Raw genomic sequence first — 57671 nt, 5'->3', positions numbered from 1 at the left:
GCTGAGCACGACCGCGCGCCGGGCCCGCAGGGTGCGGACCGTGCCGTCGGCCCCGGTCACCTCCACCCGGCGCTCCCCGGCGAGCCGCCCGTGCCCGCGGACGAGGGAAATGCCCGCGCCGGTCAGCCAGTCGGCCTGGCCCGAGTCGTCGCCGCGGGCGGTGAAACGGTCCCGGCGGGCCAGGACGCGCCCCACGTCGAGCGCCCCGGTGACCGACTGCCGGGCCCCGTCGACCGACCGCGCGGCCTCCCGGGCGGCGCCGGGCCGCAGCAGGGCCTTGCTCGGCACGCACGCGCGGTAGGAGCACTCGCCGCCGACCGCCCCGCCCTCGACGACGGCGGTGGTCAGTCCCGCCCGGACGGCCCGGTCGGCGACGACCTCGCCGCCGGGGCCGCCGCCGACCACGACGACGTCGTACGCGTTCTCCATCAGCCGCGCACCAGCGGCGTGTCGACGAGGTGTTCGGCCAGGAACCACACCTGGGCCTCGCCGGTGCGGATGACACCGGAGACGAGCAGGTCGGCGCCGCCCTCGTCGCCCTCGGCGGAGAGCCGCGCGGCGGCGTCCCGCGCGTCGATGAGGATCCGCTCGTGCGCGTCGAGGAGCCGCGACAGCATGACGGGGACCTTCTCCACGCCGTCCGGCGGCCGGGGGATCGTGGTCAGCTCCGCGACGTGGCGCGGGTCCCCGACCGCGACGCCGCCGAGGCTCTGGACCCGCTCGGCCAGCTCGTCCACGAGGGCCAGTTGGGCCTCGGCGTGCCGGTCGAGCATGAGGTGCAGCGCGTAGAAGGTCGCGCCGCGCATCAGCCAGTGGTGCTTCTTGTAGAGGGAGTACAGGATCTGTGTGTCGGCCAGTACGCGGTTCAGGCGCTGGCAGGCGTATCCGCGGGTGTCGTGGCCGAGGCCGATCGGCAGCTGCTTGAGCGTGCCGAAGGCCTGGGTCTCGGCGCCCTTCTGGTGCAGCAGCGGCTGTCCGCCGCCATGTGGGGGCGCGGTGGTCACGGTGTCCATCGAGTGCTCCTGGTCGGGAAGAAGGAGTCGGGAGGAAGGAGGGAGGGCCCGGCCGTCCGGTCGGGGGTCGCGGAGCGGCCGGGCCCGGTCTGTGGGGCGGGAATCAGCCCTCGGCGCGGGCGGCGGGCACCGGCGTCGCCGGGGCCGGGCGGTGCAGGACGAGCCGGGTGAGCAGCCCGCTGCCGAGACCGGCCACGAGCGCGACGGCCGCCCACCACAGCGGGTACGGCGTGAGGCCGACGGCCGCGTCGAGGGAGTAGGCGCCGGGCCCGGTGGCGGCGAGGGCGGTGGCGGTGCCGATGAGGACGAGCGGGTACTCGTATCCGTCGTTCTGCACCCAGAGGCCGTTGTGCCACTTCACGGTGAGGGCGACCGTCATGACCCCGATGGCCCCGGTCGCGGCGAGCGGGGTCAGCAGGCCCGCGGCGAGCAGCAGTCCCGATCCGATCTGGCCGCCGCCCGCCGCGAGGGCGGTGAGGACACCGCCGCGGAAGCCGTCGGCACGGAACTCCTCGGTGCCGCCCTCAAGACCCTTGCCGCCGAGGTGGGAGCTGATCTTCTGCACCCCGTGGCCCGCGACGAGCAGGCCCGCGAGCAAGCGAAGCAGCAGGATGCCGGTGTCCAAGGAAGTCAGCCCGCCGCGTGCGCGCCGAGGATGCTCTGCGCGTACACCACGCCCAGGCCGTACGCGCCCGCGTGGGCCTTGACGATGTCCATGACCGCGCCGTAGGTCTCCTGGCGCGCCCAGTCGCGCTGGAGCTCCAGGAGGACCTGGACCCAGGTGACCGGGACGGCTCCGGCCGCCACCATCCGCTGGAGCGCGTGCTCGTGGGCGGCCGGGCTGACGCCACCGGAGGCGTCGGAGACGACGTACACCTCGTAGCCCTGCTCCAGGGCGGAGAGCGCGGGCAGCACCAGGCAGACCTCGGTCCACAGGCCGGACAGGACGATCTTCTTGCGTCCGGTCGCCTTGACCGCGGCCACGAGCGCCTCGTCCTCCCAGGCGTTCATGGAGGTGCGGTCGACGACGTCGTGCCCGGGGAACACCTCGGCGAGCTGCGGCAGCAGGGGCCCGGAGAAGGACTCGGCGGCGACCGTGGTCAGGACGACCGGCACGTCGAACGCCCGGGCCGCCTTGGCCAGGCCCACCGTGCTGTTGATGATCGAGGAGCGGTCGCCGCTCCCGGTGCCGAAGAACATCTGCGGCTGGTGGTCCACGAAGAGCATGACCGCGTTGTCAGGCGTGAGGAGGTCCGAGCCCGGGGCGGCCTGCACCTTGGTGACGTCGAACATGAGGGGTCCTTTCACAGGCGGTTCGGTAGCGCGCCGACCGCGTCCGCGGCTCGGCACACCAGGAAGCTACGACCGGCCGTGAGGCCCGGCTTTTCGTCCCGCGCCCAGGAGTTGGCACGGCAGCGCACAACCCGCGCCGCCCGGGGCGTAGCAGGTCAGGGCGGTGGATCGACCGCCCGTGCGATGCTGTGGCCATGAACCTGGAGGACCTGGTGCGGCTGCGCCGCGCCAAGGACGTGATGGACCGCGACTACGCGCGGCCGCTGGACGTCCCGGCGCTCGCGAAGGTCGCCCTCATGTCGTCCGGCCACTTCTCGCGCAGCTTCCGCGCCGCCTACGGGGAGACGCCGTACAACTACCTGATGACCCGCCGCGTCGAGCGGGCGAAGGCGCTGCTGCGGCGCGGCGACATGAGCGTGACCGAGGTGTGCTTCGCGGTCGGCTGTACGTCGCTCGGGTCGTTCAGCTCGCGCTTCACCGAGCTGGTCGGCGAGTCCCCGAGCGCGTACCGGGCCCGGGACCACGGGGCGGGCGCCGGGATCCCGGCCTGCGTCGCCAAGATCCACACGCGGCCCGTGAAGAACGGGGAACCGGCCCTGGCACCGGAGGGCCCCGGGAAGCGGACCGGCGACCGGGCAGCGGGCGCGAACGGCTCGTCGGGGGCCGCCGGGAAACCGGTCACGATCGGAGAAGCGGATGCGGCCGACGCCTCGTAGCGTCGAGGCATGGACATCAAGCTCGCACAGTGCTTCATCGCCGTCGACGACCACGACCAGGCGCTCGCCTTCTACCGCGACGTCCTCGGTCTGGAGGTCCGCAACGACGTCGCCTTCGAGGGAATGCGCTGGGTGACCGTCGGGTCACCCGCGCAGGACGTGGAGATCGTCCTGGAGCCGCCGCTCGCCGACCCCAACGCCGCTGTGGCCGACCGGCAGGCGATGGCGGAGCTGCTCGCCAAGGGCCTGCTGCGCGGCGTGATCTTCACGACGGACGACGTCGACGCGGCCTTCGAACGCGTGCGGGCCGCGGGCGCCGACGTGCTCCAGGAGCCCATGGACCAGCCCTACGGCGTGCGCGACTGCGCCTTCCGCGACCCGGCGGGCAACATGGTCCGCTTCAACCAGCCCCGCAAGCAGTAGGACCACCTCGAAGCCCCCTGCGGTAGGGTCCCGGCCCAGTGCCGCGGAGGGCTCCGGCGAGCGGATCAGGCCGGGCGACACGGGCACAGGCCGCGCGGGCGGCCCGCACACACAGGGAGACACGATGAGCAAGGCCACCGAGACGCACGCGCAGCCGCCCGCTCCGCACGTCGCCGACAGCCACGGCCTGATCCGCGTGCACGGAGCGCGCGAGAACAACCTCAAGGACGTCAGCGTCGAGCTGCCGAAGCGGCGGCTCACGGTGTTCACCGGGGTCTCCGGCTCGGGCAAGAGCTCGCTGGTGTTCGACACGATCGCCGCCGAATCGCAGCGGATGATCAACGAGACCTACAGCGCCTTCGTGCAGGGCTTCATGCCGACCCTGGCCCGGCCCGAGGTCGACGTGCTCGACGGTCTGACCACCGCGATCATCGTCGACCAGCAGCGGTTGGGCTCCGACCCGCGCTCCACGGTCGGCACGGTCACCGACGCCCACGCGATGCTGCGGATCCTCTTCAGCAGACTGGGCAAGCCCCACATCGGCCCGCCCAGCGCATACTCCTTCAACGTCGCCTCGGTGCGGGCGAGCGGCGGCATCACCGTCGACCGCGGCGCCGCGAAGACCAAGACGGTGAAGGCGACCTTCAACCGCACCGGCGGCATGTGCACGCGCTGCGAGGGCCGCGGCTCCGTCTCCGACATCGACCTCACCCAGCTCTACGACGACTCCAAGTCGATCGCGGAGGGCGCGTTCACCATCCCCGGCTGGAAGTCGGACAACGTGTGGACCGTGGGGCTGTACGCCCAGTCGGGCTTCCTGGACCCGGACAAACCGATCCGCAGGTTCACCAAGAAGGAGATGCGGGACTTCCTCTACGGCGAGCCGACGAAGGTCAAGGTCAACGGGGTCAACCTCACCTATGAAGGGCTGATCCCGAAGATCCAGAAGTCGTTCCTGGCCAAGGACAAGGAGTCGATGCAGCCCCACATCCGCGCCTTCGTGGAGCGGGCGGTCACCTTCACCACCTGCCCCGAGTGCGACGGCACCCGGCTGAGCGAGGGGGCCAGATCCTCGAAGATCAAGAAGCTCAGCATCGCCGACGCGTGCGCGATGGAGATCCGTGACCTGGCCACGTGGGTCCGCGGCCTCGACGAGCCGTCCGTGGCGCCGCTGCTCACGGCGCTCCAGCAGTCCCTCGACTCGTTCGTGGAGATCGGTCTCGGCTACTTGGCGCTGGACCGGCCCTCGGGCACGCTCTCGGGCGGCGAGGCGCAGCGCGTCAAGATGGTCCGCCACCTCGGCTCCTCGCTCACCGACACCACGTACGTCTTCGACGAGCCCACCATCGGTCTGCACCCGCACGACATCCAGCGGATGAACCAGCTGCTCCTGCGGCTGCGGGACAAGGGCAACACGGTCCTCGTCGTGGAGCACAAGCCGGAGACCATCGCGATCGCCGACCACGTCGTGGACCTCGGCCCGGGCGCCGGTGCGGAGGGCGGCAGCGTCTGCTTCGAGGGCACCGTCGAGGGCCTGCGCGCCAGCGGGACCGTCACCGGCCGCCATCTGGACGACCGGGCCGCCGTCAAGAAGACGGTGCGCGAGGCCACCGGGGCGCTGAAGATCCGCGGCGCGAACGCGCACAACCTCCGGGACGTCGACGTCGACATTCCGCTCGGGGTGCTCACCGTCGTCACGGGCGTCGCCGGGTCCGGCAAGAGCTCCCTGGTGCACGGCTCGATCCCCGCGGGCGAGGGCGTGGTGTCGGTCGACCAGAGCCCGATCCGGGGCTCGCGGCGCAGCAACCCGGCTACGTACACGGGGCTGCTCGACCCGATCCGCAAGGCGTTCGCCAAGGCCAACGACGTGAAGCCGGGGCTCTTCAGCGCCAACTCCGAGGGCGCCTGCCCGCACTGCAACGGCGCCGGGGTGATCTACACCGACCTGGCGATGATGGCCGGTGTCTCCACGACCTGCGAGGAGTGCGAGGGGAGGCGGTTCGACGCCTCGGTCCTGGAGTACCGCTTCGGCGGCCGCGACATCAGCGAGGTGCTCGCGATGTCGGTGACCGAGGCCGAGGAGTTCTTCGGCGCGGGTGAGGCCCGTACTCCGGCCGCGCACAAGGTCCTTCAGCGGCTCGTCGACGTCGGGCTCGGCTACATCAGCCTCGGCCAGCCGCTGACCACGCTCTCGGGCGGCGAGCGGCAGCGGCTCAAGCTGGCCGCGCACCTGGCCGACAAGGGCGGCGACGGTGTCGTCTGCGTGCTCGACGAGCCGACCGCGGGCCTGCACCTCGCCGACGTCCAGCAGTTGCTCGGCCTCCTTGACCGGCTCGTCGACTCCGGCAGGACCGTCATCGTCGTCGAGCACCACCAGGCGGTCATGGCGCACGCCGACTGGATCATCGACCTCGGCCCCGGCGCCGGGCACGACGGCGGTCAGGTCGTCTTCGAGGGCACGCCCGCCGACCTCGTCGCCGCCCGCTCCACGCTCACCGGTGAGCACCTGGCGGCGTACGTCGGCGCCTGACGTCGGTCAACCGCGCGCGTACGGCGGGGAGTCGAGCGGGGCGTAGGGCGGCACGCACGCCTCGCCCGCCGCCGTCCGCAGGACGTCCCGGAGCATGTCCGGGGTCAGCCTGCCGGTGAACGTGTTGCGCTGGCTGACGTGGAAGCAGCCGTACAGGGTGACCGGGCCCGGTCCGTCCGCGAGCGGTGCGGCGCGCTCCAGGGTGACGCGGGCGCCGTGCGCGAAGCGCGGGCGCGGCCTCGGCACCCGCCAGCCCGCCGCCGCGAACGCGGGCAGGGCCGCCTGCCAGCCGAACGCCCCGAGGACCACCGCCGCCCGCAGCCCCGGCGCGAGCAGCTCCAGCTCCCGCACGAGCCAGGGTCGGCAGGTGTCCCGCTCCCCCGGCGTCGGCTTGTTCTCCGGCGGCGCGCAGTGCACCGGCGAGGTCACGCGGACGCCGCGCAGCGTAAGGCCATCGTCCAGGGACACCGCCAGCGGGCTCGACGCGAGGCCCAGGTCGTACAGCGCGCGGTACAGGACGTCGCCGGAGCGGTCGCCGGTGAACATCCGGCCCGTCCGGTTGCCGCCGTGCGCGGCGGGCGCGAGGCCGATGACGAGCAGCGAGGCGTCCGGCGGCCCGAACCCGGGCACCGGCCGGGCCCAGTACGTCCAGTCCTGGAACGCGGCGCGCTTCACCCGCCCGACCTCCTCGCGCCACGCGACCAGGCGCGGGCAGGCCGCGCACCGCGTGACGCGGGCGTCCAGCTCGGCCAGAGGTTCCATACCGTGCACCGATCGAGGGGGGCGGGCTTCCACGGGTTTCCACGGTAGTCCCGCCGGGGGCCGCCCCGGGCGGATCCCCCGTCAGGCGAGCCCCTCCAGGAACGGGACGATCGCGTCGATGAAGTGCTCGTTCCGGTCGCCCACCACCATGTGTCCGGCGCCCGCCACGTCGACGCGCCGCGCGCGCGGGACCCCGGCGCGGAACTCCTCGGCGATGTCCTCGCGCACCACGTCGCTGACGCCGCCGCGTACGAGCAGGATCGGCACCTCGGCGCGGCGCGCGGCGGCGAGGACGCGCTCCGCCCTGCCGGGCGGGTCCGTCCGGCCCTCGAAGCTGTCGAGGATCCGGGGGTCCCAGTGCCAGACCCAGCGGTCGCCGTGGCGCCGCAGGTTCTTGAGCAGCCCCTCGGGGTCGTCGGGGCGCGGGCGGTGCGGCAGGTGGGCGGCCACCGCCTCGGCCGCCTCCTCGACGCTGGCGAACCCGTCGGGTCGGCCGCGCATGAAGGCGACGATCCGGCGGACCCCCCGGTCGTCGGGCCGGTGGGCGACGTCGACGAGGACCAGCGCGCGCAGCGCAGCCCCGGGCGGCTCTCCGGCGGCGAGCAGCGCGCTCAGGCCGCCGAGCGAGGCGCCGACGACCACCGGCCGCTCGCCGAGCTCGGCGACGAGCGCCCGTACGTCGTCGGCGAACAGGTCGAGGTCGTAGTCGCCGTCGGCCGACCACCCGCTGGTGCCGTGCCCGCGCAGGTCGGGGGCGACGACCCGCCAGCCCAGCGCGGCGAGGCGGGGTCCTGTCCGGTCCCAGGCGTGCCGTGTCTGGCCGCCGCCGTGCAGCAGCAGGAGGGGCGGCGCGGACGCCTCGCCCCACACGTCGGCCGCAAGCCGGATCCCGTCGCGGCCGGTGAACCGCCGGGGCCGCGGCAGGGCACCGGCGGTCATGCCGCGCCCCGGGTCCGCAGCGGCGCGAGGAGCCGGTCGCGGTGGGTGTCCGCGGCGGCCGCGGCGAGCACCACGTCCAGGGCGAACAGGGAGCGCGCGAGGAACCGGTCGTCGTCGATCAGGGCGGCGACCCACTGGTGCAGCGCGCCCACGCACGAGGTGCCGACGGCGGAGGCCAGCGCGTCCGTGTCGACGTCGGCGCGCAGCACGCCCCGCGCCCGGGCGTCCGCCATCGCCCGGCGGAGCTGGACCAGCGGGCTGCGGGCGAACACGAGGCCGCTCGCCTCCCAGGCGCGCACCATGCGCCGCGACACCACCGGGTCGCCCACGAACAGCTCGACGGTCGACCGGACGACCTCTCTCGGGCCGCTGTCCTCCGCCGCCGCCAGGCGGTGCTCCAGTTCGTCCATGAAGCCTTCGGCGAGCGCCTCCCAGATCCTCTCGCGCGGGCCGATCAGGTTGTACACGGTGGCCGGGGCGACCTCCGCCCGCGCGGCGATCCGCTCGGTACTGAGGACCGACTCCGGGCCTTCCCGGAGGAGTTCGCGCGTCGCTTCGAGGATCCGGCCCCGCCGCTGGGCCTTGTGCCGCTCACGCAGTCCCCCGTCGACCGGCCGCATCCGCCCACGCCCCTTCCGGAAGAGAGTCAGAGAGTGGGATAAATTTAGAGAGGCCTCTAAGGACGGTCAAGCGTCGCGTGGGATCACGCCGCTGACCAGGTACGGAGTCGTGGTCCTAGCGACCGCCCCCGGCGGCATGGCGCCGCGAAAAGGGGAACGCGCCCTCCCTTTCCACCGTCCTCTCAGCCATGACCACCACAACCCGCCGGGCGGCGCACCTGACGGCCGCCACCGCCGCCTTCGCCCTGACGCTCACCTGCGGCACCGCCGCGGCCCGGGCGGCGGCCCCCGGCAAGCCCGCGTCCCCGCGGCCGACCGCCACCGCCGGGACCACCGGCAACGCGGCGAGCCTGGCCAGCTATCGCCTCGCCCCGGGGCTCCTCAAGATCACCGGTGGCAGGACGGCGGGCAACCCGTCCCAGGTCCACGGCGTGCTCGGGATGCCCAAGGGCAAGGGGCCCCACCCGGTCGTCGTCGTGCTGCACGGCACCCACCACAACTGCGTGACCACGAAGGACGCGTCCGACGTTGTCACCCACACCCCCGTCAAGACCCACTGGCCGCTGGTCTGTGCCAAGCCCGGCAAGCCGGAGCGCGGCCTCGGGCCGGACTATCTGCGCCAGAACGCGGGCCTGTCGCACGTCGTGCAGGCGCTCACGCGCAAGGGCTTCGTCGCCGTGTCCATCGACGTCGTGTCCCCGGAGGTCTGGTGGGGCGGCGAGACCGACCCCATCAAGGGCTACACCGATCTGGTCAGTGCCCATCTGCGACTCCTGTCCGACCTCAACAAGGGCGTCGACCACGGCCTGAGGCTCCCCGGGGTGAAGGGGCGCATCGACACCTCCCGGGTCGGCCTCGTCGGGCACAGCAGGGGCGGCGGCTACGTCCTGTCCCCCAAGGCGGCCCAGCGCGCCGGGCTCTTCGGTGCCGTGGCCATCGAGCCCGCCGAGAACGCCGAGCCCGCGCCGCACAAGGTGCCCGTCCTCAACATCCGGGGCGCCTGCGACGAGGACGTCGAGCCGCAGGCCGGGCGGGCGACGATGAAGGCCCTCGCGCGGTCCGGCTCGACCCGGGTCGCGGCGGACGTCCTGCTCGCGGGGACCGGCCACCGGATGATCAACACCAACCTCGCCCCCACCGACAAGGGCGGCGGGATCGGCTCCTGCAAGGCTTCCCAGGTCGCGTCCCCGGTCGCCGCCCGCGCCCAGGCCGCGCAGCTCACCGCCGCGTTCCTGGAGCAGGCCCTGCGCAAGGCCCCCTCCTACCGCCTCCCCGCCCTCGACGGGCCCGCGCCCAAGGGCGGCAACCTGCGCAAGGGCGGTCCGGCCCTCACCTTCCGCCCCGCGCGCCAGGAGACGTTCACCGATCCCCGCACCCTGCGCGAGGTGTCCTCGAAGCAGCGGCTGCTGCCTGCCATCCCCAAGAGCCTGAAGATCCACAAGCGTCCCGACGACGGGATCTGACGCACACGGGGCCACGGCGCCCGCTCCCGGGAGACCCCGGGCGGCGCCGCGGCACCGCCCGCTGTCCGCCGTCGCTCGCCCTTCGAACGACCGGAAAGCCGTTCGAGGACAGTTCAGTCGCGCGTCCGCTCAGCCCCTTCACTTGCACCTTTCCGGTACGTCTCCGCCAAGGAAATGCTCAGGCCTGGTGGGTATCACTACCGTATGCATGGTCTTTGACCGGCACTGCCGTGTATCTCCGGAAGGCACCACCATGGCCGCCGCCTCTCCCTCGTCCCTGCGCGTGGACATCGTCTCGGGGTTCGACCCCGCCTTGGTACGCGTACACGGAGATCTGGACATCGCCAGCGCGCCCTCCCTGCGGGCGGCCCTGGCCCCCCTGCTGCACCGCCGCGTGGAGCTCGACCTGACCGACGTCGCCTTCATCGACTCGTCCGGGATCAACGCCCTGGCCGCGCACCACCGGCACTGCCGCGTCGCGGGGGGCCGCATCACCGTGATCGAGGCCTCGAAGCCGGTCCGGCGGGTGCTCCACATCACGGGGGTCGACGAGGTCCTGGTCCAGCGCCGCGATCCGGAGGGCCCCGACGGGGGCCGACGCGAGGACCCGCCCCACACGTCCTGAGGGCACGAGCGGAGCACGTACGGGCCGTCGCCGCCCAGGCCATCGCCGCGCGGCGGCCGCCGGGGTGGCTCCCCGTCAACTCGGCGCGCCCCGAAGGGATCTGACGGTACGACACACAACCATTACCGCACCCCTTCCAACACACTCGAACACGCCCTACCGTAATCCCACACTGCCGACAGGCAGCTGACGTCACTCCACGTTCGCCGGGCCAGAGACTTCCCCTCACCCCCTGGAGCGCCCCATGGATCGACGCGACTTCCTGATCATCAGCGCCCTCACACCGCTCGCCGCCACCTGGGCCACCGAGAGCCACGCGGCCGCCGCGCGGCACACGTTCGGGTTCTCCGCGGACGGCAGCCAGTTCCTGCTCGACGAGCGGCCCTTCCAGATCCGCAGCGGCGAGCTGCACCCGTGCCGCATCCCCGTGCGGTACTGGCGCCACCGCATCCGGATGGCCAAGGCGATGGGCCTCAACACCATCGGCGTGTACCTGATGTGGAACTACCTGGAGGAGCGCCCCGGCGTCTTCGACCTGACCACCGACCGGCGCGACTTCGCCGCGTTCGTCCGACTGTGCCAGGACGAGGGCATGTGGGTGCTCCTTCGCCCGGGGCCCTATGTGTGCGCCGAGTGGGACCTCGGCGGCCTGCCCGCCTGGCTGCTCAAGGACCCCGATGCCAGAATCCGCGTACGGGCGGCGGCCGACCCGCAGTACATGGCGGCGGTCCGCCGCTACATCAACGCGATCGCGCCCGTGGTCAAGCCCCTCCTCGTCGCGAGCGGCGGCCCCGTCCTCATGGTGCAGATCGAGAACGAGTACGGCTCGTTCGGCAACGACGCCACCTACCTCGCCGAGCTCCGCCAGGCGTGGCTGGACGCGGGCGTCCCCGGCCCGTTCTACACCCAGGACGGCCTGGCCCAGGTCAAGGCCAACCGCACCAACGTGCCCGGCGGAGCCATCGGCCTGTCCGACGGGGACGCCGCGGCCATCGCCGAGTGCCGACGGGCCTTCCCCGCGGTTCCCGCGTTCATCGGCGAGTCCTGGGCCGGATGGTTCACGGCGTGGGGCGACAGCGGATTCGGCGGCATCGGCAAGGACAAGTCCCCCATCCTGCACGGCCTCATGCGGTCCAAGCTGTCCTTCAACATCTACATGATTCACGGCGGCACCAGCTTCGGCTACTGGGCCGGAGCCAACTCCGCGGACGACGGCGGCGGTTACACCCCCGACATCACCAGCTACGACTACAGCGCCGCGATCACCGAGCAGGGCCGCCCGACCGCGAGCCACACCGCGTACCGCACCCTCATCGGCAGCTACCTGGACGAACCGCTGCCCCCGCTGCCCGACCCCGTCCCCACCATCGCTCCGAGCCCGGTCACACCGACCGCGTACGCCTCGCTGTGGGACAACCTCCCCCCGGCCCTGCCCCCGGCCCGGACGGTCACCGCACAGCCGATGGAGACCTACGGCCAGAACGCGGGCTTCGTCCTCTACCGTCGCCCGCTGTCCGGCTACGGCGGCGCGACCCTGCACGTGACCGGTGTGCACGACTACGCCACGGTCTTCCTCGACGGCGCCTACCAGGGCGGCTTCAGCCGGGTCGCCCTCTGGCCCGCGTACGCCGAACCGCTGAAGGTCACCACCGGGAGCAGCCTTCCGCTCGGCGACGCCGGGGAGTCCCCGACGCTCGACGTCCTCGTGGAGGGCCTGGGGCGGGTCAACTTCGGCCACTACGTCGACCGCAAGGGCATCACCGGGCAGGTGTCCCTGTCCGGCGCCGGTCCGCTCGACGGCCCGCTCACGCGGTGGCAGACGTACTCCCTGCCCGTCGACGAGAAGTTCGTGGCCGCCCTGCGCCCGGTCATCAGCGACCGCGACAGAAGCGGCCTCTTCTTCCGCGCCAGCCTCACCCTCGACGAGACCGGCGACACCTATCTGGACCTGTCCGCGTGGACCAAGGGCGTGGTCTTCGTCAACGGCCACCACCTCGGGCGCTACTGGTCCATCGGCCCGCAGCAGCGCCTGTACTGCCCCGCGCCCTGGCTGAGGACCGGCCGCAACGAGATCGTCGTCTTCGACCTGCACCGCACGACGCCCGCGCCCATCGGCTTCTCCGGGGTCCTGCAGAGCACGTACGTCCTCATCAACCGGCGCAGCGGCAAGGCCCTCGACGTGCCCGACGAGTCGACCTCCCAGGGCGTCCAGCTGATCCAGTGGCCCCGCCACGGCAAGGCCAACCAGCGGTGGCGGCGCGCCACCCTCTCCCACGGGCTCACCACCTTCGCCAACTCCCTTTCAGGGCAGCACATCGACGTCCACGGCGAGTCCACGAGCTCCGGCGCCCCCGTCATCCAGTGGCCCGCCACGCGCGGCGCCAACCAGCAGTGGCGCCTCACCGACGTCGGCGGCGGCTACGTGAAACTCGTCAACGTCCACAGCGGAAAGGTCCTCGGTGTCGCGTCGGGCTCCACCGCGGACGGAGCGAAGATCGTCCAGCAGGACGACACCGACGACGCCAGTCAGCACTGGCGCCTCGACGAGCTGGAGTGAGGGGCGTCCGCCGTCAGCGGGCGGGAATGCCGGTGGCGGCGAGGATCTCCGCGGCCGAGGCGCTGTTGCCATCCTGCACCGCGAGGGTCATGGCGGCACGGGCGGCCGTCTCGTCGGCGTACCACGGGAGCATCAGGAAGGAGAAGATGTCCTGACGGCCACGGGTGACGAGCATCGTGTGGTCGTCGACCTCGGACCAGTCGATCCGCACCAGGCTGCCGTCGACGGCCATGGAGCGCAGCCGCACGTCCCACGCCCCGGAGTCCAGGCCGATCCGGGCGACCGAACCGAGCCTTTCCGTCAACGCGCGGATCAGACCGGGCAGTTGCACCGCGAGGTTCCGGGACCTGGGCCACCACGCCCCGTCGAAGGTGCCGTCGCGCCGGGGCGTCGTCGCCATTCTGAGCAGGCTCGCGCCGAGCACCCCATGAGGGGTTCCGGTTTCCGCCGGGAGCTCGACCGGACCGGCCGGATCGTCACTCATGGCACACCTCCCAGGAGCGGCGGCCACCGCGGCACACGGTGCTCACACGTGGCCACCGAGCGGCGAGGACACCTCGGTCTTTCCAGCCTACTCCTGGTCAGCGTGCGTCCAGCGGCCGTCGTCCGCCCGGCAAGGCCGTGCGCGCGGTCGTGGTGGAGGCGACCCCAGGAGTAGGCTGACAGGGACTGAGAGCGTTTCCCGACCGCCTTTCCTGCCGGTCGCTCTCTCGGCCATAGCACCGGGCTCGGCAGCTGCGGGTTCGGGGACGGGTCTCACCATGAGGGTGATCACCGCACGACTTCCGCTGCCCCTTCCCTCCGCAGGGTCGCACCGTGAGCGACCGCGCCCAAGGCTTCGGGACGCACGGGCCGCCACCGGGCGGACGCCATGAGCGGCACCGGCACACGCCCGATGGCCGACGGGAGCGTCCAGGTCCGCATCGTCTCCGACGACCCCGAAGCGGCCCGCCTTGTGGCGCGGGTCCTGCGCGAGCGCCTCGTCTGCGACGAACCGCGCAGCTACCCCACCGGCGACGACGGCGAGGGCATCCGCCTCCATCTGACGGTCGACACCCTGCGGCCGCGCCCGGCCCCGTACGCCCCGCACACCTGGCTGAGCGACAGCAGATCGCAGGCACGACGCACCCACGCCGACGAGACAGCCCCCGCCTGAGCTGCCCCTCACCCCCTGCCCCGGCCGCCCTGCCCTGCCCAGGGCACGCACGTCGGCCGACGCGCCCCCATGGCCCCCACCCGCCGCGCACGCCACCTCGACGTCCCCCCAAGGGAGATCACCATGACCGCGCCGCTCGCCGACCCCCGTACCTCCGCCCGGCTCCGCCTGGCCCCCGCCGGTGGTGGTCCCCGCAGCATCGACGGGGTTTGGTGGCCCCACACCGACGACCTGGTCACCGAGCTCCCCCTGCTACTGCGCGCGCTGCCGCGGACCTGGGCGCGGATCGTCCACGTCACCGTGCGCACCGCCACCTGGGCCGCCTTCCCGGGCCGGATGCTCTGCGCGGGCCAGGTGCTCCACCTGCACGGCAACGCCGCCGTCCACGCCCCCGCCACGGCCTGCCTGCTCGCACCCGGCGCCGGACGCTGGGACCTGCTGGTCGTACCGCACCTCACCGACACGGCGGAGGGCCTGCGGTTGATGGCCGCCGCTTTCGTGGAGGAGTGACGATCCGACGGCTGCGCCGTGGCGCGTCAGGCGACCGGGGCGTCCCGGCCCCCGAGCCCCTGGCGCGACGGCAGGGCGTGGCGCAGCACGCGGCCCCACATCGACGCGTACTGGCGCCACAGCGGCCCGGTGACGTACGGAAGTCCGTAGCGGGCGCAGATCTCGCGTACGCGCGGGGCGAGTTCGGCGTAGCGGTTGCTCGGCAGGTCGGGGTAGAGGTGGTGCTCGATCTGGTGGCTGAGGTTGCCGGTGAGGAGGTGCAGGAGCGGGCCGCCCTCGATGTTCGCGGAGCCCTGGATCTGCCGCAGGTACCACTCGCCTCGGGTCTCGCCGTCGAGCCGCTCCTCGGTGAAGGTCTGTACGTCGCCGGGGAAGTGCCCGCAGAAGATGACGGTGTGCGCCCAGATGTTGCGGGTGGTGTTGGCGGTGAGGGTGCCGAGGAGGCAGGGCAGCGCTGAAGGACCGGCCAGGAGCGGGAACAGGACGTAGTCCTTGGCCGCCTGGCGCACTGCCTTGCGCACCAGGCCCGCCGCGTCGCGCAGCAGGGCGCGCACGCTCTTGCGCCCCCGCGTCACGGCGTCGGCCTCCAGGTCGTACAGGGCGATCCCCCACTCGAAGACGGGCGCGAGCAGAGCGGCGTACAGTGGCTGCGCGGCGTGGAACGGGCGCCAGGGCTGGTCCGGGCTCATGCGCAGGATCGTGTACCCGAGGTCGCGGTCGCGGCCGACGACGTTGGTGTACGTGTGGTGCAGGTGGTTGTGGGTGTGCTTCCAGGCCGCGGCGGGGGCGGCGAAGTCCCACTCCCAGGTGGTCGAGTGGATGCCCGGGTCGCCCAGCCAGTCCCACTGGCCGTGCAGGACGTTGTGGCCGAGCTCCATGTTCTCCAGCGTCTTCGCGACCGTGAGCAGCGCGGTGCCCGCGATCCAGGCGGGCGGGAGGAGGGACACGGCGAGCGCGGCCCGGCCGCCCGCCTCGCAGCCGCGCTGCACGGCGATCACCGTACGGATGTAGCGGGCGTCGTCCGCCCCTCGTGCCGCGAGGACCTCGGCGCGGAGCCGGTCGAGTTCGCGGCCCAGCTGTTCGGCGCGGTCGGTGTCCGTGGCCGGAGGCGGGGGCTGAATCGAAGGGACGGCCGTCGTGGGCATGATGTCTCCGTTGGTCGTCGGGCGGGCCGTCGTTCGGATGTCCTCGGCGAACCGGACGGTCACAGGTCGAGGACGACGCGGCCCGCCGCCGTGTTGACGCAGGTCTGTATCAACGCGCCCGGCTCGCCGTGCACTTCACCGGAGCGCAGGTCGCGCACCTGCCCCTCGGCGAGCGGAGCCAGACAGCCGAAGCAGATGCCGCGGCGGCACCCGTACGGCATCGCCACGCCTGCCGCCTCCCCGACGTCGAGGAGGGGCGCTGAGGCCCCCGCGTCCGCTTCCACACCGCTGCGGCCGAACAGGACCGGCGCACCGCCGACAGCGCTCTCCCGGGGCAGGAAGGGCGCGAGCCGGAAGCTCTCCACCCGCAGCCGCTTCCGTACGCCCGCGGCCGTCCAGCTTCTCTCGACCGCCTCCAGCAGCCCGGGAGGACCGCACACCCAGGCGTCCCGTGCGCGCCAGTCCGGACAGAGCGCGGCGAGGCGGTCCGGGCTGAGCCGCCCCTCCTTGCGCGTGTACGTCAGGTGGGTGGTCAGCCACGCCATCCGGGCTTCCAGGGCCGCGAGTTCGGCCAGGAAGAGACATTCCTCCGGCCGTGGCGCGCTGTGCAGGAGCACGGTGTGCGGTACGGGGCCGGGGCTGCGGGCAAGGGTGCGCAGCAGGCCCATGACGGGCGTGATGCCACTGCCTGCCGTCACGAACAGCAATCGGTCGGGCAGCACCCGGGGCAGCACGAACTCGCCCTGTGCCGGTCCCAGGCGGAGCACGGAGCCCGGCCCGGTCCGGTGGACCAGGTGCGAGGACACCCGGCCGCCGGGCCGCGCCGTCACGGTGATGGCGATCGGGTCGGCGGGCGGTGAGGTGATCGAGTACGTACGCCAGTGCCGTACGCCGTCGATCTGGACGCCGACGGGCAAGTACTGCCCGGCCCGGTGCCCCTTCCAGCCCCGGCCCGGACGGATCACCAGGGTGACCGCCGTGGGGCCTTCCCGCAGCACGGCGGTGACCCGGCCGCTCGGGTGCCGCGCCGACCAGAGCGGATCGAGCAGGCCCAGGTAGTCGTCCGGCGAGAGCGGGCTCGTCAGCCAGGACGCGGCCGCCAGGGCGCGGCGCCCGGAACGCCCGTCGGCCCATGCGGCCAGGCGGGCGGCGGCAGCGGGCAGTAAAGACGACGGCGCCGGACGGGGGTTCACGGGCACGGGGGTTTCCCTCCCCTGGGGGTCTGAGCTCCGCTCGGGCCTGTACCGCGGCGGCCGGGCCCGTGCCTCGGCGACCCGCCACCGTCGCCGGGCCGTCAGGGCCGAGCGAAGCACACCCCGCGGCGGACCACACCGCCGCCGGGGCGCTTTGCGCCATCGACCGTGCCGCTCCTGCCAGCGGAGACGCACCGGCGTCCAGGGTGCGGCGCGGCGGCTTCACGCGAGGATGGCCCAATGGCGACGCCGCGAGGCACGGGTCGGTGGGCGCGGGCCGGTCGTGCACCAGGCACAGCCTCAGCAGGGCGAGCAGGAACAGGCCGCAGTGCAGCCCTGGCATTCCCGCCGCCTGGAGGTCCTCGGCAGCGCGCTGCGGCAGCGGGTGGTTGCGCCTGCTTCGTAGCGGCCGCAGGGTGGGGGCCATCGCAGCGAGGTGACCGTGAGGTGCTGGCCGCGATCGTCTTCGTGGTGGCGGGGCCGGGCCGGAGGTCGATGTCGCCGCGGTGATCGCGCACTGCCGGGACCGGCTCGCCGACTTCAAGGTCCTGCCGTACGCGACGGCCCTCACCAAGGCGCTGCCGCGCGACGCCGGAGGGAAACTCCTCAAGAACCGGCTGCGCGACCAGCCACGGTGGGGCGACCTGCTGTGTTGGATGGCGGCCGAAGGCGGTCCCTGCGCGCCGAGGTCCTCACCGCGCGGCTTCGGAGACGTACGTCTCCAGGTAGGCGGTGACCAGACGGCGCGCTTCGTCGATCGTGGCGTCGTCCCCGTCCGGCGAGCGCCGGAACGCGATGTCGAAGAGGCGGGTGCCGACCTCGAAGGCGAGGAGCAGGGCGAGCAGCGGCGTGTCGGCCGACACGAGGCGCCGCTCGACGAGGTGGCGCCAGAGCCTTTCCGCCTGGGCCTCGTCGAAGGCGCGCACCATTTCGTCGAGCGTGGTGTGACGTCCGGCGAACCACAGCTCCTTGCAGCTGCGGTGGCGGCGGAGGTAGTCGAGGATCAGGCCGATCACGATGTCGACGGCCTCGCGCAGTGTGCGCGCCGCGGGTTGAGCCAGGGTGGCGCCGATGAGCCTGTCCAGCTCGGCTAGGTGTCGCTCCAGCAGCTCGGCGTCGACCTGGTACCGGTCGGCGAAGTAGTGGTACATCGAGGCGATCGGGATTCCGGCCCGCTCGCCGGTCGCCTTCAGGGTGGCGGCCTCGTACCCCCGCTCGGCGAGCAGGGCCTCGGCGGCGTCGAGGATGGCCTTCCTGCGTTCGAGCCCGCGGCGCTGGGCCGTCGGGCGGGCCGGGGTCCGGCTTGACGCATTTTCGTCGAACACGATTCGAGATCGTATCAACCTCCGGGCTGAAGCTCCCGCCCGGCACACGTTGACGCGCCCCGAACCCGCCATAAACTCAAAGCCGAATCGAATTCTCCTTTGAGGAGCAAGCGAGCCGGACGGAAGGGAGCAGCCCTTTGGCCCAGAGGGGGCACGTCGTGGCCGAAACGTGCGCGGGGCGGACCGCGATCATCACGGGCGGCAGCCGCTACGTCGAACTCGCTGTCGCCGAGCGGCTGGTCCCCCCAGGGCGCGAAGGTGATCGTCACCGGACGCAAGCCGCGGGCCCTGCCACGGCCGTCACCACGCTCGGCGGCGCCGACCACGCACCCGGTGTCGCCAGACACACCCCTGCAGGACGAGGTGGCCACCAAAGCGCTCCACCTTCGGCAGCGCCGACCTGCTGGCAACAACGAACGCCCTCTCCGCGCCGCCATGGGCCCAGAAGACCTACAAGGCATGGACGTGCGGACACGGCGGGGCGGTCGTCAACGCGGCCTCGCTCAGCGGCATCCGGCCGGAGCCCGGCATCGGGAGGTACGACGCCTGGTCGTCCTCAACTCCGCTGCGGACGAGGCGATCACCGACCTCCCCCACGGCACAGCCGCGTTGAACATCTGGACCTGGGTCGGCCACCTCACCGCCACGGCCCCTTGGGGCGCCTTGCCCGGCACACCCTCGACGACGCGCAGAGCGGCATCGGCGTCGGGCACAACGCACTGCTCCTGGACGGGCCGGAACAGCACCGTCGTTCGGGACCCGTTCCTCCCCCGCACCCCGATGAACCGCGCCGCCGAAGGCCTTCGCCTCCGCGCTGCGCGGCTGACCCCCGCCACCGACGCGGCGTACCGCAGTCCGCCCGCACATGAAGGAGTTCGCCCTTGCTCAGCACCGGATACACGGAGAAGAAGTACGGCGGCGGAGTCACCGTCCTGGTCGGCTCCAGGTCGGGCGCCTACCCCTACGCCAACTCGATCCTCGTCAAGGGCACCGGCGAGACACTGGTCATCGACCCATCGCTGTCGCTCGTCGGAACCGCACCCCCTGCGGATGTGGTCCTCGTGAGCCACGCTCACGAGGACCACATCGCAGCTCTGGGCGACTACAGGGCCCCTGTTCACGTCCACGCGAAGGATCTGGCCGCGCTGCGCTCCCGCGCCGCCATGGTCGAAGGCTACGGCCTCCCCCCGGACGCCGCGGCGCGCACCGACCTGATGCTGCGCGACCGCTTCCATGTCCAAGACCGCACCGCGGCCACGGGTTTCGAGGACGGCACCGTCTTCGACCTCGGCGGTCGCACGGTGACCGTCGTGCACCTGCCCGGCCACACGGCGGGCCACTGCGGCTTCCTGATCGAGCCGGAGGGGTTCCTCTTCGTGGCGGACATCGACCTGACCTCGTTCGGCCCCTTCTACGGAGACGTCGGCAGCAGTCTCGTCGACTTCGAGGCGTCCATGCGCCGCTGCCGGGAGATCGACGCCCGGTGGTACGGCACGGCCCACCAGAAGGGGGTCATCGAGGGCGCCGCCGAGTTCTCGGAGCGCCTCGACGCGTTCGCCGACGTGATGGCGGCACGCGATGAAACCCTCCTGGCGTTCCTCTCGGAACCCCGGACCGTCGATGAGATCGCCCGCCGCCGACTGGTGTACCGCCCGCACGTCGAGGGCCCCCATGTGATGCCGGTGGAGCGCCGGACCGCGGTGCGGCACCTGGACCGCCTGTCCGGCGCGGGGCGGGTCGCCGAGGTCGAACCCGGACGGTTTCGCGCCACGTAGCGGGCACCGTCCCGGTGTCGTGGAGTCGACGACCCTGTTATTCTCGAACTCGATTCGAGTTCTAGTCGTTGAGCTTCACCAGCCAGGTACAGGGAGTCGCGAGTCATGGCCACAACGCAGCACAGTGCCGAGGAGACCTGCGACGTCGTGGTCATCGGCGCGGGAATGTCGGGCCTCATGGCGGCCACGACCCTCGCGGACAAGGCCGACGTCGTGGTGCTTGAGGCAGAGGCCCGACCGGGCGGACGCGTCGAGACGGTCCGGAAGGGCGACTACTGGATCAACGTCGGTACCCAGTTCACCGAGGGGACCGGGCCGTTGATCGACGCTCTCGACCGGCACGGCATCGAGATGGGGTCCCTGGCCGACACGAGCGTGGCGCTCGTACTCAACCGCGCGCTGGTCGACACGTCCGACGTGCTCGCCCTCATGTTCCGCACCCGCATGAGCTTCATGGACCGGGTGGGCATGGCCATGGTCGGTGCCCGCATCCTTGCCGCGGCCCCGTTCCTGAAGTCGGACGGCCGCCTGGCGCGGAAGGTGCGAGCCAGGCTCGACAGGCGTCCCGCATCGGACCTCCTGCGCGGTGTCCGCTCCGAGCTGACCCGGGCCGTGGTCCGGTCCTGGTCGGGGCAGTGGATGGGGTGCGAGCCGGAGGAAACGGCGGCGACCCAGCTCGTGGTGTCGATCGGAATCGCCCTGACGGACCCGGCCAAGGTGCCGAACTTCGCCCTGCCGGTCGGCGGCAATCAGACCTTGACCGACATCCTGGCCACGGACCTCGGCGAACGCCTTCGGCTCGGGTCGACCGTCCGGTCCGTGGAGGAGAGCGGAGACGGGGTCGTCGTGAACTACGTCGTCGCCGGGCGCCCGGCGCGGATGCGCGCGAAACGCGCCATCGTCTCGGTTCCCAGTGACGTCGCCTCGCGGATCCTTCCCGAGCTTCCGCAGACGCACCGCAAGGCGTTCGCCGACATCCGCTACGGCCGGTACGTGATAGTCGGCTTCTTCACCGAAGAGGAGGGCCCTCAGCCGTGGGACGGGCTCCTCGCCGTGTCCACGCCGCAGCTCTCCTTCCAGGCGATGTTCAACCACGCCGCCGCCCTGCGCAAAGACGGCCCGCGGAAGCCGGGTGGTGCGCTGGCGTGCTTCGCCGGTGGCGCCTCGGCCGACGCCCTGTTCGAACTCTCCGACGAAGAGATCGTCGCGCGGTTCTCCAAGGACCTGCTCTCGGTCTACCCCCAGCTCGAAGGGAAGCTCGGGGACGGGATCGTGCGACGCCACCACCGCGTGGTCCCGTTCTGGGCACCCCGGGGTCGCGAGTCGTTGCCGACGCTGCGCGAGCCCGTCGGTCCGATCCACCTGGCTGGCGACTACCAGCTCGACATGCCGTCCCTCGCCGACGCGGCCACGTCGGGCGAGAACGCGGCGAAGGCCGTTCTGTCGAGCCTGGGCCGCTGACTCTGCCGCCTGGGTCTACCCGCCCCACCAGGGCGGGTCCAGGCCGGTGACGGGGACGGAGTTCGAGGCGGTCTGCACCTGCTCGTCGGCCTCACGGCGGCGGCCCACCGGACCGCCCCGCCAAACAACTTCGCGCCCGAGCCGCACGGCTGACCGGACGCCGAGGGGAGGGCCGGTCCGGGCGTCCCGGCGCCTGGCCCGAGTACGGCGCACGCAGAGTGCCCTCCCTCGTCCTCGCCACACCGGCGGGCGCCCTCGTCTCTCCCGGAAGAAGCTGGTGGCTCCTCCCGGTCGCGGCCATCGCCGTCATGCCCATGCACCTGGCCAACCGAGGGCCGCCGCCACTGCCTCCTGCGAAACGGTGTCCCCTTCGATGTACATAGCGGCCAGCAGCGGGTCGGCGGCGCGCCCCGGCCGCCTACGGCCTGCCCAGGCGGCCGCTGTACGCCCACCACTCCCGCGTCGTGAAGCAGTCGGCGTCCGACCCATAGTCCAGGTACGCCGCCTCTAGTCCAGGTACGCCGCCTCCGGTTCACCGCCATCGGCGTGCACGGCCCCGCACACCCTCCGCAGCGCTACGGCCGATAGGCGGCTGAGGCAGGGGAATTGGGGACACGGGCACGACAGCGACCCCGCCGTCTGACCCTGCGCCAAGATCCGGACCATTCACGGCCCAACAGCCGAGCCTTTCGATGGGGTGCTCCCGCCCCGAGGCTTCAACGGCACCCCCGGCAACTCGGGGGCAGGAAGCGACCCCCGTCGTACCCCTTCACCTCACCGAACCGCGTACCCGCCATCCAGTCCACCCGCGCCCGCTCGATGTCAGCATCAGCCCCAAACTGGTCAGCAGCGCATAGAGCGCCCCGCTCGCCGTGGCTGAGGTGCCCACACCAGGGGGACCAGAACCGCTCGCCTTCCTTGACCACCTGCTTCCCGGGGCTTCCGGAGCTCGTAACGCGAGCTTGTAGAGACGTGATGGCCGGGTGTGACTGGTGCGATGATCCGGCCATTCGCGGGGTGTGAGTACGCGCCTGCGCTTCCCTCCCTTTAAGCCTCCCGCCTCACCGTGCACACTGAGGGCCCAGAAGGTCACCCCAGGGACACGTGGCCGAAGGTCCGGGATCCTCCTCGGCCGGTAGAGACATCGCGCGTGGTCCGAGTTCCGCACTTCTCAGGAGCCGTCTTGCCCATACCCAGATACGTCACCGCCGTCTGTGCTGCCGCCGCGGCGACGGTCTTGGCCACCTCCACGTCCGCGGCAGCGGAGACCGGCCCCGCGCAGGACAACTTCCTTCCCGCCCTCGGCCACTCCATCCTCCACCTCGACATCGATCCACCGGGCGCCGACGACTGGAACTGCCGTCCCGGCGCCGCCCACCCGCGTCCGGTCGTCCTGGTCCACGGGACCTACGAGAACCGCTACAACAACTGGGCCCGGATGTCCCCCGAGTTGAAGGCCCAGGGCTACTGCGTCTACGCCCTCGACTACGGCGACACCGACGACGCCGGAGTGGGCCTCGCTCCCACCGTCAAGGGTTACGGAGACATCAAGAAGTCCTCCAAGGAGCTGGCCGCCTTCGTGGACAAGGTGCTCGCTGCCAGCGGCTCCGACCAAGTGGACCTTGTCGGCCACTCCCAGGGCGGGATCCTGGCCCGCTGGTATCTCAAGGCCGACGGAGGCGCGAACCCGGCCGACCCCTCGAAGAACAAGGTCAAGAAGGTCGTCCAGCTCGGCGCGACCAACCACGGCACCACCCTCGGCGGCATCGAGACCCTCGCCGACATGCTCCACGTGCTGGGACTCGGGGAGAAGCCCTTCGGGAAAGCGGGCATCCAGCAGTACGAGAAGTCCGACTTCATCAAGGAGCTCAACGCCGACGGCGACACCGTTCCCGGGGTCGAGTACACCGTGATCGGCACGAAGTACGACGAGATCAGCACCCCCTGGCAGAACACGTTCATGACGGCGGGCCCCGGAGCCACGGTGCAGAACATCACGTTGCAGGAGGGCTGCTTCGTCGACTTCTCCGCCCATCTGAGCATGTCGTACAGCCCGCGCGCGATCGGACTGGTCAAACGGGCCCTTGACCCCTCAGCCCCGGCCGCTCCCTGCGTGCCGAGGGCGCCCGCCTCCTGATTCCGGCCCGAAGGTCCGCCTTGGCCGACCTCGATCGCCAGTCGGCCGCCGGAGCATCAATCGCGGGCGGGGCGACCGCGCTAGATGTTGTCCCGCGACCGCATCCTCGATCAGCTGGCGCCCCTCCTGGCCCTCACCGGATAACTCACGCCTCGTACGGGACCACCTCTAGGGGATGGCCACCGGCTCCGCGGAAAGGTCGATGGTGAACGCCACCCGGTCGAGTCCGGGGCCGTCGTAGTCCGGTTTCACGGCTGAGGCCGTGAAACCGAGTCGGATGTGAAATGCCCGCGACGCGCTGTTCTCCGGGCTGGTGACGCAATGAACGTAACGGCGCCCGTGTGACCGAGCGAGCGCGAAGAAGGCCCGGTAAAGGGCACGCCCGACACCCTGTCCGTGCAGCGCCGTGTCGACGCCGACGAAGTGCACGTAGGCGGTTTCGGGCTCTGTCTGCGACAGGAAACCAACCAGGAAGGCGGCAATTTCTCCACTGCCGCGTTCGACCACAAAACTGGTGGTGGTGAAGTGCTGGAAGTACAGCCGGGGCAGAAGCAGCGCACGCTCCGTCGCCCCTGCCTCCCCCTTCAGGCCACCCCACCACGTGTCCAGTACGGCGAGCACGCGGTGATGGTCTTCGACGGCAAGGTGTCGGGCCCTCAGGCCAGCAGGAAGATCGTCGATCATCTGTGCAGTCTGTCAGGAGTGCGAGGCGCATCGCGAACTTGGCCACTGCTGGACGAGCCCACAGCGGACACGCTCAGTTACCTCAGTAACTGGCCGTACTTGGGGACTGTTCGAAACCTGTCCGACACCGACGTCGCGACCCAGGGTTGGGCCGACCTCGGAACCAGGCTCAGCCGATCGCGTCTACGGGACGTGTGTGAGCGTCGGAGACGACGAGTTGGACGCCGGACAGGCGGCGGGCGATCAGCGAGCGCAGGAAGGCGGGCCAGCCCCGACGCCGTCCTCGCCGGTAGCGACGTCGATGGCCCTTCCGCACGGCCGGACAGCTCAGGCCCCCTGGGAGACCGGGGCCGGTGGCTCGGATGGTGGACAGGAAGTCCCGGCTGTCGTGGTGCAGCGGAGCGGTGGTGCCGGGTTCGCGGAGCCTGCGGTGGGTGAGCAGGATGCCACCCGGAAGCTGGGAGTCCAGGGGAGCTGGGGATTGCGCCAGTGTCCCGCTGCGGTCGGCCACGACCAGGGCGAGGCGGGCGTGGCGGCGCAGTCGGCGCACACACGGCAGGTCCGTGCGCAGTCGCTGCCCGCTGTGCAGGCGGATCACCTCGGTGAACAGGTCGATGCCGAGCAGGTCGGAGCAGAGGAAATCCATGGTGTCGCCCAGGAGTCGGTAGTTCACTTCGATGATCCGGGCTCGGTCGCCATCGATGACGAATTCGGTATGGCAGGCACCAAGGCCCACGCCGAGCGCGGTCAGTTGTGCTCGTAGATGCTGTTCGACGGGCTCTGGCAGGCACGGGGCCCAGTCACGCCGCCCTACCGTGGTCGACCACGGGGGCGCGCCGAGCGTGCAGCGCCAGGAGCTGAAGTGGTAGAGCGACTGGCCATCTCCGAGGGTCTCGAAGGTGTGTACCGGTCCGGGCAGGTACTCCTCCGCCACCAGCGTCACGCCGCGGCGGCGAGCGCGGATCCGCGCGACCCGGTCCGCGAGCTCTTCCATGCTCTCGACGCGCCACACGTCCTTGCTCGCCACTCCTTCCTGTGGCTTGACGACGGCGGGGAACGGAAGGTGGGCGGCCACGGCGCTCACGTCGTCGTCCGGCCCGAGCTTCACGCTGATCACTGTGTCCAGGCCGGACTCGGCCAGCCCCCACCGGGTGAGGGCCTTGCTCTTGCAGCACACCGTCGCCCGCCAGTCCTTGCCCGGCAGACCCAGCAGAGCCGCGGCCAGCGCCGTGGGGGGCTGTAGCAGATCGCTGTTGCTCAGCAGCGCCTGCGGTCTCCCATAGCGACGGGCCAGTTGGATCGCCCGGGAGGCCACGGCCTCGCCGTCGCGCACCTCCGCCGCCTCCACGGCCAACGGCCGCACCGCATGCCCGCGGCAGGCGGCACGGTGGGCCTCCGGCTGGTTCGTCAGCACCACCACCCCGCTGCCCAGCCGCTGTGCAGCGGGGACCAGGCCCTCGCTGATCGTAGGCGTGGGATGGAAAGCGGTGACGTACACCGGCACAGGCCCGCCGCCTTACCGTCTTCGCCGGACGTGTCCGCGACGAACGCCAGAGACCGGCCAGAGGTTGATCCACTGCGGATCGGCTTTCCCGGCTTCCTTCTCTGGCGTCCTCGGGTCAAGAATCAAGCTCAGAGCAGGTGAGCAACCCCGGCTTACACCCGTTTGAGTACTCTGACCGCCTGTGCGATCGCGAGGAAATCCAGCCCCGGTGACGGTTGCGCGATGCTCCTCGGACATTTCTCGAATCGGGCGACGGGCGACTCCGTAGCCGGTGCGGTGGTGTGCATATTCGTCTGCTTGAGCGGGGCCCAATCGTTTCTGCGGCGACCTGTAGGTGTGCGCTGGCCTGAGGGCGGGGGGCAGGAGGCGCACGATGGTCGTCGTTGGGTCATCGCGAAGCCTGCCGCGGCTGCTCGCCAGCCCCGCAGGAGAAGCGGAGTACGACCATGGCACTGCCCCTGGGAGATCTGCTGCGGATGGGCGCCGGCATGGCGCACTACTGCTTGGTCCCGTCTGCCGCGGACGCCCTGGAAGGGGCGGGTATCGCGTTGAGGGCGGCTGCCCCTGCCGAGCTCACCACGAGGGAGGGAATGTCGTGTGTCTCGGCGAAGATCGTGGGCGGGTCGTTCAGCCCGGATTTCACCAAGGGTGAGATCTCCTTCGACGGCGGCTTCGAATTCGCCCACGAGGACGGCAGGCGGCTCGTCATGACCGGGCTGAAGGGGGACGTGCCCACGGGGCTGATCTCCGCTGACGTGCACGGCGCCGAGGAGCGCAGGAGCGAGGTGTTGTCCTTCGCCATCGACCCGGCCCGCATGCAGCTCGGACCCGCGGAGTTGAAGGCACACATCGCCTTCACACTCACCGACGGCGGTGCCGCCGCGTTCCGCTCCGTCTTCGGGGTCGTCCCCATCCCGAGTGGCGGGGAGATGTTCGACGGCCATGGCATCGCCGCCATCACGGCCGCGGGCGTGCGCCTTTGATGGCCACCTCCCCAGCGATCCGCCCGCGGCAGCCGTCGGAGGAGGCCGTTCACGACGGGAGCACGACGGAGGCCCGCAGCCAGTTCGACGCCCTCGCGGAAACATACGAACGCAGCGTCCGCGTGCTGCCGTTCCGCGAGCATGTCGAGGCGTACAGCTTCCTGCGGGTCCTCGGGGACGTCCGCGGGCAGAGCGTGCTGGATCTGGGCTGCGGCAGTGGCCTGTACGCCCGTCGGGTGAAGGCGCTCGGGGCAGCGCGGGTGGTGGGGTGGACGCCTCCGCGGCCATGGTGGAGTTCGCCCGGTCACGCGAGGAGCATCCGCCGCCTCGAGGCATCCGGTACGAGGTGTGCGCCGCCGATGCGGTCTGCGCCGACGTGGTGGGCGTGACCGGGACCTGCGACACGGTGACGGCCGTCTACCTCCTGCCCTACGCCTCGACTTGGGATGGACTGGCGGGCATGTGCACGGCGGCACGCCGCGCTCTGCACGAATCCACGGGACGGTTCGTCGCGGTGGTCCTCAACCCTGACTTCGCCACAGACCCGCACTGGTACCGGCCCTACGGGATGTCCCTCACCGTGACGGGCAGCGGCGTGGAAGGGGCAACTGGGCATCTGACGGCCTGGGTCGGTCAGGACGTACTGGAACTGGACTTCTTCACCTGGTCCAGGGCCGCACACGAGCAGGCACTTCGGGAAGCGGGCTTCACGGAGGTGCGGTGGTCGCGCCCGGGCGTCTCCGCCCGGGGCCTGCACCGCTTCGGGGAGGCATTCTGGCGCCCTTACCTCCAGCGACCACACGCCCTGGTCGTGGAAGCCAGGACCAGTCCGCCCGCCGGGCGGGCGGCCACGAACCCGCGTCCCGCCTCGTGAACGGGCCGGAAACCGGGTGGACGTTCAGCGTTCAGCCCAGCACCGCGGCCTGCGCCCGCCTGCTGGAGACCGGCGAGCACGTAGTGCTGGGCATCAGCGCCTGGAACAGCTACTACAAACCCCGCACCGTCGAGGCGCTCGTGAGATGGGCCGGAACTCGTTTCGGACGGGTGGACGTGCTGGTGCCCGGCGACGAGGTTGACCCTCGCGATGACTGCGGCGGGCTGGCCCCCCGAGCGCGCCCGCCGACGTGGCCGACGTGCCGTCAGGGTGCTGCGCAACAGCGCGCTGCGTGCCCTCGACCGCAGCGGCGTCAGCGTGCCGGAACGGCATGTGAGCAGCTGGACCGAGCTGGCGTGTCTGCCGCGCTACCTGCAACTGCGCGAAGCGATGGAGCTGGCCTACCACGAGGACCCCGCCGTGCGGGCCGCCTGTCGGCGCACCGCTGCCCTGGCCGTCCAGCATGCGGTCGGCGGGCAGGCGCCTGGGCCCGGACAGGTCGATCACGCCGTGCCCTACGCCCTTGCCGAGCTCCCCGTCGTGCTGGACGGCCCCGCCCTGTACGGAGTGGAGACCTCGGTGTTCGTCTACCACCGGCCCATGGACCTGCTCGCCCCGGTGATCACGGGCGAGGCGGTGCTGCTGCGGTCCGCGCCCGGCCAGGGCTACTGCGTGGTCACCGCGCAGCCGCCGGAAGTCGCACCCGCTCCGACGGACACGGCACCGGTGCCTGGCACACATCCCCTGGCCGGTACGGGCGTGGTGACGCCATGACGGCAGCCGCGCCCGCCCAGCGCAGCCTTCACACGCTGCCGCTGCGCTATCCGTTCGCCCTAGGCCCGCACGGCACACCGCCACAGGCCCTGGAATGGGCGCGCACGCACCATCCCGTGTGCCCCGTGCTGCTGCCCAGCGGCGGCACCGCGTGGATGGTGACCCGCAAGGACGACATCCGGGCGGTCCTCACCGACCGACGCTTCTCCCGCGCCGTCGGCCACCAGCAAGCCCCCCGGTTGGTCGAGGGCGACCTGAGCTGTCTGCCCGGCGGGATCTTCAACCTCGACGGCCCCGAACACACCCGGATCCGGCGCATCGTCAGCGGCTACTTCAGCCGCGCCCAGGTCGACAGCTGGCGGCCCCTGGTCGAGCGGCACACCATCGCGCTGCTGGACTCCCTGACCGCCACAGCCCGCACGGGCGACCTCGTCGCCGCCTTCACCGCACCGCTGCCAGCGCTGATCAGCTGCGACATCCTCGGTGTTCCGCACGAACTCCGTGCCGCCTACCAGTCATCGTTCAGCACCGCGGCCGACCTCACCGCGGGCACCACCGCGGTGACAGGCGCCACGCGGCGGCTCCTCGAACTCGCCGACCGCGTCATCGCCCACAGCCGCCGCTTCCCCGCCGCCACCGACAGCCCTGTGCGCGCCCTCATCCGCGCCCACGACGACGAAACTCTCTCGACGGATGACCTTCGCTCTACTGTCGTGATCCTTCTCCTCACCGGCGGAGACGCCCTGGTTGCCCCCCCTCGGAGCGGGCATCTACACCCTTTCCGGCATCCTCACCAACTCCAGCAGTGCCGCCACCGGCCCGACCTGTGGCCGCGAGCTGTCGAGGAAGTCCTGCGCTACCACCACAACGGCGTCCTGGGGCCACCACGCCTCGCCACCCAGGACGTCGTCCTCCACGGCGTCACCATCCGCCAGGGCCACGGCGTGTGCACCCCCGCGCTCGGCGCGACCTGGGATCCCGCTCACTACCCCGACCCGGCCGTGTTCGACATCCACCGCACCACCGACGGCTCCGCCACCTTCGGCGCCGGCCCGCACTACTGCCTCGGCGCGGCGCTCGCCCGCCGCATCCTGCACACCGCGTTCACCGCGCTCTTCCACCGTCTGCCCACCGTTGAGCTTGCCGTACCCGCAGCGGAAGTCCGGTGGGACCACGCATCGTCCTTCACCAAACCCACTGCCCTGCCGATCCGCTGGTGATCGGGCCAACCACGGTCAAGCTGGGTATCGCCGCTGCCGCTACGTGCGGTGCCGTCCTTGGCGTCGCCGGTGCCGGTGCACGTCCCGGTCAACGTCTGCGGCAACAGCATCGACATCATCGGCCTGCTCAACCCCGCCTTCGGCAACACCTGCGTCAACGACTGACACACCGTTACGCGGCCCCGACAGGTGTCTCCGACACCATCGACGCACCTGGACTGCAAGAGTCACACCCGCGTGAACGGGTGTCTCATCCGCCGCCCTGCTGCTCCCCGCCAACCGGCACACCCGCAGTCATGCGACAGCGGTCGCGTGCCTCCTGGAGCTACCGGCCGAGCGCACCAGGCCCCGCAGGGTGAAGGCGTGAATCACTTCTGTCAGGCCGACCGCGATGAGCCAGATGCCGGTGAAGACCGCCAGGGTGACGATGGAGCCGATGGGCCAGGCGAGGACGATGACGCCGCCGGCGGTGGCCAGCAGGCCCAGGAACACGCCCCAGCCGCTGTGCATCTCGGCGGCGGTCACCATGGTGGCGATGCCGTACATCAGGAAGCCGATGCCGATCCACAGGCTCAGCAGGAGCACCGAGTTGTGCAGCGAGTTGCGGAAGCACAGCAGGCCCAGGGCCATCGACAGCGCGCCGGTGACGATGAGCAGGACGCGCATCCCGGCGCTGACGAAGGTGCCGAACGCGGCCACGATCTCCACCACGCCGCTGATCAACAGGTAGATGCCGAACAGCACACCCAGCACCAGCAGCGTCCGGTCCGGCCATACCAGCGCGACCACACCGATCGCGATCGCGGCGAAGCCCAACAGCATCAGAGCCTGCCACGCGACCTTGCCCAGCCGCTCCAGAGGGTTACCCGCGTCGCCCCGGTGGGGACGACCCACTTCACCTATGTGTCCCATATGACACATTATGGGGCTAACTATCGAAACCTGCCGAGTCGACCTTGTCGGCGGCCGCATCGCCGATCTCGCCCGTCAGGGCCGACTGGACGAACACCCGGTAGCCGCGCTCCGGGTCGAACCCGTGGATCTCCTTGGTGTCCAGGGCGTCCATGAAGTCGAGGATGTCCGTACTGAACTCCTGGCCGGGTACCAGGATCGGGAAGCCGGGCGGGTACGGGGTGACGAAGATCGCCGACACCACCGGCTGACCGGCGTCGACCCGACGTCGCGCCTCGTCGGACGACACGAACTCGCACAGCTCTTCCCGGTACGCCATGTAGTAGGCCTTGCGCATGTTCCCGTCCGTCGCCGCGCCAGCGGGGTCGGCGCGGAACGCGGTGTGGAACCGAGAGAAGTTCGGCAGCGGCGGATGGTCGTGCGCGAGCGCGTCGACCTGGAGGTCGACGGCGCGCTTCTGCTCGGGCGCCATCTGGTCGCGTGCGGCCTCCAAGTCCTCCGCGATCCCGATCAGCGCCCGTAGCAGATGCGCGACGGCACTACGGGTCGTGCCGATGTTCGTCATCGCCAGCACGGTGTTGCGCGTGGTCTTGTTGACCTGGACGCCCCAACGGTCCATGAGCTGGGTGTGTTTGAAGGTGTCACCGTCGATGCCCGTGGCGGAGATCTCGATGGTGACCCGGCAGGGGTCGAGGACGAACTCGTCGACGCTCCATGCCTCTTCCATCGACACCGGCCCGGCACGCAGCGGGCACGTGCGACCCCAGGACCGGTAGTGGTCCGGGATCAGGTCGCTGCTGCCGAGTACGCGGAAGTACTTCGAAAGGAGCGGGTGTCCGGCGACTCGGTCGCGCAGCGTCATGGCCAGCTCGACCTGCCGCAGCACCAGCTCGAACCCCTCCAGCTCGACCTGCCGCCGACCGACGTCCAGCGACGCGAGGACCTGGTAGTTCGGAGAGGTCGAGGTGTGTGTCATATAGGCCTCGTGAAAGGCATCCTCACTCCGTCGGCCGAAGTCGTCGTCGTAGACGTGGATCATCGATCCCTGGCGCAACGACGTCAGGGTCTTGTGCGTCGACTGCGTGGCGTACGCGCGGATCCGCACCTTGTCAGGGTCCGGAAGGAGCGGCTCGTGCGCGAGCTCGTCGTCCGTCATGCCGCGGATGTGTTCGAGGTGGCGCGCGTACTCGGCTCGGTACTCCGCTGTGCCGACGCGCTCGGCGATGCGGGCCGCTGCCGCCATCGCGGTGCGCCGCCGGTACACCGGGTGGAAGCGGGCGAACGCGAACCATGCCTCGTCCCACAGGAACGCCAGGTCGGGTTTGATCGCGAGGCATTCCGTCATCACCCGCTCGACGTCGTACACGATGCCGTCGAACGTGCAGTTGGTGAGGGACATCAACGTGACCTGGTCGAGCCTGCCTTCACGTCGGTAGGTCAGCAGTGTCCGCTTGATGTCGGAGAGTGGGATCGCGCCGTACATGGAGTACGCGTCGAGCGCGTAGCTGTCGAGGTAGGCGACGTGGGAACCGGCCATCACCTGCGCGTAGTGGTGCGACTTGTGGCAGTTGCGGTCGACCAGGACGACGTCGCCGGGGGCTACGAGGGACTGTGTGACGATCTTGTTCGCGGTGGAGGTCCCGTTGGTCACGAAGTAGGTCCGCCTGGCGCCGAAGGCGCGAGCGGCGAGATCTTGCGCTTCCCTGATCGCGCCGTGCGGCTCAAGCAGCGAGTCGAGGCCGCCGGCGGTCGCCGAGGTTTCGGCGAGGAAGATGTTCAGGCCGTAGAAGTCGCACATGTCGTGGATCCACGGCGAGCGGACCACCGAGTTTCCCCGGGAGACCGGCAGCGCGTGGAACACTCCCGTGGGCTTGCGGGAGTACTCGACGAGCGCCGAGTAGAACGGTGTCCGGAACCGCTGGGCGACCCCGCGCAGGATCGTCAGGTGCAGATCGAGCACGTCCTCCTGTTGCAGGAAGACCGCGTCGAACGCGCGCCCTACCTGCGCTGTGAGCTGTTCGATCGAGGCTTGTTCGACCAGGTAGAGGTTGAGCTCGGGCCGCACCTCGCGGACGCGGCGGGCGAGTTCACGGGCCCGGTCCGCAGCGGTGGAGTGATCCAGGTCCGGAATGCCGACCGCAGGCACCAGCTCCTGGAGCAACGTCAGGTCGACGGCCGACCGGGTGCGGAAGTCCGGCCTGACGACGACCGCCTGGATCCACGGATTGACCATGACCGCGACCATCGCGTCGACGAAGCTGCGCACGGTGACGGCGTCGTAGACGAACGCGTCCTCAGGGCGGCGCAAGGCGCGCAGGCCGCTGAGGAGTTTCGCCTCCTCGGCCGCCGAGAGGTCGGCGACCACCAGCACGTCGAACCCGGGGCGCCGGTCGGGCGCGGCGGGCGGTGCCGCTTCGGCGCCCCTCCCCTCCCCGCCTGTCACCCCGGCCGCCGAGATCGGCAGTTCGCCGATCAGGCCGCGGCCGATCCGCTCCGCCGTCCGGCTCAGTTCGAGGTACGACTCGGATGCCTGTGCGCGCAGCGTCGCCGCTACGTGCCGCCCGGGACGACTGTAGAAGTACGTGAGCACCTCGGCGTTCGCGAGATGCCGGTCGAGGGCGGCCTCCGCCTCCGCCCGCTCGGCCGGGTCGAGGGCGGGCGCCGCCAGCCTGCGCGCGCTGTCCGCGATCGACCACCAGAGATCCGTTTGCAGCTCCGCGACGCTGTTGTAGGCGGAGACACCGTGTCCCGATCCGGCGTGACCGGTGCCCTGTGCGGCGGCGTCGGGGGGTGTCGTTGACGATCCCATGCGCATCGGCTCTCTGACCTCACGGGTTGATACGGCGATGCTAGGGCTGAGGTGAGGGGGACGCATCTCGTGCGGCATCGGGCCCGCCTGCCTGACGGCGCCTCGGCCGGGTGGACCCTGACCGCCGCTGAGCCGTGTGCCCTCCGTAACCGGACCTCGCGGAACGGAGCGGTGGCTGGTGGGCGGCGAAGGCGGTCGGCGGATCCTCGTGGCGGTCGCGTCCGTCCTGGTCCTCAGCGGTGTGCTCGTCGACGGTCTGGTCGCCACGGCGAACCAGGCGTTCTCGCTGCGCGACACGGTTCACCGGCCGCCGTGCGCCGACGCCCATCCGCACGTACGCGGGCTCCAGACCGCGGACGACACGGAACCCCAGGTCGCCTGCGCGGTGGCCGACCTGGAGCGCGCCGGGGGCTTCCGGCGCCGGACCTCTCGTCGTGACGACCACCGGCAGCGGCTGGGTCGGCCCCGGCGCGGTCGACAGCTTCGCGTACCTCACGGGCGGCGACAGCGCGACCGTGGCGCTCCCGTACTCGTACCGACGTCGACGGCTGGAACGCCGTCCTGCGGCCGACCGGCATCACCGAGCAGGGACTCGCCCGCCTCCGGGACATCGTGTCGCTGGACGCGTTAGCCCGGTCCGCTGCCCGCCACGGCCACCGCGCGGATCTCGACCAGCAGCTCGGGCCGGGCGAGCTGGGTCACGCCGACCGCGCTCCACGAGGGATAGGGCGCGGCGATGTACTCGTCCTTCACCCGGGCGAACTCCGCGATGCCGCCCCGCAGATCGGTGTGGAACGTCGTCAACTCGACGATGTCGGCCAGGCTCGCTCCCGCGGCGTCGAGGACGGCCCGCACGCCGTCGAACGCGAGGCGGGCCTGGGCGTCCATGCCCTCGGCGAGCTCCCCGGTGGTGAGGTCGATCCCGACCTGGCCGGACACCCAGATCACGCCGCCGACGCGGGTCGCCTGCGAGAAGTGCAGCGTCTCGTACAACTCCTGCGTGGGAGGCGGGTTGACCGACTGACGCTTCAGGTCACGCGCATTCATCACGGACTCCCTTCAGAGGACGCAGAGGACTCAGAGGACCTGGCGGAAGACGGGCGAGCGGAACGGGTCCCCCGGGTTGAGCTTCGCCATCTCGTCGGCGAAGAGGGTGCCGTTGCGGGCGAAGCGCTTGTGCACGTCCGGGAGCGGGCGGAACGTCGCGTCGTCACCGAAGAAGCGCAAGACGAGGGTGTGGCGCTCGGGGCAGCCCGCGTCGACCCCGGCGCCGCCGTGCAGCGAGCGGGGATGGAGTACGACGACGTCGCCGGGCCTGGTCTCCCAGGACAGGACGTCGTAGGCGTCGGGGTCGGCCGCCAGCTCGCGGTCGATGTCCGGCAGGCGGGGCAGCACGCCACCACCGTGGAGGGGTTCGGTCGGATCGTCGGGGTTGGCGAAGGTGGTCCCGTCGTACTGGACGCCGTGCCGGGAGCCACGGACGATCTCCAGGGCGTTCCGCTTCGGCAGCGCCTGGAAGCTGATCCACGCGTTGCCCCAGTGCTCGCCGCCCCAGGGCAGATACGCGGTGTCCTGGTGCCAGCAGGTACGGGCGCCCAGCCCGCCCGCCTTCAGGAAGATCTCCTCGGCGAAGTACCAGACGTGCCGCGAACCCCACAGCTCGGCGAACAGCTCACCGAACGGCAGCGACGACACCATGGCGTCGAGGCGGTCCTTGGCGAGCGGGTTGGCGTTGTCGACGTGCGACTGCCGCTCGGTGCCGCGGAACATCCCTGACGCGTTCGGCCCCGGGTGCTCCACCGCCCAGTCGAACGCCTCGCGCAACAGGGCGAGTTGAGCGTCGTCGAGACACCTCTCGACGAGGACGGCACCGTCGTTCCAGAACGCTTCTCGCGCCGACTCGTGCACGTGCATGGCGATTCCCTCCGTCGCGCCGGATGGCCTGTCGTACCGGATGGTGCAAGGACGCTAACGGCCCCGCCGCATTTATCGCAACAGTCGTTACGATAAATCCTGTGGCAGGATCACGGGATGCCCACCACTCCGACACGACGAGCGAGTGACGGCGGCGACGGAGCCGAGCCGGTCGCGCGGCGCGGACGGCCGACCGGTGACCGTGCCGCGCGGCGTACGGAGTTGCTGGCGGCCGCGGCGTCGCTGATCGCGCAGGAGGGCTACGCCAGCGTGTCGCTGCGCAAGGTGGCCCAGCGCGCGGGATGTACCACGGGGACGGTGACGTACTACTTCGCGAGCAAGGAGGAGCTGGTCATCGCTCTGGCGGAGAGCCGGTTCGACCAGTACGACGCGATCCTGGAGGGCGGCGGGGCCGGGGCCGACATCAGGACGATGTTCGAGCGATGGCTGGCACCGGCCGCCGGGGATCCCGAGTTCTGGCCCGTGATGTTCCAACTGCTGTCCCACGCACGGTACGAGCCGGGCTTCGCCGCGCTGATCGAGCGGCGCTACACCCGCTTCCGCGAGGTGTGCACCACCATCCTCGAGCGCGGGCAGGCCCAGGGCCGCATCCGCGACGACATTCCCGCCGACCTGCTCGCCGACCAGCTCAGCGCCATGGGCGACGGCTGGATGATGATGTTTCCCATCGAACCCGAACGGTTCACCCCCGACCGCCTCCAGGCCCTCGTCGACGCCGCCATCACCCTGATCACCCCCGCCCCGCACGCGCGGCGGACGGGGCCCCGGCAGTGAGGCGACTTGTCCAGGGGCGCTGAGGCACCGCGTACATCCCGGCCCCTCACCGGTGTCGTAGGTGGCTGATACGATCCCGAATCGTGTTCGAGAAAGAGTCGGCAGGTCAGGCGCCCGCCCACACGGCCAGGGTGCAGCGCCGCGGGGTGCGGCGCAGACAGGCCATTCTCGACGCCGCGGAGGCGCTGCTCGCCGAGCACGGCTATCAGGCCGCCACGCTCAAGGCGATCGGCCAGCGAGCGGGCATCCCGACCGCCTCCGTCTACCACTACTTCTCCGACCGCCATCAGGTCGAAGCCGAGCTGCTGCGCCGCCAGGCGCGCGAGCTGGACGTCCTGATCGGCGCCGCCCTGGACGACCCGGAGCTGCGCACGCTGCGCGCCGCCGTCGACGCCGTCATCGACCCCGCGTTCGCCTACTTCCGCCAGCACCCGAGCTGCGCCGAACTGTGGTTCCCGGGACGCCAGGAGGCGCTCGACGAACTGGTCCGCACCTTCGACCGGGCGCAGGCCGAGAGGCTCTGGCGCGCCCTCACCGAGCGGAACCTCGTCACCGCCGACACCCCCCGCCTCGCCGTGCAGCTCGCCTTCGAGGTCGCCAACCGACTCTTCGGCACGGCGTTCCGACGCAGTCCGGCCGGTGACGGCGCCACGATCGCCGAGACCAAGCGCCTCGTGACCGCCTACCTTCAGACCTACGCCGCGCCAGGGCTGAAGCAGCACGCCTGACGCGGCACGCCTGACGCAGGCGCCCGGCCAGGAAGCCGGTACCGCGCCTCCGCGTACGTGGAATGACCGCCCGCCCACACCCCTCGCCTTGCGGCTACCGCGCGCCCCGCATCCATCACCGAAAGTAACTGACGGTCGACGATGAGGCATTGACACTGCCCAACCCGGGAGTTAAATTCGAACTCGATTCGAGATTGGGTTTTAACTCTAGGAGAAGTCATGCCCCTGGGAGAGACCGCCGCCGGTGTGACGTACTCGGCGCTCACCGGCTGGGTCGACCGGCCCACCGATGTCACGCCGATGCTGGAGGGCGAGGTCACGTGCGACGTCGCCGTCGTCGGGGGCGGGTACGCGGGCATGGCGGCGGCGCTGCGCCTCGCCGATCGGGGCGCCGACGTCGTCCTGCTGGAGTCCGGGCACTGCGGCTGGGGCGGCAGCTCGCGCAACGCCGGGTACCTGTCGAACGCCCTGGCGGGCGACCCCGAACTCCTCAACGCGCTGCACGCACGCCGCCTGCCCGCCCTGATCCGTTACGCGGACAGCGCGGCCCATTTCACCGAGGAGCTGATCCAGCGGCTCCGCATCGACTGTGACTACGAGCCGACGGGCAACGTCATCGCCGCCGTGTCTCCCGGGCAGCTCCGGCGCACCCGACGGAACGCCGAGATCCTGCAACGCGCGGGCGCGGACGCCGAGTTCGTCGAGGGCCGCGACTTCGGGTTGCCACGGTCGTTCCTCGGCGGCGTCTTCGAGCGCGCCGGCGGTCTCCTCAACCCCGGAAAGTTCGCGCTCGGTCTCCGCGACGCGCTGCTGCGGTCGAGCGTGCGGGTGTACGAGCACACGGCCGCGCGCGCGATCGAGCCGCACGCCTCGGGAGTGGTCGTCAGCGTGAGCGGGGGCCGCGTGCGCGCGGAGCGGGTGGTTCTCGCCACCAACGCCTACTCCCGCGATCTCCCGTTCGCCCCGCGGCGGATGGTCACGCCGATCTGGACCAGCCTGGTCGAGACCGAACCGGTCGAGCCCGAACGCCTGGCGGCGACCGGCTGGACGCGACGCATCGGCATCGTCACCCCGCACACGATCCTGGAGAACTACCGGCCCACGCCGCGCGGCACGATCATGTTCGGCACCCGCCAACTCCGCACGGCACGCGGGGCCTTGGGCGCCCGCGAGCCGGACGAAGCGGTCGTGGCGGACCTCCTCCGCGGCTTCCACGAGCGGTTCCCGACGCTCAGCGACATCGCGCCGCGGCGGGCGTGGGGCGGGTGGGTCGCGATGACGCCCTCGCTGTTGCCGGTCGCGGGAGAAGCGACGAAGAACGTCTTCTACGCCATCGGCTGCAACGGCCACGGCCTCGCCCAGTCGCCCTACCTCGGCACGCTGCTCGCCGACCGGCTCGCCGGTGACCAGGCCCACGACGACCTGGCCGCCGTATGGCGCGCGCGGCCGCGCTTCGCCCCCATGCCGGTCTTCAGCGCGCCAGCACTCCGTGCCGCCTGGACCATCGACCGACTCGCGGACCGCTTGCACCGGCGCAGGGCCTGAGGGCCCGACGCGCCCCTTGGCATCGTCACAGTTCAGCCAATGCGGACTGGGGTTTCCCTCCAAGTGGAGGGCGAGGCACGACCGGCAACCACGGTCCCGGGCCACAGGTACGTGCCGCACCGTTGGCCCGCAGGCAGCGCGCGTGAGCGGCCATGTCGTCGGACGCCTGCGGGCCGTGGGCTCTATGACGGGTGGTGCTCGGCGGCTGCTTCGTGGATCAGAGGAGCGAGTACGTCGAAGATGTCCGCGTGCCGGAAGTAGAAGTGCCCGCCGGGGAATCGGTGTGTACGGAAGGCACGTGTGGTGTGGTGCCGCCACTGTTCGATGGACGACAGGGGCACGGTGTCGGCTTCGCCGTAGAAGGCGTCGATCGGTAGGGCCAAGGGATCCTCGGCGCGAGGCCGGTGAGCGTCCAGCAAGGCGAAGTCCGAGCGCAGCGCCTTCAACGACATGGCCGTGAGGTGCGGATCGGCGGTCACGTGCTCGGGAATGCTGTCGTACGACTCGTTCAGTACGCGTATCAGCTCGCCGTCCGGCAGGGTGTGCCACGGGGCCCGTCTCAGGTGCGTGCCGGGTTCCGCGTGGGCGGAGACGATGAGCCGTCGAGGCAGTGCGCGGCCGCGGGCGCGCAGGGCCCGTGCCGTCTCGAAGGCGACCAGTGCTCCCAGGCTGTGCCCGAAGAACACGAAGGGCGGCTCGAATTCCGTCTCGTCCAGCAGCGCGGTGACGAGATCGGGCAGCCGGGTGAGTGAAGGTTCGCTGACCCGGGGGCCGCGACCCGGTGGGCAGATGCCGTACACCTGCACTCCGGGCAGCTCACGGCCCCACCGCACGTACTCGCTGGGCAGTCCCCCGGAGTGCGGGAAGCAGTACAGACGCACCAGCGGGGGCTGTTTGAGGAGTCTCCCGACAGTCCACGAGCTGCGTACGGATGCCAGTCGGCCGGTCATGGCCGCACCTCCTCTTCCTGTGTGCCGACGGCGATGCGCTCCTCGATCAGGCAGGCCAGTCGGCCCGCGTCGCCGCTCCTGATGATGTCCGCCACACTGACGGTGACCGCGAACTGCGCCCAGGCCCACGCGGCGACCTTGGTCGCGATCAGCGAATCGCCGCCCAGGTCGAAGAAGTTGTCCTCGGGCTCCACGTCCGGTAGCCCGAGGGCCCCGCCGAAGGCGTCAAGGACCGCGTCGAGCACCGTGGGACGGGGCGCGTGGGCGTCCTCCGCACGCCGAGGCGGCGCAGGCGTGGGTGTCGGCGGTGCGCCGGTGCCGCCGTCCTCGCCCGCCAGCAGCCGCGTGCGCTCGAAGGGGTAGGTGGGCAAGGGGACCCGCTGATGCCGCTCGTCGTCGTGCAGGGCCCGGACGTCGACGCGTCCTCCGGCCGCCCAGATGTGTCCGACCCCGGTCAGCAACGTGGCCACGTCCGCCTCCTCCTCCGTGGGATGCGGCGTGAGCACCACGATCGGCTGGTCCGCGTCCCGGCTCGGATGCTGCCGGGCGAGTGAGGACAGGGCACGCCCCGGACCCAGATCCACCAGCATGCTCTCCGGTGTGCCGAACAGCCTGGACAACACCGCGTCGAAGCGCACCGGCCGCCGTAGGTGCTCGGTCCAGTAGGACACCGACGTCACCTCCGACGGCTCGGACCAGTCTCCCGTCGTGTCGGAGAGGAAGGGGATCTCCGGTTTGTACAGCGGCACTTCGCGCAGAAGCTCCGCGAAGGCGGGCAGAATCGGTTCTGTCAGCGGGGAGTGCCCGGCGGTCGAGATCCGCAGCAGCCGCGTCTCCACTCCGCGCCGGGTCTGCTCCTCGACGAACCTCCGCACCCCGTCCGCCGGACCGGACACCGTGCACTGCCCGGGACCGTTGACGGCGCCCACGCTCAGCCCGGGCGGCAGCAGCCCGACCACGTCGGCGTACGGCAACCGTACCGCGGCCATGGCACCGGCGGGCACGCTGGCAAGGAGCCGCCCCCGCTCGGCCACCAGGCGCACGGCGTCAGGCGGGGTGAGGATCCCGGCCGCGCAGGCCGCCGCGTACGCGCCGAGGCTGTGACCGGTCACCGCGTCGGGCGTCAGCCCCCAGGAGCCGAGCAGGCCGGTCAGCGCGTACTGCACAGCGAAGACCGCGGGTTGTCCCACCGCGATGTCGGCGAGCCGGACGGACGCCGCGGCCGCGTCATCGCCCTCGGCGAACAGGGTGTGCCGCAGGTCGGCCCCGAGCCGGGAGGCGGCCAGCTCCGCGACCTCGTCGAGGTGACGGCGGAAGACAGGCTCCTGCGCATACAGTTCGCGGGCCATGCCCACGTGCTGACCGCCCTGGCCGGCGTAGAGGAAGACCACCGGACGGTCGTCACGGTGGGCGGTCCCGGTGCGCACCGGCCCCGCGCTCGACGTGGCCGCCGCTTCGCCGGTCTGCCGCGCCACCACGAACCGGCGGTGGGCGTGGTGGGTCCGACCGGCCCGGAGTGTCCAGCTCACGTCCGCCGGGGGTACGTCGGGATGCTCGGTGAGGAAGTCCGCGAGGCGGCCGATCGCGGCATCGGCCGCGGAGGCGGTCTTGGCGGAGACGGGCAGCAGCACATGGCTCCGCGAGGAAGCCGTCGGCTCGCGCCGCGGCGGCTCGGCCACCACCGCGTGGGCGTTGGTGCCGCCGACGCCGAGCGAGTTGACGGCCGCGATCCGGGGACGCCCGCCGTTCTCCGGCCAGGGCACGGTGGTGGCGTTGACCTGGAACGGGGAGTCGGCGAAGTCGATCGCCGGGTTGGGCTCCTCAAAGTGCAGACTGGCTGGCAGGACACCGTGCTCCACGGCGAGAACGGCCTTGATCAGACCGGTGACTCCGGCCGCCGCGTCGCTGTGACCGAGGTTGGTCTTGACCGAACCGATACGGCAGTATCCGCGCCGGTCCGTGGTCTCGCGGAAGGCCTGGGTCAGCGCCGCGACCTCGATCGGGTCGCCCAGAGCGGTGCCGGTGCCGTGGGCCTCCACATAGCCGATCTCGTCCGCCCCGACCTGGGCGACGGAGTGTGCCGCCAGGACGGCGGCCGCCTGTCCCGTCACACTGGGCGCGGTGAAGCCGATCTTGTCCCGCCCGTCGTTGTTGACGGCCGATCCCCGGATGACCGCGTGGATGTGGTCGCCCGCGGCCAGCGCGTCGGCGAGCGGACGGAGCACCACGATGCCGGCGCCGCTGGCGTTGACCGTGCCCGCTGCCGACGCGTCGAAGGCGCGGCAGTGCCCGTCCGGCGAGAGGACCCCGCCGGGTGTATGGCGGGTGCGGGGCGGGGTGGCGAGCACGGCGGTGCCGCCGGCGAGCGCGATGTCGCAGTCGCCCACGAGTAGCGCCTGGATGGCGACGTGCACGGCCACCAGCGAGGTGGAACACGCTGTCTGCACGGACACGGCGGGGCCGCTCAGACCCAGCTTGTAGGCGAGTCGGCCGCTGAGGAAGTCAGGGTCGTTGCCGTGGCTGATCTGCCAGTCGTCGACGAACGGCAGACCGTCGCCGAGGGCACGCAGGCGCTCGCCGTAGCGGGTGCTGGCTCCGCCGACGAACACGCCGGTCAGCGGCCGGTCCGCGTTGCCGTATCCGGCCCGGTCGAGTGCCTCGTGCGCCACTTCCAGGAGCACCCTCTGCTGCGGATCGATGATCAACGCGGACTGTGGCGGGTAGTCGAAGAACGGTGCGTCGAAGTCGGCGGCCCGGTCGATGACCCCGTACGCGGGGACGTAGTCGGGCTGGTCGGGCGGGGCCAGCTCGGGCAGCGGGGTGAGCAACTCCCGTGCGGCGCACAGGCTCGCCCACAAGGCGTCGACGTCCGCCGCGCCGGGGAACCGGCCGGCCATGCCGATGACCGCGACGAATCCGTCTTCTGGTGCAGTGCTGGACATCTCAGCCTTCCGATGCGGTGGCGGCGCGGGCGGGGTACGCGCCGAAGACGAAGAGGAGCGTCGCGGCGGTCTGTACCGCCACCGTCGTGGCCAGGGCCGTATCCGCCCCTGCGGCCTGCACGGTCGCTCCGGCCAGGACCCATCCGAGTGCCCCACCGGACAGCGCCACCGCGGTGGCCACGGTCAGGGTCTCCGACCGGGTCGCCGCCGGGACGCGGGTGAGGCGCACGGAGACGAGCGGTGCCCCCGACAGCCCGTTGAGCAGCCCGACCACGGCCAGGCAGCCGATCAGCTGCCCCAGGTTCAACGGCGCCAGGAGCACGAGGAAGACCAGCCCCAGGGCGACGCGTCCGGCCACCGCCAGGCGCTGGGCCGACGTGACCCGCAGCGCGGGATGGAGCAGGAGGTTTCCCAGGATCGCACCGCCGCCGAACGCGGCGAGCAGGACACCGGCCACGGACGGGGCGTCGTGGTAGCGGGCCAGTGCCAGGAGCGGCATCAGCGCGAACAGGGCCTGCCATGCCGTCTCGGCCAGCGCGAGGCCCAGTGACCAGGCCCCCAGCAGACGGTCTTTGAACAGCGCGCGCACTCCGGCGGCCAGCGCCGGCCGACGCCGGTCAGGCTGCTCGGGAGCGTCCGCCGGCAGGCATCGCCACACGATGGCGGCCGACAGGGCGAAGCTGGCGGAGTCCAGCAGCAGCACGCCGGGCGCCCGCACGGTCGACACGAGCACACCGGCGACGGCGGGACCGACGAGCATGGCGAGCCGGGTGGCCGTCTGGAGGGCCGCGTTGGCACGGCTCAGCAGGGCTTCGTCCCCGCCGAAGGAGTCCAGGACCAGCTGCTGGCTGGTGAGGTAGGGCGCGGTGCACCCTCCCACGACGAACATGACCGCCATCACCAGGGGCAACGGGAGGCAGTGGCACCAGTGGAGCAGGGGCACCAGGGCCAGCAGCGACGCGCAGAGCAGGTCCGCCGCCAGCATGGTCCGGCGCGGACCGAACCGCCCGGCGCAGTTGGAGCCGACCGCACCGATCACCGCGATGCCGACCCACTGGGCGCCCATGACAAGCCCCATGTCACCGGCCGAACCCGTCGCCTCCAGCACGAACCAGGGGATGGCCACCGCGCTGAGCTGGGTGCCGGTCATGGAGGTCAGTTCGGCGGCCACAAGACCCCGCAACCCGGGCTGCCCGCGAAGCTGCGGCACCGCCGCCTTGACGCTCATGCGGTACTCCCGTCGGGCTCGGCCACCGTGCGCGGCAAGGCCGACACGGGGCGGTCCAGGAGGGCCGGCAAGTCCGTCATCAGGCGGCCAAGCACGGCGGCAAGGTCCTGCGTGCGCGCCCGGGCCACCCGGTCGCCACGGTGAGCCACGCGGGCCGACAGGCGGTCACCGCACTGCACGAACGAGAGGGTCAGAGCTGTCTTGCCGATGTAGTCGGCGTCCTCACGCGACATGTCGACGGGGGCCAAGGGGTGTCCGCCCAGGGTCCGTTCGCGCTCTGGACGCACCTCGAACGCCAACGCGACATCGCCCCAGGGTGTGCGGCCCGGCAGGCGTGGCGGTGCCAGCCGGGCGACGACGTCGGCGAACGGCACTCCGGAGTGCGCCAGGGCGTCGACCACGGTCGAGCGCACCGCGAGCAGGACGTCGAGGACCGTGTCGTCGCCACCCTGGCTGTGGCGGAACACCACCGTGTTGAGCAGTGGACCGATCACATCGGTGTACTCGGCCCCCCGGGTACTCGTCTCGCTGGTCAGCACCAGGTCCGACCGGCCGGTCCACAGGTGCAGCGCGAGCACGGTGGCGGCGGCCGCGATCATGTACGACGACAGGCCGTACTCGGCCTGCAGCGGCCGCAGCGCCGCGGTCAGGTCGGCGGGCAACGGTACGTCGACCGCTCCGTTGGGTTCGGGCTCGTCGGGGTCGGGAAGCTCCAACCAGCAGGGTGCGCCCGCTAGTTGACGCTCCCAGTAGTCCAGCGAATCCTGGTGGTCGGCGCCGGAACGGAGCTGCGCCTCGACCGCGGCGACATCGGCGTACTGCGGCAGTCCGGCACCGGCCGCCGCGTGCGGCACGGCATCGGGCGCGTCGGCCAGCTCGGTCAGGGCCCGTACGATGCCCTGCCCGAGCTCGGCGGCACTCTCCCCCGCCACGTGCGCCCCCTGGTGGGCCAGGAGGGCGGTGACGCCGCCCTCTTGCTCGGCCACGGTCAGCGTCAACGGGAAGGCGGTGCCGCCGGCCCACACGGACTCGGCGATGAAGGGCTTCAGCGTCGCGTCGCCCAGCAGTGCCGTGCGGTCGTCACGCAGGTTCAGGTTCAGCAGGACGTCGGCGTACGGCGTCCGTCCGGGCAGGCGCGAGGGGGCCAGGTCGCGCACCACCTCCTCGAACGGGACGTCCATGTGCTCCATGGCGTCGAGCAGTTCGGCACGGAACCGGGCGAGGTACTCGGCGGGAGTCGCGCCGGGGGTGAGGTCCGAGCGCAGCACCACCGTGTTGAGGAGGGGACCGAGCACGTCCTGGGCACCCGTGCGGGCCCGGTCGGTGACCGGCACGGCGAGGGTGAGCGTGGCCTGTCCCGTCCACCGGTGCAGTGCGGTGCCCAGGGCGGCGCCGAAGAGCATGAACCAACTCGCCCCGTGGGTCTCCCGGATCCGCTTGAGCCGCTGTGTCACGGCCTCCGGCAGGTCCACGCGGACCACGCCGTCCGGCGCGCGGTCCGGCTGGGGCGGGAGGTCGAGATGGGCGGGGGCGTTTGCCAGGCGGGAGCGCCAGTGGGCGAGGCCCGCCGCGCCGTCGGTGGTCCGCTGCGGCCCGTGGGAGGCGACCTCCCGGTACTGCCGGGCCGGCGGCGCGGCCGGACGGCCGTCCCTGGCGGCGAGGTAGTAGCGCTGGAGTTCCGACAGCAGTACGGGAATCGCTCCGTCGTCGATGACGAGGTGGTGCAGACACAGCAGCAGGGCCTGGCCGCGAGCACCGAGGTCGGCGAGGGCCGCCCGGAGCGGTTCGCCCCGGGTGAGGTCGAAACGCCGTCCGGCCGCCTGGCCGAGCCACTCGGTGAGCGCCGTGTCGACGTCGGGCGCCGTGCTCAGGTCGAGGCGTTGCAGCTCCGGCCGCCAGGGCGCGACGGTCCTCTGGTACATCCCCTCCGGGTCGGCGACGAAGGCCGTGCGCAGGATCTCGTGGCCTGCGACCAGGTCGGCCAGGCTCTGGTCCAGTGCGGCAGGGTCGATCCGGCCGGTCGTCGTCCAGGCCAGGAAGACGTTGTGGGCCCGTCGTTCGTCGGACAGCTCCGCGAGCAGCAGACGCTCCTGGAACGCGAAGAGGGGCTGTCGGGTGCCGGAGGCCGGTGCGGGCGCGGGCGCGTCGGGGCCCGCGGCCCCGCCGTGGGCGTCGAGGTACGCGGCCAGATCGCTCAGGCGCGGACGATCGAACAGCTCCCGCATGCCGGGCCGTATCCCGAGGACGCGTTCCAGCCGTCCCAGCAGGCGGAAGGCGAGCAGTGAGTGACCGCCGAGGGCGAAGAAGGAGTCGTCGGGGGTCACGTCGTCGACACCGAGCAGCTCGGACCAGAGCGACGCCAGGATCCGCTCGGTACGGCTCGCGGGTCGTGTGCCGGTGCCGTTCGCGGCGGAGTCCGGCGTCGCGGGAGCCTCGGCGAGCGTGACGGCCGTCGCCCGCAGCGTCGGCACGTCGAGCTTTCCGTGAGAGGTCAGGGGAATGTGGTCGACCCGCCGGAAGAGGGACGGGACCAGGTGGGCGGGCAACTGCTCGGCGGTGTGCCGGCGCAGCTCGGCGGCGGACACCTCGGCGGACAGCCGCACCGTGGCGACCAGCCGGTCCTCGTCAGCGAGCACCACTGCCTCGGCGACCGCGGGATGGGTGCGCAGGTTCGCCTCGACCTCGCCCGGCTCGATGCGGAAGCCGCGCACCTTCACCTGGTCGTCGGCGCGGCCGAGGTACTCAAGGGCGCCGTCCGGCCGGTAGCGCACGAGGTCGCCGGTCCGGTACAGGGTCCGGCCGTCGACAGGGGACTTCACGAAGCGTTCCCCGGTCAGCTCCGGCCGGTTGAGATAGCCGTCGGCCAGGCCCGCTCCGCCGATGTACAGCTCCCCCACCGCTCCGACCGGCAGCAGCCGGGAGCCGGTGTGCCGGTCGAGCACCAGCAGCGTCGTCGTCGGCAAGGGGGTGCCGATGACGCTGGCGCCGGTCTCGATGTCCGTTTCGTCGACGGTGTGCACGCTGGCGTACACGGTGGTCTCGGTCGGGCCGTACATGTTGACCAGGCGCACGTGGGGGAACCGGCGCACCCATGGCCGGAGGGTGGCGGGACGCAGGGCCTCACCGGCGAGGATGACGTGCCGCAGACGGCTCAAGGCGCCCGACGGTGCTTCGAGCGTCAGCAGCCGGGAGAAGGCGCTGGGCGTCTGGCACACCACGGTGACGCCCTCGCGCCGCAGCAGCTCCCAGAACAACCAGGGGTCGTCCGCCTCCTCGTCGGTCACGACGATCAGACGTCCGCCGTGGGAGAGACAGGCGAACATCTCCCACACCGACACGTCGAAGGTGTAGGCGTGGAACATGGTCCACACGTCCAGTTCCGAGAAGGAGAACGGGAACCGGTCGTTGCGCAGCAGCCGCACGAGGTTGCGGTGGCTGATCACGACCCCCTTGGGCAGGCCGGTGGTGCCCGAGGTGTAGATGCAGTAGGCGGGGGTGTCCAGGTGCACCACCGGCAGGTCGCACGCGTCCGCCTCCGCGGCCACAGCGGTGTCCAGGACCACGCCGGTGAAGTCACCCAGCCCTTCGTGGCGGTCGGTGGTCTCGGGGACCAGGACCCACTGGACCTCGGCGTCCGAGAGGACCAGTCGGACGCGCCCGGCCGGATACGCGGGGTCGATCGGGAGGTAGGCCGCCCCGGCAAGGAGGACGGACAGGACGGAGACGACCTGCTCGGCTCCGCGCGGCAGCAGCAGCGCGACCAGGTCTCCCGGGCGGACTCCGGCCGCCACGAGCCCGCGGGCCCGCTGTTCGGCGCGGTCGAGGAGTTCGCCGTAGGTGACGTCGTGTCCGTGGGCGGTGAGAGCGACCGCGTCGGGGCGGGCCGCCGCGCGCTGCCGCACCAGCTCGGTGACCGGGGTGTCGGGGTACCGGGCGGCGGTGTCGTTCCACACGGTGGTCTGTGTGTGCCGTTCGACGTCCGTCAGCGGTTCGGCGGCCGCCAAGGGGCGTTCGGGGTCCTCGGTGAGGGCGGTGACCATCCGCACGTAGTGCTCCGCGGCGGCGGCCATCTGGTCGTGGTCGAACCGGCGCGTGTCGAACGCGAGTCGGCCGGTGTGGCCTCCGTCGGCGGGGCGGAGCAACAGATGTACGGAGGGACGGCCGGGCACGGCCGGTGCGTCGGCGTACGAGAACGCCGCGTCGGCCACCGGGGCCGGGTCCGGAGTGCGGGTGCGGACGTCACGCAGCAGGTCGGCGAAGGACTTCGCCGCTGCGGGCCGCAGCCGGATGACGCGGCCGTCGCACGCCACGGCCAGGTCCTGCCGACCGGTGTACCAGCCGAGCAGCGCGGCCCAGGAGGCGAGGAGCACGTCGCGGACGGTGCTCCCCGAGTTCCGGGCGACGGCCGCCAGGGCGGGGGTGTCGGCCACGGTGAAGGTGACCTCGCCGATGCCCGTCCCGGGCAGCTCGGGCCGTCGTACCGGCAGGTCCAGGGCCTCCGGCGGCGCGGCAGGTGCCGCGTGCTCACGGCGGCCGGTGTAGGCCGTGTCGAGGTCGCGCAGGAAGACGTCCAGGGAGGCCGCGTCCCACACCAGGTGGTGCAGGCAGAGGAAGAAGACCTGGTCGCCTCCGGCGTACAGGAGGGCGGCGCGCAGCAGGCGTCCGGACTCCGGCAGGAACTCGCGGTGGGATTCGGCGTACAGCCAGTCGTCGAGCTCCTCCGCCGTGGCCCCACCCAGGTCGACGCGGGTCAGCTCCGGCTCCCACGGCTCACCCACCACTTGCCACAACTCGTCCCCGCGCTGCCGGAAGGCGGTGCGCAGGATCTCGTGGCGGGCCACCACGTCGGCGAGGGCGAGCCGCAGGGCGTCGGCGTCGAGGCCGCCGCCCCTGATCCGCCAGGCCATCGGCACGTTGTAGAGCACTTCGCCCGGCGCCATCAGTCCGGCCAGCCACATGCCGTACTGGACACCGGAGGCCGGGGCCTCCCGGCTCGCGGGCGGCACGGACGGCGTGGACGGCGCGGTCGGAGGGAGGACGTGGTCGGTGAACTCGTCAAGGTAGGGGTGGTCGAAGAGGGCACGGATCGAGACGTCGGTGCCGAAGCGCTGGGAGACGGCCAGGACGAGCGATTCGGCCAGGAGCGAGTGGCCTCCGAGCTCGAAGAAGGAGTCGGCGGGTGTGATGTCGTCGACACCGAGCACGTCGCGCCAGACGGCGACCATGTCGTCCAGACGGCCGTCCTCGCCGGATCGCGGCGTCGGAGCGGCAGGTACCGGCGCGGCGGTGGCGGGCGGCACGACCGCGTCGGCGGCGACCGCGATCACGGACCGTCCCGGGTCGGCGGCGATGTCGCGCAGCATCTCCAGGTAGTCGGCCGCCATGGCGCTCACCCGGGTCGGTCCCACGGCACCGGTGGGGTCCTTCCACAGCAGATGGGTGCCGGCGCTGTCCTCGCGCACCATGAGGGCGAGCGGGAACCCCGCGCTGCTCTCCATGCCGAGCAGGCTGAGCCGGGCACGGGAACGCTCGGTGCGCAGTTCCACGTGCTGCACGTCGACGCCGTCACGCAGCCCGGCATGCCAGAACTGGAACACCGTCTGCAGAGTGTCGGCCTGCGCCTGGGGGCCAGTCGCCCCAGTGGCGCGGAGAATGGCCGGCAGCGGCAGGTCACCGTGGGCCATCGCCTCCTTGACCCGCTTGCGTACCCGCAGGACGAGGTCGGCGTAGCTGTCGCACGCGGCCACCTCGACCCGGACGGGCAGGGTGTTGACGAAATAGCCGACGGTGTCCTTCACCGCCTCCAGGGTCCGGCCGTGGAAGGGCACGAACACGAGGACCTCGTCGGCTCCGCTGTGCCGGCGCAGCAGTGCGCAGTAGGCCGCGAGGAGGACACTGGTGTAGCTCACACCAAGGGCACGGGCCTGATCGCGCAGCGGACCGGCGAGGTCGGGCGGCACCTGCCCGTCGAGCGCGACGTACTGCGGCTCGTCGACGGTGGCGGGCAGTGCGAACGGCCGATCCGTGGGCCGCAGCGCCGCACGCCAGTAGTCGCGGTGCGCGTCTCCCTCGGGGGAGTCCGCGAGACGGCGGGACCGTTCGGCGAAGGCCCTCTGGGCGGCGACGTCGCTGCCGGGCGTCAGTCGGCCCCCGGCGTACGCACGCGCCAGCGCGTCGATGGTCACCAGCGCCGACGCCCCGTCGTGGACGATGTGGTGCACCGCGACGAGCAGCACGGTCCAGCCCTGGCCGCGGATCACGTCGACGCGTGCCAGGGGCCCCTGCCACAGGTCGAACGGCCGCTGCCACACCCTTCGTACGGCGTCATCGCGTTCCAGCGTCGTCTCGTGCTCGCGCACCGGGATCGGCGGGGCGTCCGCCCAGTCCAGTACCGGGCCGTCGTCGGTCTTCACGACGCGGCCGCGCAGTTGGGGATAGGCCTGCCCGACCGCCTCGACCGCGGACCGCAGCCGCGCCGCATCGAGGTCGCCGCTGACCGCGTACGGCGTCGGGATGATGTGGATCCACTGCTGCGGATCGAGCCGCCAGGCCAGCCACATGGCTTCCTGGCCGACCGACAGGGGCACTTGCTGATGGGTGGTCACGTCGTGCGCTCCCTGTTCCTGTCGCTCTGGTCCCGGTCGTCGGGTAACTCGGTGGCTTCGCCGGTACGGGGGCCCGCCAGCCACGCCGCGGCGGCCTGGGCATGAGGGGCGGCATCCGGGGTGTCAAGGCGGTGCAGCAGGTCCGCGACGCGGTGCCGAGCCTCGGTGCAGTGCACGTCGGCGACGGCGAGTGCCGAGGAGTCACCCGCCTCAGCCGAGGTGGCCGCGCGGGCCAGGACCAGGGCGCAGACCATGAGTTCCCGGGCGACGCCCGTGAGCCGGATGAGCGTCGGCTCGTCCTCCAGCAGGGCGTCCTTGTCCGGGTGCGCCCGCGCGAGCGTCAGGCAGCGCCGCCCGAACGCGTGGACCTGATCGGCCACCCATCGCAGGTGCCCGGCATTGCGTCCGGTGAGCCGTGGATCGGTCACGTCGCCCGGGGCCGCCGGTGACAGCAGCTCGTCGGCATGAGCGGGCTCAGGATAGTAGTAGGACAGGATCGACATGCGCGCTATCCAGTTGTCGATCTGGAAGTCCACGCCTCCGGCCACCCGGACATTGCGGATGTCGCGCATGAGCCGCTCCAGCGGCCAGGCAGGGGCCCCGCGCCGCGCCTTGCTCGCCGAGGTCTCGTATCCCTCGCCGCCCAGCAACGCCATGGTGCGGTCGACGACCTGCCAGCCCAGCAGCGAGGTCGCGTTCTTGGCCATGTTCTGCTCGAAGCGCACGTTGAGCGCCGCGCCCTGGTCCTCCGGCAGCAGGCACCACTGGCACACCGTCTCGATCGCGAAGGTGTCGGCGAGGGTCCGCGCGACCTGTGCCTGGATCTCGCGGTGGTCGCCCAGCGGGCGCCCGTCGATCGTGCGCCGGTTCACGAACTCACGGCTCCAGTCGGCGCAGAGCCTGGCGGCCGCGAGCGAGGGCGCACCCATGTGGTGCAGGCGTCCCCGGGTGACCAGTCGGCTCGTCGTCTGCGTCATCCGCACCTGGTGCGCGGTGTCCGGCTCGACCAGCATGTGTTCCCGGGGCACCCGGACGTCGTCGAAACGGAACCATCCGTTGGGAAAGCCCCGGATGCCCATGTACTCGTGCCAGGCCCCGGCCGTGACACCGGGGGCGTCGGTGGGTACGAAGAACTCGCGTATCACCTCCCGGCCGTCCGTCCGGACCGTCGCCGAGACGCCGACGAGCTCCGCGACAGGCGCGTGCCCTGCGAACAGCTTGACGCCGTTGAGCAGATAGGCGGCTCCACCGTCGACGGGGGTCGCCGTCGTGCTGCGGGCCTGGTTGCCGGCGCCTTCCGGTTCGGTGTCCGCACTGGCGCTGAACCCGCCGGCCGCGGCGTGGCCCCGCACCAGGTCGCGCAGCGCCGCCGGGAGCGGCAGCGTGGCGAAGGCACCCGTGCCCAGGGTGTTCTCCAGGGCGAGCGACATGGCCACGGGCATGCACCAGCGCGCCGCCGTCTCGACCACCCGGAAGAGGTTGAAGTGCGACAGCGCAGGGCCGTCGGCCTCGGCGTCGGCCTGGAGCCTGAAGTACCCGCGTTTGGCGAGCTCCGGCAGGAAGTCCTCCGGCAGCCGCCCTTCCCGGTCCGCCAGGTCCGGGTCGATCCGGTCGCGCAACAGGGCCGACAGCTCCTCGACGAACGCGTCTCCGTGTGCCCGGTCGGCCGCCGTCTGCGCCGGGAAGTCCCGGATCAGGTCCCAGCGGAACCTGCCTTGGTACAACTCCTCCAGGAATCCGACCTGTTCGGGGTCGCTGATCGCGTTGCGCGTGGGCTGCGGCGCGGGGGCTTCCCTGCCCTGCGGCCCACGCGCGGCGAGCGCGCGTCGGTCGGTCTTGCCGGAGGGATTCAGCGGCAGCTCCGCGAGCCGCACGAACCGGCTTGGCACCATGTGCCTCGGCAGCGCCTCGGCGAGGTGTCCGGCGAGCCGCGCGGCGGTCACGTCCTCGTCCGCGACGTAGTAGGCGGTCAGCATGGGTCCGCCGACCCGGCTGCTCCCGCACACGACGGCGGCGTCCCGTACGTCCCGCAGGCGGCGCAGGGCCGTCTCGATCTCCCCCAGCTCGATGCGGAAGCCATTGATCTTCACCTGGTCGTCGGCGCGGCCTGCGAAGCAGAAGACGTCGTCGGCGGTCCGGGTGGCGAGGTCGCCGCTGCGGTAGTAGCGGCGGGGACCGCGGGGCGGGAGCGTCAGCGTCCTGAAGCGCTCCGCGGTCAGTTCGGGAAGACCGAGATATCCGGCCGCGACTCCGGCTCCGGCCACCCAGATCTCGCCCGTCTCGCCCGGCCGGACCGGACGGTCGTGCTCGTTCAGTACCGCGATCTCCCAGCCGTCCAGCGGTCGGCCGAGGTCGCGGTCGAAGCCGGTCGACGCGGGTGCGTCGATCTCCTCGGGCGTCAGGACGCGGGAGGAGACGAACACCGTCGTCTCGGTGATGCCGTAGGTGTTGACGAACTCGCAGTCGCGGCTGACCGTCTCCCGCCACCGTCGGATGTCACCGGCGTCGACCGACTCCCCGCCGAAGATGATCCGCCGCACGCTCTCGGGGCGCGGTTCCTCCTTGCCCGCGGCGGCGACGACGTGCCGGAAGACCGACGGCACGATGCTCACCACGGTCGCCTTCTCCCGCACCAGCAGGTCCACCGTGGCGCGGGGGGACGACGCGACGTGCGTCGGCACGATCACCAGGCATCCGCCGGTGGCCAGCGCTCCCCACATCTCCCACACGGAGAAGTCGAAGCTGTACGAGTGGAACAGGGTCCACACGTCGTCCGGGGTGACGGTGTGGCGCGCGCAGAACGACGTCACCATGGCGGCGACGTTCGCGCACGGCACCTCGACCCCCTTGGGGCGGCCGGTCGTTCCGGAGGTGTAGATCACGTAGGCGATGGCCTCCGGGTCCGTCGGGACGTCCGCGGCGGGTTCGGCGGCCTCCTCGACGCGGGGCGGCGCCGCCGTCCGGTCGAGGCGCAGTTCCGGCACACCGGCGAGGACCTCGGGCAGGTCCTGGTCCGAGACGATCAGGGACAGCGCGCTGTCCGCCGCCACGAAGCCGAGGCGTTGCGCGGGATAGGCCGGGTCCAGCGGGACGTACGTGTGACCGGCCGCGGAGACCGCCAGGACGCCGGTCAGCACGTCGGCCGTGCGCCGCAGGTGCAGCCCGATCCGCTGCCCGGGGGCCGGGCAGTGGTGGCGCAGCGCTGCGGCCAGCGCCGTGCTGCGGCGCAGCAACTGCTCGTAGGTGAGTGATCCGTGTTCGTCACGGACCGCTGTCCGTTCGGGGTTCGCACGTGCCTGCCGGGTGAATAACGCGTACAGCTGGTTCAAGGGGGTGTACCAATCGTTGTGAGGGGGGTGGGGCGAAGGGGGATCACAGAGCGAGGCGGACGCGCAGGTGCCGCAGCCATGCGTCGAGTTGCAGCACCATCTCCACGTCCGCCCGGCCCAGCCAGCCGCCCCGGTCCAAGAGGCGGGGCGTCGTGACGTACCGCTGCGCGTGCTCGCGGTCCAGCAGCGTGTGCACGGGAGCGGAGGGGTCGTCGAGCAGCGTCCGCAACCTCTCCACGAGGGACTGCTTGTAGCCGCGGTCGTAGGTGATCGGGTAGGGCACCTTCCGGCGGCTCAGCACCGAGGGCGGGACGAGGGGCGCGCCGAGGGCCCGCAGGAGGCTCTTCTCGCGGCCGTCGAAGGACTTCCACCGCGCCGGAACGTTGTACAGGAGGGTGAACAGCCGGTGGTCGGCGAAGGGGAAGCGCAGCTGGAGACCCGCGGCGGCGCTCATCCGTTCCGAGTGGAGCACGGTCTGCTCCAGCAGCCGCGTGGCCGTCAGGTAGTCCGTCTGCCGCCCCAGACGGTCGACCGGGTCTTCCCCCGGCACCTGGGGAACCTCTTCCAGCGCCTCGGCGAAGCGGCTGTCGACGTACCCCGCGATATCGATGTCATGCAGTACCTCGGCTCGCAGCAGGCCCGTGCCGAGCCCATGAGGCATGCCCATGGCGCGTGCCCGCGCGATCCACGGAAACGTGGTGAGCACCTGCTTGTCGTCGGCCTCCGGTCCCAGGCCGCCGAACATCGCGTCCGCGCCCTCGCCGCTCAGGGCGACCGGTGTCCTGCGGCCCACGTGCCCGCTGAAGAGGTACGGGGTGATGTTCTTGTCCCCGAACGGCGTCGGCCAGTCCTTGGCCAGGAGCGATTCGGTGAGGGTGTCGGGCCGCGACAGCAGGTCCGGCTCGATGGTGACGCGCTCGTGGTCGCAACTCCAGAACCGCACCACCTCCTCGGCATACGGCAGGTCCGGTACGGCCGACGCCGTCCCGCCGAAGGAGACGGTGAACGTCCGCGGTGGTCGGCCGACGGCCTCGGCCACCAGACCGGTCAGCACGCTGGAGTCGAGACCGCCCGACAGCAGCACGGCGGGATCCGCGTCCCCGAGGTCGTCGTGAACCACCTCGTCGAGCAGCTTCCGCACCCGGCGGATCGTTTCCTCGCGGGACTCCGTGTGCGGGAACGCCTCCAGCGACCAGTACGGCTGTCGCCGCTCACCGGCGGCCGAGAAGCGCACCGTGGAGCCGGGCGGTATCTCCCGCATCCCGCGCAGAGCGCCGTGTCCCGGACTGCGCAGCTGGGTCAGCAGCGCGCTGAGCCCGGCGCCGTCGAGTTCCACCGGGACGCCCGGATGTGCCGCCAGCGCCCCGGCCTCGGACGCGAACACCACACCGTCGTCCTGCCGTACGTAGGAGAGCGGCTTGATGCCCAACCGGTCGCGTCCCAGGACCAGTTCTCCGGTGCGGCCGTCCCAGACGGCGAACGCGAAGGCGCCCTGCCACCGTTCGGCCGCCACCTCGTTCTCGGCCAAGTAGCCGTCGAGCAGTGTCTGGGCGGGGTTCCGGCTTCCGTGTATGTAGCCGTCCACGACTACCACGACAGGGTGTCCGGTCCCCCGCGACGCCAGGGGGCCGTTCCCCCGCGCCGGTTCGCCTCCGGCGGCCAGGACCGCGTGCTCGGACGTCCACGATCGGTGCGGGCCGCCGCGTCGGCTGCTCTCCACCATCGCCGCGACCGCGGCCGGACCGGTCCGGTCAAGACCTCCCCGGTGGGTCCACCATCCGAAGACTGCGGACATGAGTGCCCCCTCCCTTATCCTCGGTTGTGCCGTCAGTTCTGACCGTCCGGTGCCCGGCCGGTGCGTGCGCCACGGACTCAGCCGGCCGCACGACGGCGCCGGATCGCCCGGCGCACCCGCCGCTCCGGTGCCGCTGGGCCCGGAACCGACTCGGCCAGATGAGTGGCGAGTTGGGCGATCGTCGGATGCTCGAACAGGGTCAGCAAGCCGACTTGGTCGGTCCGGAACGCGTTGACGCGGGCGAGCACGGCCGCCAGCGAGCCCGACGTTCCGCCGACGTCGAAGAAGCTGTCGCGGACCCCGATGTCATCGGTCCCCAGCACCTCCCGCCAGATGTCCAGCAGCCGGGACTCCAACGCGGAGCGTGGGTCGGCCAGCGGCTCGCGCCGTACGTGGCGCCCGGGGTCGGGCAGAGCGCCCCGGTCCAGCTTCCCGTTCCTGGTCACCGGCAGTTCAGGGACCGCCACCAGCGTGGCGGGCAGCAAGTGTGCCGCCAGCCGCTCCGACAGGTGTGCGCGCAGGTCCGTCGGCACCCGCGTCCCGCCGTCGTGCAGGACCACATAACCCACCAGCCTCCGGCCGCCGGCGGGGTCCTGGTGCACCGCGACCGCCGCGAGGGCGACCAGAGGGTGCGCCGACAGGGCCGCCTCCACCTGTGCCGGTTCGATCCGGTGGCCGTTGACCTTGACCTGATCGTCCATGCGGCCCAGGACTTCCACGGCGCCGTCCGGTCGGCGGCGGGCCCGGTCGCCCGTACGGTGCATCAGCGCGCCGGGCACTGTGGCGAACGGATCCGGAAGGAACCTCTGGGCGGTCTCCGCGGGCCTGCCGAGGTAGCCCGTCGCCACACCGGCACCGCCGATGTACAGCTCTCCCTCGCTGCTGTCGGACACCAGCCGCAGGTTCGGATCGAGAACGTATGCCGTCGCACCAACGATCGGGCGGCCCACGGCGACGACCTCTGTGTCGGCGTCCGCGTCGACCCGGTGCACCAGCGAGGTAATGGTGGTCTCGGTCAGTCCGTACGCGTTCACCAACGCGACATCGGTCGACCCGCACCATGCGACCGCGGCAGACGCGTCCACCCCTTCGCTGCCGATGACGACCAGCCGCAGCCGCGGGGGCGGCGGGCCGCCGTCCCGGCCGGCGCTCCACTGCTGCCAGTACCCGGACGGCAGGTTGGCGACGGTGATCCGCCCGTCGGCCAGTACGCGGGTCAGGTCCCGGGGGGCGGGAGGATCGGGGCACAGGACGACGCAGCCGCCGGCCACCAGGGTGGGAAAGATCTCCTCGGCCGCCACGTCGAACCCGATGGTGGCGAACTGGAGGACTCGGTCGTCGGAGGTCAGCCCGAAGGACCGCGCCATCTCTCCGGCGTGATGGGCCAGGGCGCGGTGGGGCACGACCACGCCCTTGGGCTCCCCCGTCGTCCCCGAGGTGAAGACGACGTACGCCGGGTCGACCGGCCGCGCGGGAGGATGGTCGGCATCGTGGCGGTCCGAGGGCTGCTCGGGCGGCACGACGGTGACATCCGGCGCCCCGTCCAGCCGGTGCCGCAGCGAGTCGGCGCAGAGCACGAACCGGCTGCCCGCCGCGGCCATCAGCCGCGCGATCTGGGCAGGAGAGTTACGAGGGTCGAGAGGGAGGTAGGCGGCTCCCGATCGCAGGACGCCGAGCAGCGCCGGAACGAAGTCCAGGTCGGCGTGGGTCAGTATCCCGACCACGTCCCCAGGACTTGCTCCGGCGGCCATTAACTCCGCGGCTAACGCGCCGGATCGATGCCCCAGTTCGGCATAGGTCAGCGTGCGGCCGTTCAGATCCAGGGCTGTGGCATGCGGCTGCCGGGCCGTACGGCGGCTGATTGCCTCCAGCAGAGTGGACGGCATGGATCCATACCCTTCTTGGTGGGTTGATCGCGGTCATGCGCAGGCTCGGGACACCTAGGGGTGACCCCTTCGCGACGCAGCGTTGCGCCACGGCCTGCGACCACAACCTGACCCAGGGCAATCAACAAGTGATCAACAACTGCTCACCGCAGCCGAGATCCGGCCGCAGCGCTCAATCTGTGGCTGATCACAGCCCCCTGACCGGCCGTCATCTGGCGCTGTATGGCGGTGGGTTGCTGTGGTTCACCCCCCGCCTTCCGGCACCGGCCCCTGCTCACCGTGTGGCTTCAGGGTGGCGTGAGGGTATCGAGCTGTGCGGCCAGGTCGGGGTGCGTGGCGGCCAGGTGGGGGCGGGTGCTCCTGAGGGGGCGGATGAGCTCGGCGGGGTCGTCGTGGGCGAGGGCCGCGTGGAGCTGGCCGAGCGGGAGGTGGGCCGTGGCGGGCAGGTCGGTGAGGGCGGTGATTTGTCCGGCGAGGCGGCGTAGGTCGGCGGCGTTGTGGCGGGCCCAGGTGGCGGTGGCGCGGTGGGCGGCTCTGGCCTGGCGGGTGGC

The 57671-nt window shown here is 71.7% G+C and carries 42 protein-coding genes and 4 pseudogenes (1 of these 46 running past the window's edge); 21 read left to right on the top strand and 25 right to left on the bottom strand.

Translation table 11 applies throughout. From position 1 onward, the window contains the following. The 4 genes from ACIG3E_RS36795 to ACIG3E_RS36780 form a co-directional block, all read right to left on the bottom strand. Positions 1–429, bottom strand: partial view of a dihydrolipoyl dehydrogenase family protein gene (locus ACIG3E_RS36795; RefSeq protein ID WP_399624671.1) — the 5' portion only. Its footprint begins 999 nt before the window's first position; the window shows 429 of its 1428 coding nt (coding positions 1–429); its start codon is at positions 427–429; its stop codon lies off the left edge, out of view. Continuing rightward, positions 429–1013, bottom strand: coding sequence for a Dps family protein (locus tag ACIG3E_RS36790; RefSeq protein WP_399624668.1), 585 nt, complete (start codon positions 1011–1013; stop codon positions 429–431). Before ACIG3E_RS36790 ends, ACIG3E_RS36795 begins: the two co-directional genes overlap by 1 nt. Before the next feature lie 103 nt (positions 1014–1116). Next, complete coding sequence (locus ACIG3E_RS36785) at positions 1117–1638, bottom strand: DoxX family protein (protein WP_399624665.1); 522 nt, start codon at positions 1636–1638, stop codon at positions 1117–1119. Positions 1639–1643: 5 nt separating this feature from the next. Beyond that, on the bottom strand, positions 1644–2306 hold the full coding sequence (locus ACIG3E_RS36780) for a hydrolase (protein ID WP_399624663.1): 663 nt from the start codon (positions 2304–2306) through the stop codon (positions 1644–1646). Between the two features lie 194 nt (positions 2307–2500). Here ACIG3E_RS36780 and ACIG3E_RS36775 point away from each other — a divergent pair, with 194 nt between their 5' ends. The 3 genes from ACIG3E_RS36775 to ACIG3E_RS36765 all read left to right on the top strand — a co-directional run bounded on the left by ACIG3E_RS36775 (position 2501) and on the right by ACIG3E_RS36765 (position 5975). Further along, on the top strand, positions 2501–3022 hold the full coding sequence (locus tag ACIG3E_RS36775) for a helix-turn-helix transcriptional regulator (RefSeq protein WP_399624661.1): 522 nt from the start codon (positions 2501–2503) through the stop codon (positions 3020–3022). Positions 3023–3031: 9 nt separating this feature from the next. Next, a complete protein-coding gene (locus tag ACIG3E_RS36770) occupies positions 3032–3445 on the top strand; it encodes a VOC family protein (protein WP_399624659.1) in 414 nt (137 codons plus the stop codon). 124 nt (positions 3446–3569) lie between these two features. After that, positions 3570–5975 carry an ATP-binding cassette domain-containing protein gene (locus ACIG3E_RS36765; RefSeq protein ID WP_399624657.1) on the top strand — a complete coding sequence of 802 codons (2406 nt, stop codon included), beginning with the start codon at positions 3570–3572 and terminating at the stop codon, positions 5973–5975. 6 nt (positions 5976–5981) lie between these two features. On the opposite strand, the gene ACIG3E_RS36760 is transcribed toward ACIG3E_RS36765, so the two are convergent. From ACIG3E_RS36760 to ACIG3E_RS36750, 3 genes are all read right to left on the bottom strand, one after another. After that, entirely contained in the window at positions 5982–6737 is a 756-nt protein-coding gene (locus ACIG3E_RS36760; RefSeq protein WP_399624655.1) for a uracil-DNA glycosylase, read from the bottom strand. 81 nt (positions 6738–6818) lie between these two features. Next, positions 6819–7676 (bottom strand): alpha/beta fold hydrolase, encoded by an 858-nt coding sequence (locus tag ACIG3E_RS36755; RefSeq protein ID WP_399624654.1) that lies wholly within the window; start codon positions 7674–7676, stop codon positions 6819–6821. Further along, entirely contained in the window at positions 7673–8296 is a 624-nt protein-coding gene (locus tag ACIG3E_RS36750) for a TetR/AcrR family transcriptional regulator (RefSeq protein ID WP_399624652.1), read from the bottom strand. Before ACIG3E_RS36750 ends, ACIG3E_RS36755 begins: the two co-directional genes overlap by 4 nt. A gap of 188 nt (positions 8297–8484) precedes the next feature. Here ACIG3E_RS36750 and ACIG3E_RS36745 point away from each other — a divergent pair, with 188 nt between their 5' ends. The 3 genes from ACIG3E_RS36745 (at position 8485) to ACIG3E_RS36735 (ending at position 12941) form a co-directional block, all read left to right on the top strand. Continuing rightward, positions 8485–9759, top strand: coding sequence for a dienelactone hydrolase family protein (locus ACIG3E_RS36745; RefSeq protein ID WP_399624650.1), 1275 nt, complete (start codon positions 8485–8487; stop codon positions 9757–9759). A 253-nt stretch (positions 9760–10012) separates the two neighbouring features. Beyond that, entirely contained in the window at positions 10013–10384 is a 372-nt protein-coding gene (locus tag ACIG3E_RS36740; protein WP_399624647.1) for an STAS domain-containing protein, read from the top strand. A 244-nt stretch (positions 10385–10628) separates the two neighbouring features. After that, a complete protein-coding gene (locus ACIG3E_RS36735; protein ID WP_399624645.1) occupies positions 10629–12941 on the top strand; it encodes a beta-galactosidase in 2313 nt (770 codons plus the stop codon). Positions 12942–12954: 13 nt separating this feature from the next. Here ACIG3E_RS36735 and ACIG3E_RS36730 read toward each other — a convergent pair whose 3' ends face one another. Further along, positions 12955–13425, bottom strand: a complete 471-nt coding sequence (locus ACIG3E_RS36730) for a DUF5994 family protein (protein WP_399624643.1) — start codon at positions 13423–13425, stop codon at positions 12955–12957. A gap of 387 nt (positions 13426–13812) precedes the next feature. Between ACIG3E_RS36730 and ACIG3E_RS36725 the strand changes: the two genes are divergently transcribed. Both ACIG3E_RS36725 and ACIG3E_RS36720 read left to right on the top strand, forming a co-directional pair. Continuing rightward, positions 13813–14097 (top strand): hypothetical protein, encoded by a 285-nt coding sequence (locus ACIG3E_RS36725; RefSeq protein WP_399624640.1) that lies wholly within the window; start codon positions 13813–13815, stop codon positions 14095–14097. Between the two features lie 123 nt (positions 14098–14220). Next, a complete protein-coding gene (locus ACIG3E_RS36720; RefSeq protein ID WP_399624638.1) occupies positions 14221–14607 on the top strand; it encodes a DUF5994 family protein in 387 nt (128 codons plus the stop codon). Positions 14608–14633: 26 nt separating this feature from the next. Here ACIG3E_RS36720 and ACIG3E_RS36715 read toward each other — a convergent pair whose 3' ends face one another. The 3 genes from ACIG3E_RS36715 to ACIG3E_RS36705 form a co-directional block, all read right to left on the bottom strand. Then, positions 14634–15752, bottom strand: coding sequence for a fatty acid desaturase family protein (locus ACIG3E_RS36715; protein ID WP_399624636.1), 1119 nt, complete (start codon positions 15750–15752; stop codon positions 14634–14636). Between the two features lie 59 nt (positions 15753–15811). Continuing rightward, on the bottom strand, positions 15812–16855 hold the full coding sequence (locus ACIG3E_RS36710; RefSeq protein ID WP_399624861.1) for a ferredoxin reductase: 1044 nt from the start codon (positions 16853–16855) through the stop codon (positions 15812–15814). 782 nt (positions 16856–17637) lie between these two features. Continuing rightward, entirely contained in the window at positions 17638–18270 is a 633-nt protein-coding gene (locus ACIG3E_RS36705) for a TetR/AcrR family transcriptional regulator (RefSeq protein ID WP_399624634.1), read from the bottom strand. An 881-nt stretch (positions 18271–19151) separates the two neighbouring features. On the opposite strand from ACIG3E_RS36705, the gene ACIG3E_RS36700 reads away from it, so the two are divergent. The 3 genes from ACIG3E_RS36700 (at position 19152) to ACIG3E_RS36690 (ending at position 23643) form a co-directional block, all read left to right on the top strand. Then, positions 19152–20045, top strand: coding sequence for an MBL fold metallo-hydrolase (locus ACIG3E_RS36700; RefSeq protein WP_399624631.1), 894 nt, complete (start codon positions 19152–19154; stop codon positions 20043–20045). Between the two features lie 105 nt (positions 20046–20150). Then, positions 20151–21506, top strand: a complete 1356-nt coding sequence (locus tag ACIG3E_RS36695) for a flavin monoamine oxidase family protein (RefSeq protein WP_399624629.1) — start codon at positions 20151–20153, stop codon at positions 21504–21506. Positions 21507–22689: 1183 nt separating this feature from the next. Further along, entirely contained in the window at positions 22690–23643 is a 954-nt protein-coding gene (locus tag ACIG3E_RS36690) for an esterase/lipase family protein (RefSeq protein WP_399624627.1), read from the top strand. Between the two features lie 168 nt (positions 23644–23811). Here the strand turns inward: ACIG3E_RS36690 and ACIG3E_RS36685 are convergent, their stop codons facing one another. Both ACIG3E_RS36685 and ACIG3E_RS36680 read right to left on the bottom strand, forming a co-directional pair. Next, positions 23812–24327, bottom strand: a complete 516-nt coding sequence (locus ACIG3E_RS36685; protein WP_399624625.1) for a GNAT family N-acetyltransferase — start codon at positions 24325–24327, stop codon at positions 23812–23814. 169 nt (positions 24328–24496) lie between these two features. Continuing rightward, a complete protein-coding gene (locus ACIG3E_RS36680) occupies positions 24497–25831 on the bottom strand; it encodes a siderophore biosynthesis protein (RefSeq protein ID WP_399624623.1) in 1335 nt (444 codons plus the stop codon). A 446-nt stretch (positions 25832–26277) separates the two neighbouring features. Between ACIG3E_RS36680 and ACIG3E_RS36675 the strand changes: the two genes are divergently transcribed. From ACIG3E_RS36675 to ACIG3E_RS36650, 6 genes and pseudogenes are all read left to right on the top strand, one after another. After that, positions 26278–26814 (top strand): hypothetical protein, encoded by a 537-nt coding sequence (locus tag ACIG3E_RS36675; protein WP_399624621.1) that lies wholly within the window; start codon positions 26278–26280, stop codon positions 26812–26814. A 268-nt stretch (positions 26815–27082) separates the two neighbouring features. Continuing rightward, on the top strand, positions 27083–27688 hold the full coding sequence (locus ACIG3E_RS36670) for a hypothetical protein (RefSeq protein ID WP_399624619.1): 606 nt from the start codon (positions 27083–27085) through the stop codon (positions 27686–27688). Continuing rightward, positions 27685–27879: pseudogene (locus ACIG3E_RS36665) on the top strand (tRNA-dependent cyclodipeptide synthase); the annotation flags it as partial. The gene ACIG3E_RS36670 and the pseudogene ACIG3E_RS36665, both read left to right, overlap by 4 nt. A 19-nt stretch (positions 27880–27898) precedes the next feature. Next, positions 27899–28462: a tRNA-dependent cyclodipeptide synthase gene (locus ACIG3E_RS36660; RefSeq protein WP_399624617.1), complete on the top strand. Its 564-nt coding sequence runs from the start codon at positions 27899–27901 to the stop codon at positions 28460–28462. After that, positions 28459–29682 carry a cytochrome P450 gene (locus tag ACIG3E_RS36655; RefSeq protein ID WP_399624860.1) on the top strand — a complete coding sequence of 408 codons (1224 nt, stop codon included), beginning with the start codon at positions 28459–28461 and terminating at the stop codon, positions 29680–29682. Before ACIG3E_RS36660 ends, ACIG3E_RS36655 begins: the two co-directional genes overlap by 4 nt. A 69-nt stretch (positions 29683–29751) precedes the next feature. Continuing rightward, positions 29752–29847 (top strand): annotated as a pseudogene (locus ACIG3E_RS36650) (chaplin); the annotation flags it as partial. A 129-nt stretch (positions 29848–29976) separates the two neighbouring features. On the opposite strand, the gene ACIG3E_RS36645 reads toward ACIG3E_RS36650, so the two are convergent. Together ACIG3E_RS36645 and ACIG3E_RS36640 are read right to left on the bottom strand one after the other, a co-directional pair. Continuing rightward, entirely contained in the window at positions 29977–30594 is a 618-nt protein-coding gene (locus ACIG3E_RS36645; RefSeq protein ID WP_399624615.1) for an HdeD family acid-resistance protein, read from the bottom strand. 16 nt (positions 30595–30610) lie between these two features. Continuing rightward, positions 30611–33403 carry an aminotransferase class I/II-fold pyridoxal phosphate-dependent enzyme gene (locus ACIG3E_RS36640; RefSeq protein ID WP_399624613.1) on the bottom strand — a complete coding sequence of 931 codons (2793 nt, stop codon included), beginning with the start codon at positions 33401–33403 and terminating at the stop codon, positions 30611–30613. Between the two features lie 239 nt (positions 33404–33642). Between ACIG3E_RS36640 and ACIG3E_RS36635 the strand changes: the two are divergent. Then, a pseudogene (locus ACIG3E_RS36635) lies at positions 33643–33897 on the top strand (hypothetical protein); the annotation flags it as partial. A gap of 133 nt (positions 33898–34030) precedes the next feature. Here ACIG3E_RS36635 and ACIG3E_RS36630 read toward each other — a convergent pair. Together ACIG3E_RS36630 and ACIG3E_RS36625 are read right to left on the bottom strand one after the other, a co-directional pair. Further along, on the bottom strand, positions 34031–34450 hold the full coding sequence (locus ACIG3E_RS36630; protein ID WP_399624611.1) for a RidA family protein: 420 nt from the start codon (positions 34448–34450) through the stop codon (positions 34031–34033). Between the two features lie 30 nt (positions 34451–34480). Continuing rightward, positions 34481–35317, bottom strand: coding sequence for a phytanoyl-CoA dioxygenase family protein (locus ACIG3E_RS36625; protein ID WP_399624608.1), 837 nt, complete (start codon positions 35315–35317; stop codon positions 34481–34483). 117 nt (positions 35318–35434) lie between these two features. On the opposite strand from ACIG3E_RS36625, the gene ACIG3E_RS36620 reads away from it, so the two are divergent. From ACIG3E_RS36620 to ACIG3E_RS36610, 3 genes are all read left to right on the top strand, one after another. Then, positions 35435–36112, top strand: a complete 678-nt coding sequence (locus ACIG3E_RS36620; protein WP_399624606.1) for a TetR/AcrR family transcriptional regulator — start codon at positions 35435–35437, stop codon at positions 36110–36112. Between the two features lie 83 nt (positions 36113–36195). Continuing rightward, positions 36196–36840, top strand: coding sequence for a TetR/AcrR family transcriptional regulator (locus ACIG3E_RS36615; RefSeq protein ID WP_399624604.1), 645 nt, complete (start codon positions 36196–36198; stop codon positions 36838–36840). A gap of 219 nt (positions 36841–37059) precedes the next feature. After that, positions 37060–38385 (top strand): NAD(P)/FAD-dependent oxidoreductase, encoded by a 1326-nt coding sequence (locus ACIG3E_RS36610; protein WP_399624603.1) that lies wholly within the window; start codon positions 37060–37062, stop codon positions 38383–38385. Positions 38386–38567: 182 nt separating this feature from the next. Here ACIG3E_RS36610 and ACIG3E_RS36605 read toward each other — a convergent pair whose 3' ends face one another. From ACIG3E_RS36605 to ACIG3E_RS36570, 8 genes and pseudogenes are all read right to left on the bottom strand, one after another. Beyond that, the gene (locus tag ACIG3E_RS36605) at positions 38568–39335 is read right to left on the bottom strand and encodes a thioesterase II family protein (protein ID WP_399624601.1); all 768 of its coding nucleotides are present in this window, start codon (positions 39333–39335) and stop codon (positions 38568–38570) included. Further along, the gene (locus ACIG3E_RS36600) at positions 39332–42277 is read right to left on the bottom strand and encodes a type I polyketide synthase (RefSeq protein ID WP_399624599.1); all 2946 of its coding nucleotides are present in this window, start codon (positions 42275–42277) and stop codon (positions 39332–39334) included. Before ACIG3E_RS36600 ends, ACIG3E_RS36605 begins: the two co-directional genes overlap by 4 nt. A gap of 1 nt (position 42278) precedes the next feature. Next, positions 42279–43505: an MFS transporter gene (locus ACIG3E_RS36595; RefSeq protein ID WP_399624597.1), complete on the bottom strand. Its 1227-nt coding sequence runs from the start codon at positions 43503–43505 to the stop codon at positions 42279–42281. Then, positions 43502–50110 carry an amino acid adenylation domain-containing protein gene (locus ACIG3E_RS36590; RefSeq protein WP_399624594.1) on the bottom strand — a complete coding sequence of 2203 codons (6609 nt, stop codon included), beginning with the start codon at positions 50108–50110 and terminating at the stop codon, positions 43502–43504. The genes ACIG3E_RS36595 and ACIG3E_RS36590 overlap by 4 nt, the downstream gene beginning before the upstream one ends. Beyond that, positions 50107–53439, bottom strand: a complete 3333-nt coding sequence (locus ACIG3E_RS36585) for an amino acid adenylation domain-containing protein (protein ID WP_399624592.1) — start codon at positions 53437–53439, stop codon at positions 50107–50109. Before ACIG3E_RS36585 ends, ACIG3E_RS36590 begins: the two co-directional genes overlap by 4 nt. A 43-nt stretch (positions 53440–53482) precedes the next feature. Next, entirely contained in the window at positions 53483–55024 is a 1542-nt protein-coding gene (locus tag ACIG3E_RS36580; RefSeq protein ID WP_399624590.1) for an asparagine synthetase B family protein, read from the bottom strand. 287 nt (positions 55025–55311) lie between these two features. After that, positions 55312–57120, bottom strand: a complete 1809-nt coding sequence (locus ACIG3E_RS36575) for an amino acid adenylation domain-containing protein (RefSeq protein ID WP_399624588.1) — start codon at positions 57118–57120, stop codon at positions 55312–55314. Positions 57121–57407: 287 nt separating this feature from the next. Beyond that, positions 57408–57671, bottom strand: a pseudogene (locus ACIG3E_RS36570) (type III effector protein); the annotation flags it as partial.

This window comes from Streptomyces sp. NPDC053474 (genome assembly GCF_044544845.1).
Classification (GTDB): domain Bacteria; phylum Actinomycetota; class Actinomycetes; order Streptomycetales; family Streptomycetaceae; genus Streptomyces.
This window is presented reverse-complemented; position numbering and strand designations above follow the sequence as displayed.

Coding starts and splice junctions, on each gene's coding strand:
- ACIG3E_RS36735 (WP_399624645.1), top strand. CDS start 10,629: ATGGATCGACGCGACTTCCTGATCATCAGCGCCCTCACACCGCTCGCC.
- ACIG3E_RS36640 (WP_399624613.1), bottom strand. CDS start 33,403: ATGGGATCGTCAACGACACCCCCCGACGCCGCCGCACAGGGCACCGGT.
- ACIG3E_RS36595 (WP_399624597.1), bottom strand. CDS start 43,505: ATGAGCGTCAAGGCGGCGGTGCCGCAGCTTCGCGGGCAGCCCGGGTTG.
- ACIG3E_RS36715 (WP_399624636.1), bottom strand. CDS start 15,752: ATGCCCACGACGGCCGTCCCTTCGATTCAGCCCCCGCCTCCGGCCACG.
- ACIG3E_RS36725 (WP_399624640.1), top strand. CDS start 13,813: ATGAGCGGCACCGGCACACGCCCGATGGCCGACGGGAGCGTCCAGGTC.
- ACIG3E_RS36675 (WP_399624621.1), top strand. CDS start 26,278: ATGGCACTGCCCCTGGGAGATCTGCTGCGGATGGGCGCCGGCATGGCG.
- ACIG3E_RS36765 (WP_399624657.1), top strand. CDS start 3,570: ATGAGCAAGGCCACCGAGACGCACGCGCAGCCGCCCGCTCCGCACGTC.
- ACIG3E_RS36685 (WP_399624625.1), bottom strand. CDS start 24,327: ATGATCGACGATCTTCCTGCTGGCCTGAGGGCCCGACACCTTGCCGTC.
- ACIG3E_RS36625 (WP_399624608.1), bottom strand. CDS start 35,317: ATGCACGTGCACGAGTCGGCGCGAGAAGCGTTCTGGAACGACGGTGCC.
- ACIG3E_RS36600 (WP_399624599.1), bottom strand. CDS start 42,277: ATGTCCAGCACTGCACCAGAAGACGGATTCGTCGCGGTCATCGGCATG.
- ACIG3E_RS36655 (WP_399624860.1), top strand. CDS start 28,459: ATGACGGCAGCCGCGCCCGCCCAGCGCAGCCTTCACACGCTGCCGCTG.
- ACIG3E_RS36770 (WP_399624659.1), top strand. CDS start 3,032: ATGGACATCAAGCTCGCACAGTGCTTCATCGCCGTCGACGACCACGAC.
- ACIG3E_RS36745 (WP_399624650.1), top strand. CDS start 8,485: ATGACCACCACAACCCGCCGGGCGGCGCACCTGACGGCCGCCACCGCC.
- ACIG3E_RS36620 (WP_399624606.1), top strand. CDS start 35,435: ATGCCCACCACTCCGACACGACGAGCGAGTGACGGCGGCGACGGAGCC.
- ACIG3E_RS36630 (WP_399624611.1), bottom strand. CDS start 34,450: ATGAATGCGCGTGACCTGAAGCGTCAGTCGGTCAACCCGCCTCCCACG.
- ACIG3E_RS36610 (WP_399624603.1), top strand. CDS start 37,060: ATGCCCCTGGGAGAGACCGCCGCCGGTGTGACGTACTCGGCGCTCACC.
- ACIG3E_RS36740 (WP_399624647.1), top strand. CDS start 10,013: ATGGCCGCCGCCTCTCCCTCGTCCCTGCGCGTGGACATCGTCTCGGGG.
- ACIG3E_RS36755 (WP_399624654.1), bottom strand. CDS start 7,676: ATGACCGCCGGTGCCCTGCCGCGGCCCCGGCGGTTCACCGGCCGCGAC.
- ACIG3E_RS36790 (WP_399624668.1), bottom strand. CDS start 1,013: ATGGACACCGTGACCACCGCGCCCCCACATGGCGGCGGACAGCCGCTG.
- ACIG3E_RS36750 (WP_399624652.1), bottom strand. CDS start 8,296: ATGCGGCCGGTCGACGGGGGACTGCGTGAGCGGCACAAGGCCCAGCGG.
- ACIG3E_RS36760 (WP_399624655.1), bottom strand. CDS start 6,737: ATGGAACCTCTGGCCGAGCTGGACGCCCGCGTCACGCGGTGCGCGGCC.
- ACIG3E_RS36605 (WP_399624601.1), bottom strand. CDS start 39,335: ATGACCGGCCGACTGGCATCCGTACGCAGCTCGTGGACTGTCGGGAGA.
- ACIG3E_RS36720 (WP_399624638.1), top strand. CDS start 14,221: ATGACCGCGCCGCTCGCCGACCCCCGTACCTCCGCCCGGCTCCGCCTG.
- ACIG3E_RS36660 (WP_399624617.1), top strand. CDS start 27,899: ATGACTGCGGCGGGCTGGCCCCCCGAGCGCGCCCGCCGACGTGGCCGA.
- ACIG3E_RS36775 (WP_399624661.1), top strand. CDS start 2,501: ATGAACCTGGAGGACCTGGTGCGGCTGCGCCGCGCCAAGGACGTGATG.
- ACIG3E_RS36575 (WP_399624588.1), bottom strand. CDS start 57,120: ATGCCGTCCACTCTGCTGGAGGCAATCAGCCGCCGTACGGCCCGGCAG.
- ACIG3E_RS36645 (WP_399624615.1), bottom strand. CDS start 30,594: ATGGGACACATAGGTGAAGTGGGTCGTCCCCACCGGGGCGACGCGGGT.
- ACIG3E_RS36780 (WP_399624663.1), bottom strand. CDS start 2,306: ATGTTCGACGTCACCAAGGTGCAGGCCGCCCCGGGCTCGGACCTCCTC.
- ACIG3E_RS36695 (WP_399624629.1), top strand. CDS start 20,151: ATGGCCACAACGCAGCACAGTGCCGAGGAGACCTGCGACGTCGTGGTC.
- ACIG3E_RS36730 (WP_399624643.1), bottom strand. CDS start 13,425: ATGAGTGACGATCCGGCCGGTCCGGTCGAGCTCCCGGCGGAAACCGGA.